Origin of the sequence: Proteiniclasticum sediminis (assembly GCF_018128025.1) — a bacterium.
Classification (GTDB): Bacteria; Bacillota; Clostridia; order Clostridiales; family Clostridiaceae; genus Proteiniclasticum; species Proteiniclasticum sediminis.
Genome location: NZ_JAGSCS010000012.1, coordinates 1 through 55,073, shown reverse-complemented (window position 1 = coordinate 55,073; position 55,073 = coordinate 1). Strand labels below are relative to the sequence as shown.

The following is a 55,073-nucleotide window of genomic DNA, read 5'->3' as shown; positions in this document are numbered from 1 at the left end:
TGAGCTTGTCTGCTGTGGCCTCATCCACGCCCAGGATCTTGATGTCCTTGGAGGTGACCAGATCCATGATGGCCGTGGTGGGTGCGCCGGCGGTGCAGAAGAACGCATCGATCTTGGCATCCTTGAAGGCATCGGCAGAAGCGGCAAAGCTGAGATTCTGCTTGTTGATGTCATTAAAGGTGATCCCATAAGCTTCCAGAATCTGCTTGGCGTTGAACTCCACGCCGCTGCCGGCATCGCCGACGGATACATTCTTTCCTTTGAGATCGGCGATGGTTTCAATGCCGGATGCCGGATCAGCCACAATCTGAACCACCTCGGCATAGACCGCCGCCATGGCAGAGAATCCCTTCACCGCACCATCGGCGGCAAACAGGTCCGTGCCATTGTAGGCATAATCCATGACATCGTTCTGGACGATGGCCATGTCCACTTCCTTGGCATCTATAAGCTGAATATTCGCTTTGGACGCCCCGGTGGACTGAATGTTGAAGGACACGCCCGCCTTGCTTCCCAAAATCTGTCCTACGGCGGTGCCGAAGGAATAATAAGTGCCGGTGTTTCCTCCCGTCGCCAGCTTTACGCTGTTTCCCTTGCTGCCGCAGGCGGACAGCAAAGCGGTGGACAGCAGGGCGATTCCCATCATGGTGATCCATTTCTTCTTCATGTTCCCATCTCCTCACATCTCGTTTTCTTTTGACTTACAAGAATTGTATAAGAAGGCCCGATGTGCTGTCAAGGGAAATTCCGGGAAAAATGCATTTTTTAAAAACATTTCTTGCATTTTTTCTTTCATTCAACCAATGCCATCCTTCAAAATATGTTTCTGAATTTATGTAAATCTTTTAATATCAGTACATTCATGCTCATTCACGAATCCTTCATTTTTAAAAATCATTGAGTGGACTCTTCGATCCTTGCGATTTTCATTTTCAATTCTTGCAACTCACCTCGGACACCCCTTCAATTTGCGGATAGAAAAACATCCGGACGGTTTCCCTGTCCGGATGTTTTCGCTTAGCTATTCAGGAGCGTCTGGAGCTCATCCAAGCTCCTTATTTCAAAGTTCGGGTGAATGGAGGTGGCATTGGGGAGCCCTGAAGGGTTATACCAGCAGGTGGCGATGCCGAAATCCCGGCCACCCCGGATATCCGAGGAAAGATTGTCCCCCACCATGAGCACTTGGGCCTTGTCCGTATGGCCAAACCGTTCCAGGGTGTACTGAAAAATCCGGGAATCGGGCTTGGCCACGCCAATCTCTTCCGAAATGACGATTTCTTCAAAGTACTTCCCGATGATGGACTGGCGGATCCGCCGAGTCTGGACCTCCGTGAGGCCATTGGTGATGATGCCCAACCGGTATTGTCCGTAAAGACTTTCCACCAGCTCCTGGCTTCCCTCCAGGAGAAAGGAGGCTTCCCCCAGATGACCCATGTAGCTTCGGGCAAACTCCTCTTCGTTAAAATCCGCATGAAGGGCCTTGGCCAGCCGCCGAAACCGCTCCACTTTCAGGGTTTTCTGGGTGATCTTCCCCTCTTCAAATTCCTTCCAGATTCCGTCATTGATTTCCTGATAGATCTTCAGATGATGTTCCAGGTTCTGGTCCAGGTGATACTGGATGAGGGTCTGTTCAAAGGCATACCGCTCCGAGCGCTTGAAATCAAAGAGCGTCTCATCGGCATCAAAAAGTACGATGGAATAGTTCAACATCCTCTCTCCTCTCCGGGGTCTTTTCCTTCTACGTTACCACAGGCCAAGAGAGATGAAAACCCCAAAGCGCGGATCAGGAAGGGGGTAAGCCCTCCGGTACGGGGATCTCCGGGAAGCCGTTCAGGGAACCCAAGGTCAGGGAAATCCGACTCTCCACCACCACATTCTGGATGCTATGGGTAATCTTCAGGGAAAGGTCCTGCAAAAGATCATCGCTCTGGCGAAACGTCATGCGAAAGTCATAGGAAGAAATGGTCCAGGCCTCCGAATCCCAGCCCAGGAGTGTAGCGAGGAGAGCCTTCAGCTCCTCTTCTGTCCATAGGGTGGATGTGCTGAACACCTGCAGATTCTCCTCTTGGCTTCTCTCCATCTGGGTGAGGAGGCGGAGAAATCCGGCAAGATTTTTATTGGACCAGAGGGCGGAAAGCCTGGCGGGATCGGCCCCTTCTGCCACGGGCACACTGCCTTTTGACCAGGAGGCGAAGGGCAGACTGAATTTATGGTAAGCTCTTTCTCCCTCCTGATAGATCCTCAGGAGCTCCCGCTCTCCCAGGGGGCCTAAGGCCAGCGCCACTGTGGTGAGGCTCCGGTCTGTGCTGCGATCCAGGGAAATGTTGCCGAAAACTTTTAGGGGTGGATTTCCGCTTCCCATTTCCAAGCGGTACTCCACCGCCAGGGTCTTGGCCCGGCTGAGGAGGAGGTAATTTTTCAGCGCTAACCGGTACCGGTTGGGGGTTAGAAAGAACAGCCCTCCCCCAAGAAGCACAAGAAGAAGGATTCCCATGGCGATTTTCTTTCCCATAACTTCATCTCCTTCCCTGGATTTTCTTCACCTTACCACAGGCAAAGACATAAGATGCAAAAAATCCATGAACACCGGCAAAATATTCGGAAAATCTTCTCTTTGGCCTTCTGTATTCCCCCTTTCGCCTATGCTACCATGGGAATAAGGATAAACCTTTCTTTGGGTTTGTCCTTCGGAAGGAGTGAACGAACCGATGAATGAAATCCTCATGTCCCTAAAAAACCGAAAATCTGTGCGCCTCTTTGAGGACCGCCCCGTGGAACCGGAGGTGAAGGAAGCGATCCTCCAGGGCGCCATGGAAGCGCCCACGGCGGGGGCCATGATGCTCTACACCATTCTGGACATCACGGATCAGACCCTGAAAGACCGGCTAGCCATCACCTGTGATCACCAGCCCTTCATTGCCAAGGCTCCCCTGGTGCTGATCTTCCTGGCGGATTATCAGCGGTGGGTGGATGCCTTTACCGTGGCGAACTGCCAGCCCAGAAAGCCCGGGGAAGGGGATCTTCTTCTGGCTTACGCCGATGCCCTCATCGCGGCGCAAAACAGCGTCGTGGCAGCGGAATCCCTGGGGGTGGGCTCCTGCTACATCGGGGACATCCTGGAGAATGCCGAAGAGGTTTCCTCTTTTCTCGATCTTCCTCCCTATGTCCTTCCCGCCGCCATGGTGGTCTACGGATATCCCCAGGAATCCCAGAAGCTGCGAAAGAAACCTGCCCGATTTTCCGCCCAGTATATCGTCCAGGAAAACCGGTACCGGAAACTGACGCCGGAGGAACATCTGGCCATGCATGGCCAGCGCCATGCCGCCGGGGGCTATCCCCCCAAAGATGTACAGGCGGACCTTCAGGCCTTCTGTCTTCGCAAGTACCATTCAGCCTTTGCCCGGGAAATGAACCGATCAGCCAAGGTTTACCTGACCCCTTTTCTTACGGAGGACCAGCCATGAGCATTGAAGCTGTCACCCCAAAAAATCTGGAACTGTTTTTAACTTACTGCCGGGAGCATCGCCAGGAGATCGACGATTCCAACCTCTACGACGAGGACCTGGAGGTTTTCCTCCCCAACGGAGAAAACCCTGCCTATCTCCTTCGAAATCCCCAGGGCGACGTCCTGGGGGCCGCGGCGCTTCTCCTGGATGACTATCACCGGCGGGGCAAGGAATCCCGATTTCGGATCCTCCATGCGAAAACCCAGGATCTAGGCCACTACCGGCAGCTCCTGGATGCGCTGATCCCCCATGGTGCGGGCCTCTCAAATTTCTTTATTTTCGCCTATAAAAAGGATCCTGCATATTTGGAAATCCTGAAAGCCTTGGGATTTCTCCCGGGAAGCACGCACTACTTCCTGGTCTATCATCCCCTCTGCGCGAAGCCGCCCGTCCTTCCGCCGGGCTTTGCCTTTCGTCCTTTTCAGCCCCAAGAGGACAATGCCCTTTGGGCGGAAATCCGAAATCTGGCCTTCACGACTTATCCTTCCCTCACCCCGGAATCCATAGCGTCCCTCTATGAAGGATCCACCTACCTGCCAGGAGGCATGCAGTTTCTGCTGGAGGGGGAAACCCCCGTGGCGGTGATCCGGGCAGGCCTGGACAGCTTCGAGGAGGAGCCGGCGGTGAACATCGGACCGGTGGCCGTGCTTCCTTCCCATCAGGGAAGGGGCCTGGGCAAGGTTCTCCTTCGCCACATCCTCGCCTTCGCCCGGGAAGAGGGATTCACCACCGCCGTTCTCAGCGTCAACGGCGCCAATGATTCGGCGGTGAAGCTCTATACCCACGAAGGATTCCGAGAGGAGGCAGCCCTGATTCGCTGCACATTGCCTCTTCAGCCCTGAAGCCCTTTCGTCCGTCCCCTTTCCATGCCAAGAAAAAGAACATCCCCGGGAAAGAGCAGCGCTCTATCCCGGGGATGACTGTTGTATCATGAGGAAACGAAGTTGCGGTTATTTGACCTTCAGGTTGATGGTCACTTTGCTCTCGAAGGATGCCTTGATGGCTTTCACGATATCGCCATGGCCGTCATTGAGGCTCATGGTGGCGCTGGCGGTGACATCGGCCAGCATGGCTTTTTCTTCTGCCGTCAGGGCATCATACTTGGCCTTGTCTGCAGCATCTTCTGCGCCGTCCTTCAGCGGTCTGCCGTTGCGGTCGGAGGTGTATTTCTTGAACCAGTCTTCCACTTCCGTCACGGTTTTGCCGATGAAGAGTTTTTCGAAGGCATCCATCTGGCTGGTCCAGGTGCCGATGCCCACCTTGTAGCCTTCGCCGCGGTCGCGCTTGGTAACCCAGCTTTCCACTTCGGCAAAGAAGTTCTCTTCGGTATCTGCGGTTTTGCCTTCAATCTTCTCATCGTGGTTTTCATCATAGTTATAGCCGCCCTGTCCGGGGAATCCGCTGAAATGCGGCATACCTTCGCCGTCATAGTTGGGGGTGGCTACTTCCAGCTGATCCACATGGATGGCGACAATCTTGCCGTCCTTGTCGAAGAGGGTGGTGGCATAAACCTGATTGAAGCTGTATACCTGAGTCTCTGTGGAGTCTTTTCCGGGGCCGATTCTGGGGGTAAAGGAAACGCCCAGTCCCATGGATTCGGCTTCCGTGACCTTCAGGGCCATTTTCTTCTCATAGGCTTCCTTGATGGCGCCGATGATGTCGCCATGGCCGTCTTTTAAGCTCATGGTGGCGCTGGTGGTAACATCGGCCAGCATGGCCTTGTCATCCGCAGTAAGCGCATCATACTTTGCCTTGTCCGCAGCATCTTCTGCTCCGTCCTTCAGCGGTCTGCCATTGCGGTCAGAGGTATATTTCTTGAACCAGTCTTCCACTTCTTTTACGGTTTTGCCCACAAAGAGTTTCTCAAAGGCATTCATCTGGCTGGACCAGGTGCCGATGCCGACTTTGTAGTTGTCGCCGCGCTGACGCTTGGTCTGCCAGAGATTGATCTCCGCCTTGTAGTTGTCTTCCGTATCTTCCGTCATGCTGTCGATTTTCTCATCATGGTCGGAGTCGAAATTGTAGCCGCCCTGTCCGGGGAATCCGGAAAGATGGGGCATACCATCGCCGTCATAGTTTGGCGTGGCCACTTCCACCTGGTCCACCTTCAGATAAAGAATCTTGCCGTCGCCGTCAAAGAGAGCGCTGGCGAGAACCTGGTTAAAGCTCCAGACCTGGACTTCCTTGTCGTCGGATCCGGGTCCCTTACGGCCAGTGCTGGTCATGCCGAAGCCCAAAAAGACATCAGAGGCGCCCACTTCTCCAGGAGTTTCATTGCTTTCCATGGGCCAGGGATTGGCCTTGGGATCCAGTGCGTTTTTCACCGCATAAATGATGCCGCGGCTGGTGACCGTGGCCCCAGCGATGACATCCACGTCGGCAGAGTTCGCAGCAACAATCTTTGCAGGAAGATCCGTGATGGCTTTTCCGCCCACGGCTGGGGTTTCCTTATCACCCTTGGCTTCCACCTTGGTGATCTTGTCCCCTTCTTTCGTCACGGTGACGGTGATGTCTCCGCCATACCCTTTACCCGTGCCGGTCAAGGTTTTGACATCTCCGCCGCTTTTGGAGCAGGCAGCAAGACTCAGAACCAGACATGTTGACAGAAGAACTGAGATGGTCTTTTTCATGTTTCTACCCTCCGTTAAATATTTTCCCCGTAGACCAATGGTAAATATTGTTCATTGTTAATAATATTTCAACAATATTTACACTATTGGTTAATTCATTAACAATTATAGCGGAAGTAAACGATATCTTCAAGATATTTTTCTTAACTCTGCCGAAGTTCCTCCATCTTTTTCGCCAGCAGCAGGTAGGCTTCCTGGGAGGTCTTGGCCCCCTGGATGGTTTCATCAAAAATACAGGGTCCTCTGCCTGAACGGTTGAGCATCTTCGGAACCAGTTCCACGTAATGGCAGCGGATGTCTTCCTGGTGGAGCAAACTCAGGGCATCGGCGCTCATCCTCGGCGTGGCCACCTGCCGAATGCCCGCCCGCAGGATCAGCCAGGCTGCGGCTTTTCCCACAGCTTTATCCGCCAGGCTGAGCTCCCCTGAAGAGGTATGGGCACTTTTGATGAACTCCAGGAGCGGCCGGATTCCGGAATAGTCCGATGAGAAAATCACCCGGCCATCTTCCCGGATGACGCAGCTGGCCTTTAGCTTTTCCAAATCCTCAATTCGTGCGTACCCTTCCATGGGCAATCTCCTCCTTTTCCAACAGTTTCATCAGGACCGGGATGACCAGAAGCTGCAGCAGTGCCCCCACCAGGCCCTTGGTCAGGGCGCCCGCCACATAGACCCCTGGGGACAGGTGAAGCTGCAGGGCAAACTGCAGGCCATATACCGCAAGGGCCATGGCGCCTCGGCCTGCCAACATGGCCAGAAGCAGGGATCCGGGTAAAGGAACATGCAGCCGCTGATAAAGGGTTCCCGCAACTAATGCGTAAATGGGCAGCTCCGCTGCCATGAAATAGAGAATGGGCACCGGCGGCATTCCCGTGAGGAAAAAGCTAATGGTCAGCATCAAAAGCGATATCAGCGCTGCCGTCCCGGGGCCCAGAAGAAAGGCCGCCACAAACACGGGAAAATGCATGGGGAGAATGAAGCTCCCCCCGGTGGGTCCCAGGATCAGGTGCACCAGTTGAGGAAGCACCACGCCCAAGGCCACCATGAGACCGGAAAAGGTGAGTTTTCGTGTCATCACATTCCCTCCCAGACAGGGCTAACGCCATCTCCCAAGAGACAGCCTTTTTTGCCTTCTACAGGTTCATCGTACCATTTCGCAGCGCCGATGGGAAAGCCCATTCATGATAAGTTTAAATTTTGTCACAAGGAAACCATATTCATGATTTTTTCTTCACAATATTCATCATTGCCCTGGCGTGGGGGGCCGCTCCGTTTGAACTGCCGGAGAGGGAGGGCTATAGTGATTTTGTAGATAGCCTGTTAAGGAAACTGGAATGCTGCCTAAGAAGAAAAGGAGGTCATGACATGTTCAACGCCAAGGTGTCTGTGGTCAAATCCGGCCATCTGCCGGGAAATGCCTCGTTTCTTGCCGGAAAGTTCGTCCGCAATCCAGAGGATATCCGACAGATCAAGGAGGTGGTGAAAAAGGCCGTGGAGATGGCCGTGGGTTCCCCCGATGCCATCATCCATGAAGGCCAGACGGTGCTCATCAAGCCCAATATCGCCTTCCTTGCCCCGCCGGAAAGCTTTGCCGTGGTGGATCCGCGCGTCATTGAAGCCGTTGTGTCTTATTTCAAGGAGAACTCCAAAGCCAAAGAGATCTGGATTGGCGACAATCCCTCCCTGGGCATGCATGTGGGTAAAGCCCGGCCCGCTCTGGAAACTGCCGGATTAACCGCCGCCGCCATCGCCGGCGGAGCGGACCGCATCATCTACTTTGATGAAGAGGAACTGGTGGACGTGGAGGTTCCCGGAGCCACCTTCTTCAAGAAAGCCCAAGTCTTTAAGCCCTTCCTGGATGCGGATGTGGTCATCAATCTGCCGAAGCTGAAAGTCCATCTGGCCGGCACCGTCACCTTAGGCCTGAAGAACTGGAACGGCATCGTCCCCAATGTCCACCCCTCGGGACAGCAGCAGGGCGTTCACCGCATCGATCTGGGACAGAAGATGGCAGATATGTATCGCATCCGCAAGGCTGACCTGACCTTAGTCGATGCCATCATCGGCATGGAAGGGCAAGGCCCCCACGCCGGAACCCCCGTGGAGATGAACCTCATCATCGCCGGAACGGACACCGTGGCTGTGGATGCCGTGAGCTCCTCCATCATGGGCTTTGAACCCATGGAAATCCCCGCTGTGCGCTGCGCGGCCACCGACGGTCTCGGCGAGATCGACCTGGAGAAAATCGAAATTGTCGGAGAACCCCTGGCCAGTGTCCGCCGCTTCTTCAAACGGCCCAATGGCGACCCCATCGGCATGTACAAGGAAATCACCGTCTTTGCCCAGCAGACCTGTCCCGGCTGCTTCGTCAACGTCCGGGGCGCCCTGGATTCCTTTGTGAATACGGGCATCGACATGGGAAAAATGGTGAAGGAGCATGGCGAAATCGTCGTTCTAGGCGGTGGGGTTCCAGACTTCGATCCGGAATTTGCCCGGGGAAAGAATCTTTTCATCACCGGCGACTGCTGGAAATACTTCCCCACCAGGGATAAGGTGGAGAAGGCCGCGGCTTTAGCCAAGAGCGTCACCTACTATCCCGGCTGCGCTCCGGTGTACGTCTTCTCCCAGCTCAATGCGGATCTGCAAAAACTCTCCAAGCAGGAAGAACCGGCCCTCACCCGATAATCCTTTGGAACCAAAAGGACAGCCTCAGTGGCTGTCCTTTCATCTTTTATCCCATTCCCCATGGGATTTACAGAAATGTCATGGAAGTTTTACCATTCTTTGGGTTAGAACTCTTCCTTCAGGCTGCGGACAAAGAGTCCGTTGAGGGTTTCTTTGGGATCCTTACCCTCATAGAGTACGGCATACACCGCTTCCGTGATGGGAAGGTCCACCCCGTAGGTTTCCGAGAGAGCCATGAGGGCCTTCACCGTATAGTAGCCCTCGGCCAGGTCCGTATAGGCCTCTCCCCGAATGAAGCTTTCGCCGAAGGTTCGGTTGTGGCTGAAGGGCGAAAACACCGTGGCCTCGTAGTCGCCCAGATGGCATAATCCGTAGGCCGACAGTTCATTGCCGCCCATGGCCTTGATGAGCCGGGACACTTCCCGGGTTCCCCGGGACATGAGGGCCCCCTTCAGGGAGGACAGATGCAGTCCGTCCAGCATGCCCGCGGCAATACCGATGACATTCTTGGCCGCCCCGCCAATCTCGTTGCCGATGAGGTCATTGCCATAGTAGAAGCGGATAAGGTCATTGGAAAAGTTCTGGATGAGCAGCTCTTTGACCTCTTCCTCCTGAGAATCGATGACCATGCAGTTGGGAATGCCCTTGTAGAACTCCTGGACATGGCCGGGTCCCAGCCAGACAGCGGTTTTGCAGGTGGCATCGGTGAACTCCGCCATGACCTCTGTGAGGCGTTTTCCGGTGCTGATCTCCATCCCCTTCATGCAAAGGACAAAGATCTTGTCCCGAAGGACCAAGGGAGCCAGCTCCGTCATCAGGGCCCGCAGCCCCTGGGAGTTCACGGAAATGACGATGACCTCCGCTTTGGTCGCCTCTTCCAGGTTCGCCGTGAGGCCGATGGACTCGGGCAGGGTAATGAGCCCGTTGGTTCGGGTCTCCTGAAATTCCTTCATATGTTTGGAGGATGCGCGACCATAAAGGCTCACGTCATGCCCTTTCCGGTCCAGGTACCAGGCGATGAACGAGCCCCATCTTCCGCATCCGATTACACTAATCTTCATCTTTTCTCTCCATTCTCTTCAATGAGTTGATGTAACATGCTTCTATTCTGTTGTGCATATCCCCTATTCTAATCCATTCCACCCTCTTGTGCAATTTCTTCTCGCTTTCTTAAGAAAATCCACAGGAGAGCCTCCCCTTCAGGCCCAAAGAAAAATCCGCCTCACGAAAGGCGGATTTTTTCCTGGTTTTTTCGTTCGTTTAGCGGTTCACCACTTTGGCATAGTAGTTTTTTTCCAGAATCTTGGTGGAGAAGTAGAACTGCCGGTCAATCTCCGCAGAGATGGCCTTGCGGTAGTCGTCGGCCGTGGCATACCCTGCCGGCAGTGTGGCGCCGGGATTGAGGGTAAACTGCTTGGTGACGGAGTTGTACTTTCCAAGATCGGTGATGAAGCTTCGGTTGTTGAAGATAATGAGGGGGGCTTTGGTGGAGAACATATCCACGCCCATGAGGAGGCGGGAGTCATACTCCAGGCCCAGCAGGTTGGAAATGGTGGGGATAATGTCCAGACTGGAGACCGGGCGGTCAATGGTCATGGGCTCCATGCCCTTGGCATAGAGGATGAAACTGGATTTGTAGAGTTCGAAGTTGCTTTCCACTTCATGTCCGGCCAGATTGTCGATATCGGCCTTATCCAGTCCATAAGGATAGTGGTCAGCACTCATGGCGATGAGGGTGTTTTCCGCCACGCCGGCTTCATCCAGCTTCTGGAGAAGATACTCCAGCGCCCGATCCAGCTCGATCTGGGTGGCCAGGTAGGCTTTAGCGCCTTCGCTGTAGGGCAGATTCTGAACCAGGGCCTTGTTCTTGCTGGCGATGAAGTTGCCGCCCCAGGTGTAGCGCATATGGCCGCTGACGGTCATGAAGTAGGCATGGAAGGGTTCATCGTGGACGAACTCCTCCGTGGTGACCTCCATCATCTCCAGATCGGATTCCGGCCAGGTCTTGCGCACCTGGAGTCCGTTGCCCAGGCCTTTGTAGTCATAGCCCAGGTTGGGATGGGAGACGTCGCGGTTATAGTAGTTGTAGGTGTGGTTATGGTAGGCCAGGGTCTTGTAGCCGATGTGTCGGAGCTGATTGCCCATGGCGAAGGGCATGGCATTGGAGCCGGACTTGTACATGCTCCAGACCCCGCTCTTGGGAATGAGCCCCGTGGTGGCCACGTATTCACCGTCGGAGGTGGATACGCCCCAGATGGGGTTGTAGAAATTCGTGAAGTTGACGCCTTCGTGGGTCATCTTGTAGAGGGTGGGGGTTACATCCTTGTTCACGGCGTAGTGGGAATACCCCTCGGCGGTGATGAGGATCAGGTTGTAGCCCTTGTATTTTCCGGTGAAGTCATTCTGCAGCGTAGCTTCCCGGTTTTTGAAATAGGTGTGCATCTTGGCGAGCTCCGCATCGGTTCCCGCCTGGGAAAGTAGCTGGTCAAAGTCGATGGTCATGACATTGGGCGCATAGACCTTGGGCGGCTCTTCCGTGGGGGATTCCACCGGAGTCTCCGAAGGGGTTTCTCCGGGGGTTTGGGGCACTTCCACCACAGGAGGCGGGGCTATCACGGGATCAAAGCCCGTGAGGGTACGCTGAAGATCCAGCCGCATGCTGGTCAAAAGCCCCAGCTGGTTGACGGAAGCCACGGGATAGTTGTTCTTGTAGTACATGTCAAAGGCTGAATTCTGCTCCTTGTCGCCCAGGTTGATCCCCATGAGGGCTGCGCCGAAGAAGAGGACAAAGAGCGCCAGGCTGATGCCCCGTTCGGTCCAGGTGAACCGGTAAGTGCTTTTGCGGCTTCGGGCCTTCAGCACCAGGAACAGGACCAGAGGAAGGAAAAGGAGAAGAAGCCAGAGGAAGTTCTTGCGGATCATGAAAAGAATGTCATTCATGAACTCCAGCACCTGTCCTCCATTCTGGGCGGAGAAGACCGTATAGAACGTCTTGAAGATCTTGTAGTAGATGAACTGGGAGGCGAAGAGAATGGTGGTCACCCCCAGGGTGAGCCCCAGAATCAGCGTTCTTCCCCATCCCCGGAAAAAGCTGGTGAGAAGATAGATGCAAAGGGCTGTGGAAGCGGCAAAAAGTGCCGAAAAAATAAGTCCGATGTTGAAAAATGAGGTTTCCGTGTTTACTCTCAGGATGATCTCCATGAAGAAGATGGACCCCATGAGAAAGATCAGCAGATTGAACCCTTCCAGGGCCGATCTTTTTTTGCGTCTGTCCAGATTTCTGGACCTTCTTGTCGTTGTATACATTGGCTCGTCTCCTCTATCCTAACAATGCGTTCAGTGCGTGATGGATCTCTTCCAGGAGCATCCACCGGAATAACTGATGAGGGTAGGTCATCTCCCCAAAGGAGATGCGGTGATTGGCCCGGGCTAAAACGCCTTCGGAGAGGCCCAGACTCCCGCCGATGATAAGCTGTACCCGGCGTCCGGTATCCTGGGCATCTTGAAGGAGGCCTTTGAAGGCGGGACTGTCAGTCTTCTTGCCCGCCAGATCCAGCACCAGCACCTGGGCCTGGGGATGGATGTGCCGCAGGATACCCTCGCCCTCCTGATTCTTGACCTTCTGCATTTCTTTCTCACTGGCCCCCTCGCGGGTTTTTTCATCCTTCACTTCAAGAATGCTGAACCGGCAGATTTTGGACAGTTTTCGCAGCCAGTCCTCCTGGGCATCCCGAAGATAGGGTTCTTTGAGTTTGCCCACCACAATGAGCTCCACCGTCATCATGGCTGGTTCACCGTGATGGAATACAGGATTTTTTCATAGTACTCCCGGTGGTTCTCCAGATTCTTGCTGGCGCTCCAGATGATGCCCTGATAGAAATTGGTCCCATCCTCAAAGACCACAAATCCATAGGTGATGGAAACTCCATCCACCAGGCCCTTGACGTAGAAGCTTCGGGCCGGCTGTCCATCCAGCACCAGGGACTTCATGGGCGTGATCTCCCCTTCCTCCAGATCCTGGAGTGTGGCTTCCCCCGTCAGTTCCCCGTAGTAATCCAGGTCCACCGTGGGGGGCAGCGTGGCCTTTTCATCGGCCAGAAGGATCAGGTAGGAATTGTACTCCTCATTGGCCAGGGAGAGGACCGAGTCCTCATGGAGGGTGGGATCCTCTACCCAGAGGTCCGTGGCTGTGAGGGACAGGTGTTCATCGAGACTTTCATAGACTTTGGGGATTTCCAGATTTTCCCCCGGGGTCTCTTCCGGTCCTCCTGGGGAGAACAGGGCGCACCCGCTGAGAAAAAGCATCAGAATCAGCCCCAAGGGGACAGCTATCCGTTTTTGCATGGCATTTCGTCCGATGGCGGACGTCTCCCCCCTTCCTCGTCTTTCCTTCATGGTAACGTTCTGTCCGGTGAAATTGGTATCAAAAAAGAAAATTTCCCGGATCTTCAGCAAACTTTAAAATCCCGCAGCGGCGGGTACAAAAAAACTCCTTAATCATCATGATCAAGGAGTTTCCTCAGCCTTAACTATGATGCCTTGCCGTGGCATTTTTTATATTTCTTGCCGCTTCCGCAGGGACAAAGATCATTTCTTCCCACTTTGCTCTCATTTCTCACGGTCTTGGAATCCTTCAGGGCCTTCTTCAGCTCTTCGCGCTTCTCCAGGGTGAGGATGTTCTCCCAGGCAGGAATGGTGTAGAGGTACTCTGCTTTGGCATCCAGCATGTTGTAGTAGAGTTTCTCCAGGTTGATGTCCAGCACCAGCTCATCGGTGGCGGAGACATTTTCCAGATCCAGCATGGTGTTCAGGGAATCGTTGATTCCATCGGTAAAGCCCATGACGAACTCATTGGTGGTGTTCATCTCCTTGGCCAGGGCTTCGATGGTGTAGGTGAACTTTTCTTCCGGATGGGCCAGAATCTTGGTGTAGATTCCCCCCTCCACGGCAGAATATTCTTCCCAGAAGGCTTTTTCCCCCTTGGTTTTTACATAATCAACAACCATATCGTTCCAATCTTTGTACAGGCTCATCCGTCAATCTCCTTTTCATCTTGCATTTCTTGGGGTGGAGGGACAATCCCTCCGGGCATGGCCGTCAGCCGATAGGCCGAGGGCTTTTGGCAGTAGGGGCAGGTTCCCGTGGGATCCTCTTGGATCACAGGAAAGGTCTGGCTTTCGAGAATAAAATCATCGATGGCCAGATCATAGTCTTCGAGGCAGCTGTATATTTCCCTCATTCTATACCTCCGTATAGCTGGACGGCCGGATCCGGCTGGCCAGGGACAATTCGGCATCCATCCCTTTTCCCAGGGACAGGCCTTTCTCCACCAGGATGTTTTCCACCGTTTTATAGGCCAGTTCCGGAAGATTGTTGGTTCCGGACAAATGGCCCAGGATTATTTTCTTCTTGCCTTCCTTCAGAATCTCCAGCGCCGCCAGGCCGCAGTCCGTGTTGGACAGGTGACCGATCTCACTGAGAATCCGGCGTTTGAGTTCATAGGGATAGGGACCGAACTTCACCATTTCCACATCATGGTTGCTTTCCAGAAGGACCAGGTCACTGTCTTTGATGTTCCGACGGATCTCCTCGGTGAATACGCCGATGTCCGTGGCCACACTGACCTTTTTTCCTTCCGCCGAAATGGTGTACCCCTGGCAGGCCGCGGCATCATGGGGCACCCGGAATGCCCGGATGTCCAGGTCATCCACGGTGAACTCACTGCCCACGATGCGGATGTTTTCCGTGGCAATCTTGCCGAGGCAAGATTCCATGGCCACCCAGGTTTTCTCATTGGCGTAGATGGGAAGGCCATACTTTCGGGACAGGATTCCTGCTCCCTTGATATGGTCAATATGCTCGTGGGTGATGAGAATTCCGCTGAGCTCCCGGGGATCTTCCCCGATATTCTCCAGAGCGCTGATGATGCTTTTGCCCGTGAGGCCTGCATCCACCAGAATCTTCGTGCGGCTGGAAGCCACAAAGAGGCTGTTTCCGCTGGAGCCGCTGTAGAGTGAACAGAAAATCATGATCTCACTTCCTAATACTGCTCGATGCGGATGTCGGCACCCAGGTTCTTGAACTTGTCTTCAATATCCGGGTATCCCCGGTAAATGTGCTCAATGTCGTAGATTTCCGTCTTTCCTTCGGCAATGAGGCCGGCAATGACCATGGCCGCACCTGCCCGAAGATCCGTGGCCCGCACCGTGGCGCCGGAAAGCTTTGGCACGCCCTCAAGGATAGCCGTTCGGCCTTCCACCAGGACACTGGCCCCCATTTTCTTCAGCTCATCCATATGCTTGAATCGGGATTCCCAGATGCTCTCATTGATGATGCTTCGTCCCTTGGCGATGCTCATGAGCACGCTCATGGGCTGCTGAACATCCGTGGGGAAGCCGGGATAAGGCAGGGTCTTGATGTTCACAGCCTTCAGCTGGGAGGGTTCCGAGGTGATGATGAGACTGTCATCCAGCTCCTCCACCTGAACGCCCATTTCCTCCAGCTTGGCGGAGATGGACTCCATATGCTTGGGGATAATATTTTTGATGGTCACCCGTCCGCCGCAGGCGGCGGTGGCGATCATGTAGGTTCCTGCTTCGATCTGGTCCGGAATTACGCTGTAGTTGCAGCCGTGGAGCTCCTTGACGCCGTTGATGCGGATGACGTCGGTACCGGCGCCCTTGATGTCTGCCCCCATGGTGTTCAGGAAGTTGGCCACATCGACCACATGGGGTTCACGGGCCACGTTTTCCAGGACGGTCTGTCCCTCCGCCAGAGTGGCGGCGAGCATGACATTAATCGTGGACCCTACAGAGACCACGTCGAAGAAAATATTCGCACCGATGAGCTTGTCCGCCTTGGCGGTGATGGAGCCGTGCTCCATGGTCACTTTAGCACCCAGGGCTTCAAAGCCCTTGATATGCTGATCCATGGGACGGACGCCGATGGCGCATCCCCCGGGAAGCTCCACCTTGGCGCTCTTGTAGCGGCCCAGGAGGGCACCCACCAGATAGTAGGAGGCCCGCATCTTGCGGACGTCTTCCGTATCGGCCACCACCTTTAGCTCATCCGTGGCATCGATGGAATAGGTCGATCCGTTCTTTTCAATCTTCCCGCCGATGGACTCGATGATCCGCTCCAGACAGTGTACATCGTCGATGGCCGGGATATTTTCAATGACTGACTTTCCTTTGGACACCATCAGGGCTGCCGGCAGGATTGCCACTGCGGCATTCTTTGCTCCGCTGATTTCCACCTCTCCGTAAAGTTTTGCTCCTCCATGTATAACAAGCTTTTCCATCTATATCCACCTTTTAATTCATTCTCATTCATTTTTTTCAGCTTTTTTCAAGGCATGGGCACCTTTCTTTTGTGCTGTCCATAATCCATGGACTTCAAGCCAAATCTACAATAATCCCATGATAAAATAATACAATACATTATAACATAAAACCCCTGGAGTTAAAGCTACATTTTATGAACATTGACAAGGGTCCTGGAAAGGGAATCCCCTAGCGGGCTAACCCCGGCCTTTCCCCGAAAAATCCCGCGCAATTTAGCCCCAGCTCCTGCCCTTTCCCCTGGGGACAAAACCCTCTTCTCTTTCGGTTAATGTGGTATAATGAAAAAAAACATGCACGGAGGCTCGTTGATGAAATACTATCTAGTGGCCCTTCTGGACAAGGATTCCGGCAAAGCCATCGAGAATTCCACCAGAAACCTGATCAAGAAAATCAAACCCAAGAAAAAGACTTCCTTCTTTGGCGTGGTTCTGGAGGTTATTGAAGATCCCGACATGACAAAGCTGGAGACCCTCATCAAAGACATCTCCAAGCCCGTGAGACGCTTCAAAATCGATGTGGAGGGAACCTTGTCCTACGATGAGGAGTTCAAGACCATCGGACTGGATGTGGTGAACTTCGGGTACATCAAGCGTCTTTCCCGGAACTTCAACTCCCTGCTCACCCTCCATGGCTTTAAAGTACGGGAGGAGTCCGTGGTGGAAAACCAGGAAAAGGTGCAGCTGATCCTCTTCAACGGCGGGGTCACCAAGGATCTGGAGACCTACCCCAATGTCCTGCGAAACAAGGACACCATCTTCCGCATCGACCGGTTCCAGCTGTGGAAAAACTTCAACTTCAAAAAGGATTCCGTGGTGGTGAACTTCCCCCTGGTGGATCCCAATATCATATCCTAAGGCGCAAATTGCAAAGGACCGGAAAGGTCCTTTGTTTTTCGCTGAAAATCAGGGGATTTCCAGGCCATCGAAGAAATCCCCCAGGATTTTTGCTATAATCTTCTTAATGAGAATCGGGGGAAAACATCCATGAGCACAATAATGCTGCGTCCTTACAAATCCAATATCGTCACCTTGTCCTCCCACTTTGTGGATTACTTCATGCCGAAAGCCCGGGGAGAGTACGTCAAGGTCTATATCATGCTCCTCCGGTATACCCAAATGGGCGAGGATGGCGTCACCACGGCATTTCTTGCGGATATCCTGGGTCTGTTGGAGACGGATGTCCTCAAAGCTCTAGACTACTGGCATGAAGTGGGCCTTCTTTCCGTGTCCACCCTGGACACCTATGGCAATCTGTCCCTGGAAATCCGAGAGAGCCAGGTGATTCAGAATCCCCGGATGGATCCGGCGAAAATCCTGGCGGAGAAAAAAGCGGAGCCGGAGATGGGAAAAAGTCCCGCAGCCACACCGGAAGATCCCATGCTGAAGGAAATTTCGCTTCTTATGGGCCGGCCCTTAAGCTCCTCTGATGCGGAAAAGTTCCTCTATTTTAAGGAAAAATACCGCTTCCCGGAGGAAGTGATCATCCTTCTGGTTCAGCACTGCGTTTCCAAGGGGAAAACCAGCATGCGCTATATCGAGACGGTGGCCATCAGCTGGGACAGCCAGGGCATCAAGACCGCAGAACTCGCCCAGCAGAATATCCGCCGGCACGAGGACAAATGGACCAACTACCGCAAGGTCCTCAGCTACTTGGGCATCAACGACAAGGATGTGCCCAAGCCCCAGGAGGATCTCCTGGAGAAGTGGTTCTACACCTTTGAGTTCACCACGGAAATGATTCTCAAGGCCTGCGATATCAGCTTCAGCACCCTGGGAAAAGTGGAGCTGGGCTATATCAACGGAATTTTGCGCAGCTGGCATAAAGACGGCATCAAAACTCCCCAGGACATCGAGAATCAGGAAAAGAAGCCCCGGAAGGGCAAAAGCCGCAAGGCTCCCGAGAAGGACTTCACCGAGCGGGAATACGACTACGACGATCTGGAACGAAAACTATTGGGGTGGGATAAATGATCAAAGGATATCACGGCATGGTCATGCAGCGTTATGAGGACCTTCGAAACAAAGAGCAGCAGGCTCTGGCCCAGCGAAAATCCGCTTTGGAAGCCAAGGCTCCGGAACTGAGCTCCATTGAGACCAAGGTCGCCAAGCTCAGTATGGAGCTAGCCATGCTGAATTTTCGGCGGGCTAAAAATCACGATGAAGAGTTTCAGCGCCTGAAGGGGGAAATCACCGATCTTCGGGGAAGACGGCTGGAGATCCTCACCACCTTGGGGTATCCCCTGGATTACCTGGACCACCACTATGCCTGCGCCAAATGCCAGGACACCGGCTACATCCGGCAGGAAAAATGCGTCTGCTACAAGCAGCGGCTCATCGAAGTTTACCATGAGACATCGGACTTCAATGACCTGGCCCGGGAATGCCGATTCAAAAACTTCAAGCTGGACCTTTTTGACCGGGAGTCGGCGGAGTATCCCCTCTCTCCCCGGGAAAACATGGCCAATATTTTGGAATCAACCTTGAGCTATATCGCAAACTTTGACCGGGAGACCCGGAATCTTCTCTTCTTCGGCAGCCCCGGCACGGGCAAGACTTTCCTCTCCGGATGCATTGCCCGGGAACTTCTGGATAAGGGGGTCCTGGTGGTCTACCGCACCGCCGATGCCCTCATCCAAAATCTCAAGGATGTGAAGTTCAACGACAATACGGAGCTCCTGGAACTCCTCACCCAGTGCGATCTTCTCATCATCGATGATCTGGGGACGGAACTGACCACGGAGTTTTCCAAGGTGGAGCTCTTCAATTTCCTCAACATGAAGCTCCTCAAGAAGAAGAAAATGCTCATCAGCACCAATCTCACCATCGAAAACCTGAAAAACAAATACGACGAACGCATCTATTCCCGGCTTGTGGGGGATTTCGCCCTCTTCAAGTTCCTGGGCGAAGATCTGCGGATCAAGAAAAACCATGAACGGACAAAAAAGGCTTTGGGATAACCCAAAGCCTTTTTTTGATCCTGGAAGACCCGGAGAATCCTTTTCCGTGGTCTATTTTTCTGAGCTGAAATTTGAAAGTTATCCACAATCCCTTGGAGAAATCCCCGATTATTTCCCCAGTTTTGTGGATAACCCTGTTCATTACCCCCAAGTTATCCCCATTCTGGTCACATGGACCCGGGATAATTTAGCCCCGGGGGAATTTTGGGCAATAAAAAAACTCACTTCAAAAAGTGAGTTGACACTGGAGCTGGTGAACGGAATCGAACCATCAACCTGCTGATTACAAATCAGCTGCTCTACCATTGAGCCACACCAGCAAAAGTGGCGACCCAGAAGGGACTCGAACCCTCGACCTCCGCCGTGACAGGGCGGCACTCTAACCAACTGAGCCACTGGGCCATGTAATGGTGGGAACAACAGGGATCGAACCTGTGACCCTCTGCTTGTAAGGCAGATGCTCTCCCAGCTGAGCTATGCTCCCATACTGGTGGAATAATGGTGACCCCTAGGGGAATCGAACCCCTGTTACCACCGTGAAAGGGTGGTGTCTTAACCGCTTGACCAAGGGGCCATATCGCCATTAACATCCTATTCAACTGCCTAAAATCAACGTACCCGTTAACCTGACAAAGACTATAATACCGAAGAATGAACAAGCTGTCAACAATTTTTTGTAAAAACTTTAACCGGCTAGAGCAGGCTGAGCTCCACCAGCGTACAACCTTCCACATACTCCATGCCCTGATTTTTGCAGTACTCGCGGATGGCTTCGCTCCGTGCACCGGGTTGTGCCAGGACCATGCGGATCCCATAGTCATGGGCTTCCTTCACGATCTGCAGGCCGCGTTCGGGATTCACGACGAGATTCAGCACCTCAAACTTGGTCTCTCCGTTGGTGACCTCCGCAAAAGTGTTCAGGACTTCCTCATTCTCGTCCAGGGGATGAAAGCCCACGACGTTGTAGTCTCTTCGTTTCAGCTTTTTATAGATCCGGCCGGCATATTTCATCTCATTGGTGACATCCCCAGCCACTACCCAGTTTTTGAAGTTCATCATTTCGCTGGCATCCATCATGTGTGATCCCCCCTGCTTTCGATAGTTTCATTATAATATACCCATCTCCCGAATTCCATCACTCTTTGCACTTAGCCCAGAAGGGGATCCGGGGTAGCCCTCAGTTTTTTGTCCTTGCCTCCCCTGTCAGGGGATTTCTATATTATAATAGGAAGAACAAGAATCCTCGTAAAGGAAGGTTATCCATGATCAAGCATGATATTCTCATTCTGGGGGGCGGCGCATCAGGCGTCTTCCTGGCCCTCCTTCTGGCCGACTGCGGGAAAGACGTGGCCATCCTGGAAGGCAAGGACCGAATCCTGAAAAAGCTCCTGACCACGGGCAACGGCCGGTGTAATATCACCAATGCCCAGGTCATGGAAAACATTCCGGACCGCTACACCTCGGCCAATAAAGACTACCGTTTTTCTCCCCTGGAGATTTTCCCCCTGGAGGATACCCTGGGCTATTTTCAAAGCCTGGGGCTAAGCTTCACCACCCTGGAGGAAGGAAAGATGTATCCTCTATCCCTCCAATCCTCTTCTGTGGTTGACCTTCTTCGCCTTGCCCTGGAAGAGCGGCAGGTTCCGGTTTACCTCCAGGAGAAGGTCCAAAGCATCGTTAAAAAAGACCAGTTCCTGGTCACCACGTCCACCGAGCGCTACAGCGCAAACACGGTGGTGGTGGCCACGGGCGGGATGGCCGCCCCGGGCACCGGTTCCGACGGTTCCATGCTAAAGCTCCTAAAAGGCCTTGGGCACCGGATTATCAAGCCCGAGCCTGCGCTGGTGCAGCTGAAGCTGGAAAGTCCGCTGCTTCGGGGACTCAGCGGGGTGAAAATCCAGGGAGAAGCGACCCTTTCCTTGGAAGGACAGCCCCTGCGCAAGGAAGCCGGAGAGCTTCTCTTTACCGACTACGGCATCTCCGGTCCTCCAATCCTGCAACTCTCCCGATTCCTCCATCCCCATCTGGAGGAACACAAAAAACTGACGGTGACACTGGATCTCTTCCCGGACTTCTCTGCGGAGGAAATGAAGGCCATGGTGCTGGACCAGGTGGCCACCTTCAGTTACCGCACCGCCATGGATACCTTCCGAAGCATCCTTCCGAACAAACTGATCCCCCTGATTCTAAAAGAAGCGGGTATCGAGCGCCCCTCCACCGTGACGGGCGAAGTGCCTCCCGCCCGATTCCTGGCCCTGGCCTCCCTGCTGAAAGCCTGGACATTCCCCGTGACCGGAACCCAGGGCTTCAACATGGCCCAGGGAACCTACGGCGGCGTGGATACCCTGGACGTCAAAGAGACCCTGGAATCCCGAAAAATCCCCGGGCTCTACTTCACCGGCGAAGTGCTGGATGTACTGGGCGCCTGCGGCGGCTTCAACCTCCAGTGGGCCTGGTCCACCGCCGGAACGGTGATGAAAGCCCTCACCCGCAGCTGAACCTCCCCTCCATGAACGTAAAAATCTCCCCGAAAATCCGCTGATGCAGAATTTTCGGGGAGATTTCCTTATTTCAACGATTATAGGCTGTCTTTCTTAAAGGTCTGGCTGCGCTTGGGTCCCACCGAGATGATGGATACCTTGATGCCCACCAGCTCCTCGATCCGCTCGATGTAGGTCCGGGCATTGGGGTGCATCTCCTCATAGGAGGTGGCTTCCTGCACGCTGTCATCCCATCCGTCGAACTCCTCATAGAGGGGTTCGCACAGGGCAAGATCTTCCAGACTTGCCGGCACATAGTCGATGACTTCTCCGTTCAGCTTGTAGCCCACACAGACCTTGATCTTCTCCAAGCCTGCCAAGGTATCGATCTTGGTCAGAACCAGGGAGGTCAGTCCGGAAACCCGCATGGCGGTTTTCACAATGACCAGATCCAGCCAGCCGCAGCGACGGCTTCTTCCGGTGGTCGTGCCGTACTCAAAGCCCTTTTCCCGGATCCAGTCGCCCACTTCATTCTCCAGTTCCGTGGGGAAGGGTCCCTTGCCCACACGGGTGGTGTAGGCCTTGGTGACGCCAATGGCTTTCTCAATCATATTCGGGCCGATGCCTGAGCCGGAGGCTACGCCGCCAGCGGTGGTGTTGGAGGACGTCACGAAGGGATAGGTCCCGTAGTCGATGTCCAGAAGCATGCCCTGAGCCCCTTCAAACAGCACTTTCTTCTTGTTTTTGATCTGCTCGTAGATGACGACGGAAGTATCCTTCACATAGGGTCTCAGCCGTTCACCGTAGGCCAGATACTCCGCGTAGATGGCTTCCCCATCCAGCGGTTCTCCGCCAAGTACCTGGACGATGTATCGGTTCTTCTCTTCCATGTTCTGCATGAGCTTTGCCCGGAAGGATTCCGGATGCAGAAGGTCGCAGACACGGATGCCGCAGCGCTCCACCTTGTCGGTGTATGCGGGCCCGATGCCTTTTCCCGTGGTGCCGATGTCATTCTTGCCCCGGGCTTTTTCCTTCAGAAGATCCAGTGTTTTATGGTACGGCATGATCACATTGGCCCGGTCGCTGACCAACAGATTCTTTTCATTCACATCCAGTCCGAAGTTGCGAAGATATTCCACCTCGTCGAAGAATGCCTTCGGATCCAGGACCACGCCATTGCCGATAATGTTTAGTTTATTGCTGTTGATGACTCCGGATGGAATCAGATGAAGCTTGTACTGCTTGTCTCCGACTTCAACGGTATGGCCGGCATTGTTTCCACCCTGGAAACGGACAACCACTTCCGCGGTTTCTGCCAGATAATCGGTGATCTTGCCCTTGCCTTCGTCGCCCCATTGCGCCCCTAAAATGACTAATGTTGACATTTAAAATACCTCCCAATCGAATTGACACACCTATAATATCAGAAACGGACAATTACTTCAAATAATAAATGATCGTCAGGACATAGGTGAATGCTTCTCTAGACCCGAACAATATCATCTGTATTTCTTCGCAACGTCCACTTTTCTCCCCAAGGCTCTGCCCACGCCCTTCCTGGGAGGCTCCAAGGCTTGAAATTCCAATGACAAGACCCCTTCCATGGGGTATAATGGAAGTAACAGAATAGTAAGTCATTTCTTCCCTCTCAGGAAATGGCAATCTTTTCACAAAGGAGGGATGAAGCGCCTCCGGGCGGCTTCGCGCAATATGAATCTCCCCAATATGATCACACTGTTTCGCCTGGTGCTGATCCCGGTTTTTCTCTTCGTTTACTTTAAGAATCCGGAGCAGAATTTAATCCCTTCGGTGCTGATTTTCTTTGTGGCCGGTTTTTCAGACTTTCTGGACGGCTACCTGGCCCGAAAAAAGAATTTGGTCACCGTTTTTGGTACGGTGATGGACCCTTTAGCCGATAAGCTCATGCTGCTCACCGTTATCATCTCCTATGCCATCACCGGAGTTATCCCCTACTCGATTCTCATTCTGGTGGCGGTGAAGGAAATTCTGATGATCATCGGCGGTGTGGTGGTCTATAAAATGGGCATCATCAATCCGGCGAACAAACTGGGCAAGTTTGTCACCTTCTCTTTCTATTTCGGGATCCTGATTCTTCTTTTCAGCCACACCTGGGGTGTCTACTTTCTCTTTATCTCCGCCCTCCTGGGCTTCGTGGCCGGTTCCACCTATGTGCGCACCACCTGGAAAAAGCATCAGGAGCAGAAACAGGAACCTGGTCCTTCGTCAGAAAAGCAGTGAATCCACAATCCGGTGGACATCACTGCTTTTTTATGGCGTTTAATCGTCATTGGCCTGGAGGTAGGTCTCGATGAATCCCTGGGCTTCCTTCAAGATCTCCCGGCTTTCAGAAAAGGTGATTCGCTCCAACGCCCTCTCGTAGGGCAGGTAAGCATATTCCAAGATTTCCTCCGGCTGAATCCTCACCTCTCCCGTGGAAAACCCCAGATAATAGGTCACGGTTTTTTCCACTCCAGGTTGGGGGCTATACCGGGATTTTTCTCGGAATCCCTCAATGAGGCGAACTTCCAGTCCCGTCTCCTCATAGACCTCCCGCAATGCCGCCTCCCGGTCGTTCTCCCCGTTTTCCTTATGTCCCTTGGGGAAATCCCAGTGATCCCCGTAACGGTGCCGTATGAGGAGAAAATCCCGGTTCTCGTTGATGATCACCGCGCCATAGGATTTCTCCCGGGCTCCTTTGTGGCGGGGGTGGTGTTTTCTCTCCGACATGGCCTCAGCTCCTCGTTGCCGTATTCTAAGGGATGGTTCTCTCTTCATTATACCGTGTTTCGGAAAAAGAACAAAAGGGCTCTGACGCGTCAGAGCCCTTTTCCATTGTCTTAGTAACCCTGATGAACCATGTCCAGCCGGGCAAACTTGGAGTATTGTCCCAGCCAGGCCATTTTCACGGTTCCCACTGGGCCGTTTCGCTGTTTGGCGATGATGCATTCGGCGATGTTCTTGTCTTCCGTATCCTGATTGTAGTACTCGTCACGGTAGAGGAACATAACTAGGTCCGCATCCTGCTCAATGGAACCGGATTCTCGGAGGTCGGACAGCATGGGGCGGTGATCCGCACGCTGTTCCGGGGCTCGGGAGAGCTGGGACAGGGCGATGACCGGACACTGCATTTCCTTGGCCAGCGCTTTGATGCTTCGGCTGATCTCGGAAACTTCCTGCTGACGGTTTTCCCCTTTTCCGCTCATGAGCTGCAGGTAGTCGATCATGATCATGTCGATGCCATGCTCCAGTTTGAGCCTTCGGCATTTGGACCGCATTTCCGTCACGGAGATGCCGGCGGTGTCATCGATGAAGATCTTCGCCTGGGATAAAGGTCCCGAAGCTCGGGCGATGTTTTCCCAATCCTTGTCATCCAAATCACCGTTTCGCAGCTTGGTCAGTTCCACATTAGCTTCGGAGCAGAGGAGCTTGTACGCCAGCTGATCCATGGACATTTCCAGGGAGAAGATGGCCACGGATTTTCCCTCCCGCAGGGCGGCGTGTTCCGCCAGATTCAGGGCGAAGGTCGTTTTTCCCATGGAGGGACGGGCCGCGATGAGGATCATATCCCCCTTCTGGAAGCCGGAAGTTTTTCCGTCCAGCTCCGGGAATGGGGTGGCAATACCCGTGGTGGTTCCTTTATTGTTGAAAATCCGTTCGATTTCCACAAAGCCCCGTTCCAGAATCAGGCTAATGGGTTCAAAGCCTCCGGAATTTCGCTTTTCTGCAATGTTGAAGATTCGCTTCTCCGCATCTTCCACCACCGCATCCACTTCATCCTGTTTGGAGTAGCTGTCATCCATAATTTCCGTGGATGCCCGGATGAGCCTTCGCAGCATGGCTTTATCGGAAACGATCTTGATGTAGGAGAGAAGGTTCAGGGTGGTGGGCACGGAGGATGCCAGTTCCGTAAGATAGGAGATCCCGCCCACGTTATCCAGCTTATCGATGGATTTCAGGTGGTCTGCCAAGGTCACCAGGTCAATGGGCACATCTCGGGTAAAAAGGTCCAGGATCGCCTGGAAAATGGCCCTGTGGCCATCTCGATAGAAGTCATCCGCCTGGAGCTTTTCCAGAACGGTGGCAATGGCATTCTTGTCCAGAATCATGGAGCCCAGAACCGACTGTTCAGCTTCCTGATTGTTGGGCATGATTCGTAGTGGTCTATTCTCCATGAAATTCTCTCCTTATCCTAAAATAATGTCCAGCAGCTCGTCGATGGTCTTCACCGAGCGGACTTTGATATCCGTGAGTCCTGAAGGAATATCATGCCGGTTGTCCTCCGGAACGATGACATTCTTCATGCCTTTTCGACGGGCGCCGTAGATTTTCTCGAAAATACCGCCCACAGGCTTGATCTTGCCCCGCAGGGAAATTTCGCCCGTCACCGCCATATCCTGACGGATGGGCTTGTTGAGAAGTGCCGAGATGATGCACACCGTGATGGCCGCTCCGGCTGAAGGACCATCGATCTTCCCTCCGCCGATGACATTGACATGGATGTCGTAGTCCCCCATGTCAAGACCGGTGATCCTGCGGATCACAGAGGCGGCATTGAACACCGAATCCTTGGCCATGCTACCGGCGGTATCATTGAACCGGACGATGCCCTTGCCCTTTTCATGGGCTTCGAACACCGTGGTCTCGATTTCCAGTGTGGAACCCATAAAGCCGGAAACCGCCAGGCCATAAATATGGCCGACTTCCATTTCATGGTCATGGGTCGTGATTTCATAGGGGGAAATTCGGGCAATCTTGATGACTTCATTGATGTCCGCTTTTTTGATCAGCACCCGTTCTTCCGGATGGCCCTTCTGGCGGTAAAGGATAGCGCCGTAGGCGTCTGCCAGGAGGTTAATGGCGCGTCTTCCCTCTATGGTGTAGTGGGAGATGATTTCCGCCACGCCGTCCTCCAGGTCCACCTGGAGCTTTTCTGCGGCATTCTGCACAATCCTGGCAATGTCTGCCGAGGACAGGGGATTAAAGAACACCTCGGTGCAGCGGGAACGCAGCGCCGGACTGATCTCCTGGGGCTCCCGGGTGGTGGCGCCAATGAGAACGAAGTCCGCCGGAGCACCGTGATCAAAGAGGTACTTCACATACTGGGGAGTGTTCTCGTCATCGGGATCATAATAGGCGGAAGAGAATTCCACCCGCTTGTCCTCTAGAACCTTGAGGAGCTTGTTCTGCAGGATCTCATCCAGCTCCCCGATTTCATCAATGAAGAGAACTCCGCCATGGGCTTCGGTGACGAGGCCCAGCTTGGGTTCCGGAATTCCGCCGTCGGCCAAATCCCGTTTGCTTCCCTGGTAGATGGGATCATGGACGGAACCCAGTAGGGGGTTCGTAATCTCCCGGGGATCCCAGCGAAGGGTCGTTCCATCCACTTCCACAAACTTGGCATTCTCATCATAGGGCGTCATGCTGAGCTTCTTGGCTTCATCCAGGGCAATGCGCGCCGCGGTGGTTTTGCCTACCCCTGGCGGACCATAGAGGATGATGTGCTGGGGATAGGGCGAAGAGATTTTGGAGAGAAGCGACTTGATGGCACTCTCCTGCCCAATGATCTCCTCAAAGGATTCCGGTCGAAGAAGACTCTGAAGATTCTTGGACAGGTGCTTCATGTCGAGCTGCTGCAGCTCCTCGTACTTCTTCTTGGTCTTGGCATTTTCGGGTCCCCGTTTTTTTCGGAGAACGGAAAGGCGGACTTCGTCGATGTACTTATCCTGCTTGTCCATGAGCTCTTTTTCAACTTCTTCTTCCACCTTGCGCTGGATATAGTTCCGGGCAATGTTTTCCGAGATCCATCGGTTGGTGTCTTCCACCATCTCCGTCAGGGACTCCTCATCCGGAAGAGTTCCGGTGCTGAGCCCGTCGGAGGCGATCATGTTCACCGCATAGGCTTTCTCATAGAGATTGCCTTCTAAATATTTGGCCAGCTTAAACTTGGAAGTCCGCGCTTCCACGGCTCCCTTGTCCAGGATATTTTCCAAGATATCCAGCTGCACATTGACTTCAGCCAGGATATCGCTGTCTTCGTAAATGGGTCTTTTTTCTGATTTCTTCAAGTCAATGCTCCTTTAGTCTTCCTGTACGGTGACCTTAAGCTTCGCGCTGATTTCCGGATAGATTTTGACTTCCACGTCATAGCTTCCCACCAGCTTAATGGTGGAGACCAAAACCTTCTTCTTGTCGATGTTCGTCCCGAAGGTGCGGTTGATGAGATCCGCCACATCCTTGTTGGTGACGGCGCCGAACAGTCTTCCGCCTTCTCCGGCCTTGGTTTTAATGATGACTTCCTGATTTCGCATTTTATCGGCGATCTTCTGTGCGGCTTCCGTTTCTTCCAGTTTCTGCCGACGCTCATTTTCCTTCTTCAGGTTGATGATGTGGAGATTCTCAGAAGTCGCTTCCTGAGCCAATTTGCGGGGAAATAGGAAGTTTCGGGCATATCCGTCGGAAGCTTCCAGAATGTCTCCGGTTTTTCCCAGGTTCTTGACGTCTTTCAGTAAGATAATCTTCATAATGTATTCTCCTCTTTTCGATGTTTTTGCATGGCCGTCATGAGTTTTTCATAAGCTTCGTCCATGGTGGTGTCATTGAGTCGGGCCCCCGCCATGGTCATGTGACCGCCGCCGCCCAGTTCTTCCAGAATCAGCTGAACATTCAGCTCTTTCAGGGAACGTCCGTTGATGATGATGTCCTCGTCAACGGCTGTCAGCACAAAGGCGGCCGTGACGTCTTTGAAGTTGGCCAGGTCATCGGCGGCCTGGGCGGAAAGAAGGGGATCGTCCAGGTGATCCACCCGGGCTATGGCAATCTTGTCGATGATTTGCGCGCTACGGATGATTTCAGCTTTCTTGTTGAAGCTCTCGATATCCGTGGCGAACATCTCCCGAACTTCCACCGTTCGGGACCCCTGCCGTTTCAGGAAGGATGCCGCTTCAAAGGTTCGGACACCGGTTTTGAAGTTGAAGCTCTTGGTATCCACCCGGATACCGGCAAACAGGGCCTCGGCCTCGAGGATGCTGAGCTGGGGCTTTTCAAAGATGTATTGGATGAGCTCCGTCACCAGCTCCGAGGTGGAGGAGGCGTAGGTCTCAATGTAGGATAAGGTCGTTCCCGTGATCTGATCCGGCGTTCGCCGGTGATGGTCAATGACGACGATCTTCTTGAACCGGGAAAGGAACTGCTCATCCAGCACGTAGTTCCGGGCATGGACGTCCACGATGATCAGGGTATCGTCGGGTTTGACCTTGCCTGATGCTTTTTGCAGGCTGAGGATGTCCGAGCGGTATTCATCCACTTCCATAAATTTACTGTAAATCGGCAGGATGTTCAAGTAGGGTTCCTCGTTGAGAATGAAGGCTTTCTTCCCCAATCCCCGGGCAATGACCTTGATGCCCACCGCAGCGCCAAAGCAGTCCATATCGGGATTGAGATGTCCCATGATGAAGATATGATTGCTTTCCAGAATAAGATCCTTCAGGGCATGGGCGATGACACGGGAGCGAACCCGGGACTTCTTCTCGATTTCCTTGGAGGTTCCGCCGAAGAACTCCAGATTCTTGGGGGTCTTGATGACCACCTGGTCTCCACCGCGGCCCAGGGCCAGCTCTTTGGCGGCCTTGGCCAGGGCCTGGTTTTCCTCGGGCGTGGCGCCTTGGCTGCCGATGCCGATGCTTAAGGTGGGCTCCAGGGTATTGCCCTGGTCAATGTTCTTAATGTTGTCCACCACGGGGAATTTCTTGCGTTTCTCGTCATTGATGTAGGAATCGGAGACCACAAGAAGGAACTTGCTCGTTTCGTAGCGGCGAACCATGGCTTTGATCTCATGGGCGTAGGCATAGATAAAGTTCTCAATTTCGGCCAGCAGGAAGGGCTTTCGCTCATTATCCACACTGGCGATGAGATCACTGTAATTGTCAATTTCAATGGCCATGACGGAGGTCATGCGGGATTCCGATTCCTTAATGAGGGAAACGTCGCTGAAGATGAGGACCTTCAGATTCTCCGCAAACTCCCCTTCCGCATGATCCACGGGGATCACTGTCACATGGTAGTGGTGCTTGTTGATTTTCGCTTCCAGGAATGCCGTGCTGTCTTGCTTTAAAAATGAAGGCTTCCCTTCCGTGAAAATATCCTCTACGCGAAAATGATGCTCTTTCTCGGAAAAGAGCTCCAGGGCTTTCTTGTTGTACCAAATGATCTCCCCGGAGTCCCGAAGAAGCACCACGGGAATATCGCCGTCTTCCAGCGCCTTCACCACGGACTTGGTCATCTTCCCCAGAAGATTCTGGATGAATTTTTCCCATTTCTTCTTTTTATAAGTATAGAGGGAATTCAGATAGATGATGATGCCGAGGAAGGCCACCAGAAGGATCCCCGCGGCCACCCATTCCCCTTGAACAAAGAGAACGGCAATGGCGAGGGCAACCAAGAGGCTATACAGGGTATCACTTTTCCTGAACTCGTAATATTTTTCCATTCTTGCCCCTCTTTTCTCTGGCAGTTACTTCGTATTGTCGATGCGGCTGCGAATCAGCTTGTACAGTCCATTTCCGCTCAAGGTTCGGAAATCGAAGGCGCTGTCTAGAATTCCCACGATGCTAATAAGGGAAATCATATTGGAGGTGCCCACCAGAACCAGGAGGACGATGCGAATCACCGCCGGGTACTTCAGCCGATACTCCAAAAAGTAACTTAGGAGGGACACGCCCCCCACAGCACCCACCAGGGTGAAGAGATTATTGCCCAGGAGCATGTACCCTTCCGCCCAGCCAAAGCCCAGCTTCACGCCCAGAATCCCCAGCATGGACAGGAGCAGCGTGGCGATGATCAGATGCATGTTGGCCTTGATGGCGCTGAGCTTCGGGAATGCCTCCACATGAATGCCCAGCTTCTTGAAGACCAGGGAGGACACTTTATAGATAAAGGCTGAGGAAATCATGGCATAAAGGGCCAGCAGCGTAGGAATCAGGGTGATGATCGTTCCCGGGGTGAGATTCTCAATCATGGTCACGGCGGGATTGTTCTTCATGTCCACCCCCATGGTTTCATAGGTGGTTTTCATTTCCGCCACGGCGATCTTCATCTCCTCAATGATGAGGCTTAAAAATTCCGTGAGGGAAGAGCTGCCCATGATGCTGAGGTTAACAGAAAACATGACCACATAGCCCACGCCCACCGCCAGTGCCAGCACCAGGAAGTTCACCAGAGGCCCGGTTTTGCGCTCAATCATAAAGATGAGACCCATGCCTGTGATGTAGTTCAAAAGCGCCAGGGTGACGCCATAGATGGGGCTGATGAGGATGGAGACCAGAATCATGGTCACCACGAAGGAAATGATCGTATTGCCTTTTCCGCCCTTGTGGTAAATGAGCGCCACAATGAGAGGCGCCACGGCAATGGACACCATATCGAACAGCGGCAGCGTTCCCAAAAGGGAGAACACCACCATGAGGGAGGTCAATAACGAGCTTTGGACCAGTTGCCTGGTCTTGGGATTTGTATTATTCATGATCGTCTCCAATAATGCGGATTTTCTTTGATGGGGAAACTCTTTCCAGCCAAATCAAACCCGGTGTTTTACTTAATATTCTATCATAACTGTGTCCATAATTACCCCGAAATATGTAAAAAACCGTGATCCTGCGGACCACGGTTTTGAGAATTAGTCTTGTGTGAAGGGAAGCAGTGCGATATTTCTGGATCGCTTGATTGCTTCGGTCAGTGTTCTCTGATGCTTAGCGCAGGTTCCTGAAATTCTTCTTGGCAGAATCTTGCCTCTTTCAGTAACATACTTTCTCAGCTTGGACACATCTTTGTAGTCGATGTGATCAACCTTATCTACACAGAAATTACATACTTTTCTCTTCGCTCTTCTTCCTCTGGGATTTGTCTTCTTAAAATCCCTCGATGAGTTTTCTCTGCTCATGATTTACCTCCTTACCAAAAGTTTAGAATGGAATGTCTCCATCATCGATCGGAGTCATATCATCAAATGATGCTCCGTATCCCGGTTCATCGTTGCCCGCAAATCCGCCGTTCTGGCCCTGGGTCTTATTTCCCCACTCCAGGAACTTGACTTCTTCGGCAACAACTTCAGTCACATATCTTCTACCGCCATCTTTAGCTTCGTAAGATCTGGTTTGAATTCTTCCCGCAACACTCATCAGCTTTCCCTTGCTCATGTACTGAGCGGTGGACTCTGCGGACTTGCCCCAGATAACCACGGGAATAAAGTCAGCTTCACGCTGATTGTCTTTGGAAAATCTTCTGTCAACAGCCAACGTTATCGTAGTAACTGCAGTACCTGATCCTGGAGTGTATTTCAATTCCGGATCTTTAGTTAACCTACCAATTAGAACTACTTTATTCATTGCTGCACCACCTTACTTGTCGAGCTTAACGATGATATGTCTGATTACACCGTCAGTGATTCTGAAGATTCTGTCCAACTCTTTCGGTAATTCAGGCTCAGCCTGGAAGTTTACCAGAACATAGATACCTTCGTTAACTTTGTCTATTTCGTAAGCGAGTCTACGCTTGCCCCACAGATCAACGTTATCTACGATACCACCTTCTGTTTCAATTACACCCTTAAACTTGTCGACTGCGGCCTTAACGGCTTCCTCGTCAAATGATGGATGCAATATGAAAATAGTTTCATAGTTTCTCATCATGTCACCTCCTCCCCCCGGACTAAGGCCATGCATTTCGCATAGCGGGGATTACATCATTAAATTTTAGCACTTGCCTTCACATTATGCAAACATTATTTTTGCTCAATCACTTTTTTGGCATCTTTTTCAAATTTACTTCGGGGCAGCATGACGATGCGTTCGCACCCCAGGCACTTGATTTTAATGTCCGCGCCCAAGCGGGTCACTTCCCACTGGTAGCTTCCGCAGGGATGCTGTTTCTTCATTTGGACTACGGTCCCCAGTTCATATTCTTTGATCATTCCGCATCCCCCTCTCTGATTTTTTTCATCCCCAGATCTGTGATATGATAGAGCGCTTTATAGCTGAGCCCGGAGTCGATGAGCCGGCTTACTCCCTCCAACGCCTCTTCCTGAAACCGCATGCTGATTCCGCAGCTGCCGATGATCTGGGGAGGGGTGGGATACACCACATGACTGACGGAGGCTGTTTTAAAGGCCTCATCCCCTTTAAGGGCGTCCAGGGTGTTCTTGAATACTAGAAGGTAAAAATCCATGGTTTCTCCTCATTTTCTATCTTTGGTCAATGCTACAAGTATTATACATGATACCCCAATGATTTTGCCAGTCAAGAGGAAATGGGGAAGAAGAACGATTCGTTAATTTTTTGTGGATAAAATCCCCATTCTATCGGGGATGCCTTATAATGAGGTATATGAACGACTTGGAGAATATCAACATGATTTATATGGACAACGCCTCTACCACTTGGAAAAAACCTCCCGCCGTCAGTGACACAGTGTATCGGAGCCTTCAGGAAGGCGCCGGAAATCCCGGTCGCGGTGCCAATGCCGTTTCCTTGGGCTCTTCGGGTATTCTACTGCGCACCCGTGGACTTCTCATGGAACTTTTTCAGGCACCTCAGCCGGAAAACGTGATCTTCAAGGCATCAGTGACCGATGCCCTGAACACCTTGCTTTTGGGCCTCCTTAAACCCGGCGATCACGTGATTTCCTCCGTCATGGAACACAACTCCGTGCTGCGTCCCCTGGAGCATTTAAAGCAGAAGGGAATCATCACCTATGATCTCCTGGGAGCTGACGAGGAGGGCAGAATTCTCCTCCAGGAGCTTCCCCAGCTGGAACGACCGGAAACCCGGGCTGTAATTCTCAGCCATGTCTCCAATCTCACGGGGACGCTGCAGCCTATAGAAAAGGTTCGGGAAAAACTGAAGAACAAGGATATTTTTATCCTTGCCGATGCTGCGCAAAGTGCAGGGTATCTCCCGGTGGGGCTAATCTCCCACGATCTGGATGCCATTGCCTTCACGGGGCACAAGGGACTTTTGGGTCCCCAGGGCACAGGAGGATTTGCGCTGAGTGATCGCCTCAATGCGGCCATGGAACCTGTCTTCACTGGCGGAACCGGCTCCGATTCCCTCAGTCTCCATCAACCGATGTTTCTTCCGGACAAGTTTGAATCCGGAACGCAGAACGTGGCGGGAATCGCTGGACTGGCCGAAGGAATAAAATATATAAAAGAACTATCTTTAGATATTATAAGAACTAATCACCAGCGCTTGACCGAAGTTTTCCTTCAAGAGCTTTCCACCCTGCCGGAAATCACCCTCCATGGCCCCGCTACCTCTGCCGGCAGAGTCCCGAATTTTTCCATGACCTTTGCCACCCTGAATCCTTCTGAAGCAGCTTTTCGCTTGGAGCAGGATTTTGGGATTATCGTTCGTTCCGGTTATCACTGCGCTCCTTTGGCCCACAAGGCCATGGGAACCTTCGAAACAGGCAGTGTCCGGATTAGCTTCGGTCACTTCACGACAGAAACGGAACTGATTCAACTTATCCAGGCTTTAAGAACATTATGCGAGGTGCAGCATGGAAGATTACCGTAATTCCTACATTAAAAAATATGACAAGATTCTATTGTATTTTGTTTTCTACACCCTGGCCTTTCTCTTCTTCATCAAGACTCTCCCCTACACCATTCCCTTCGTCATGGCCTTTGTGGTGGCCGCCATCGTGGCTCCTCTGGTCAAACTGATCATGCGGATCACCAAACAGAAGAAGGGCGTAACGGGACTGATCCTGGCAAATCTTCTGGTGTTCTATGGCCTCATCGGCACTCTGATCACCTTCCTGACGGTGAAGCTTTTTAACCAGACCGCGCTGTTAGCCACCAATACCGTCACCTATATCAATGATAATTATGAAAGCATTGCCAAATGGTTTCAGACCCAGTATGAGTGGATCGTCTCCAATCTCCAGAACCTGGATCCGGCCATCGTGGAATCAGGACGGCAGATGCTCTCCTCCACGCTGAACTCCCTGAAAAACGTTCTGGTCACCGTGGGAAGCGCCATTGGAACCTTCACCCTGAACCTGGTTGCCCAGGTGCCGAATCTCCTTCTCATCATCATCTTCACCATCGTCTGTTCGTACTTCTTCACCCGCATGCTGATCAAGAATCCCGACTTTGTCTATGACTACCTCCCCACCTCTTCCTCCGAGGAGAATCGCCTGAAGGTCATCATTAAAGAAGGAAAGAACATGATTCTGCGTTACAGCCTCTCTTATCTGCTGATCATCATGATCACCGGCGTCATTTCTACGGTGGGCTATATGATCCTGGGTGTCCCCTATCCCCTCCTCCTGGGCATCATCACCGCTTTCCTGGACCTTATGCCGGTCCTCGGCGTATCCGCGGCCTATGTCCCCGTGGGAATCTACTATCTGCTCTCCGGAAACTATTTTGTTCCTGTGGGACTGGGAATTCTCTGGGTCATTGTGGCCGTGGGCAGAAACATCTGGGAGCCTCGCATCGTGTCCAGCTCTTTGGATATCAACCCTGTGATCACCATCATGGCCATCTTCATCGGTTTGAAAATCGCCGGCGTGGTCGGGATGTTCTATCTGATGTTCATGGCTGTAGGCTTCAAAGTTCTACAAAAGGTAGGCGTCCTGGACACCTTCGGGGATCAGGAGCAGCTGTAAAATATAACTGAGCTACAGTTTAATGAAAAACACCGGAATGCCCCGCATTCCGGTGTTTTTCTCTTCTACTTCTTTTCCAGCCCCATGGCCTTGTTCATGGCATACATTTCTTCATCGGAGAGGTTGTATTTCGAAACCCCTTTCACGATGGGCTTTGCATAAGAGGTACTCATGTTTCGGCCGAAAATGCTCGTGAGGATTACTCCGTCATTCTTGTTGTCCAGAAGGGCGATGCTGTAGCTGAGGTCGCTGCCCACGTCCTCAAAGGCTTTGAAACGCACCACGCCCACTTTCTGAAGACAGTGGGTAATCTGATTGTTGAGAAGCTTGATATCTTCCAGGGCAAGTCCGGTATCCGTCTTGGTCTGGTCGATGCGCTCCTGATACTTCAGGATCATCTCTTCCAGAGATCCTTTATCCGATCCCTTCATCAGATTGTCATAACGCTTTCGAAGCTTCGCGGTTTTCACAAAGAGAATCAGGATCAGCACGAGAAGAAGAAGGAGGAGGGCTGCGCCAGCGATGATCACCGTCTGAAAATTGGTTTCCATAAATGCCTTTAGTGCTTCATAATCCATAATTTACCCCTATTCTTCCAACTGCAGGAAATCCAGAATACGCTCCAAATCCTCTGCACTGTAGTATTCAATTTCAATTTTTCCTTTGTTTTTGGCCTTGGGCTTAAGCTGGACTTTTGTGCCCAACGTCTTGGCCAGGCGCTTTTCGATATCCTTAATATAAGGATCTGCGCGGTGCTTTCGGGGAAGGGGTTTTTCCTTGAGGAATCCCGCCACCAGATGCTCGGTTTCCCGCACGCTCAAACCATTGTCCACGACCTTCTGCGCACAGAGATACTGATCATCCAGACTTTCCAGTCCCAGGATCGCTCTGCCGTGTCCTTCGCTTAAGAGATCTTCCATGAGAAACACCTGGACACGCTCATCCAGATTCACCAGTCTCACTGTGTTGGCAATGGCTGTCCGGGAACGCCCGATGCGCTGAGCCAGGGTCTCCTGGGTAATCCCAAAGTCGGCCATGAGGCGGCGATAAGCATTGGCTTCTTCAATGGGATTCAGGTCCTGACGCTGGATATTCTCGATGAGGGAGATCTCCAGTACCGCTGAATCCGTGAGATCCATGACCACCACGGGAACTTCCTTGAGATTCGCCAGTTTGGCTGCTCGCCAACGCCTTTCCCCGGCGATGATCCGATAATCCTCTTTCACTTTCTGCACAATGATGGGTTGTATCAGGCCGTGTTCCTTGATGGATTCTGCCAGCATGGCGATCTTCTCGTCATCAAAGTATTTTCGGGGCTGATCTTTATTGGGCTTAATCTGATTGATGCTAAGCAGATTAAGATTTTCAGTCTCCTCTTCCGGGATGAGCAGATCCAGCCCTTTTCCCAATCCAAATTTCTTCGCCATATTATACCTCCTTCACCTGTTTTCGTAGGAATTCGTCCGCCAGATCGGAATAGGCTTCCGCTCCCTTGGCTTTATCATCATAAAGCGCGATGGGCAGTCCGAAGCTTGGCGCTTCTGCCAGCCGCACATTTCGCGGAATAGAATTTTCGTAAACCAGTTCCCCGAAATAAGTCTTCAGTTCCTCCACCACCTGCAACTGCAGATTTCGACGAGGATCAAACATCGTCAGCACAACGCCTTCCACTTCCAGGTTACGATTTAGTCCTTTTTTCACCTTCTGGATGGTCTTCACCAGCTGACTGATTCCCTCCAAGGCGTAATATTCGCATTGCATGGGAATGAGCACAGAATCGGAAGCCGTCAGGGCATTGATGGTTAACAGCCCCAGAGACGGCGGACAGTCAATGATGATATAGTCATACTCATTCTTGACCTCTTCAATCTTCTTTTTTAGGATGGATTCGCGATTTTCCTCATAACTCAGCTCCAGATCCGCACTGGCCAGATTCATATTGGAAGGAACGATCTTCAGATTATCGATCTGGGGGACACTTTGAATGACATCACGTATGGAAATATCATTGAGCAGCAGCTCATAGGTGGTGAGCTCTAGCTTTTCTTTCTCCACACCTAACCCACTGGAGGTATTTCCCTGCGGATCAATGTCGATGACCAGGACGCGATGCCCCTTCAGGGCAATGTACGCTGCAAGATTGATATTGGTGGTTGTCTTGCCCACTCCGCCCTTTTGATTGAATATGCTTACAGTTTTCATTCCCTTCTCCTCTGTATCCATGACACATATGAACGCAACATCTCTTTCTGATTATAACCCCTTATGGGACATATGGAAAGTGAACATCAAATTGTTTCACGTGAAACAATTTGATCAAAAGAGAAAAGCAGAATGTTTCACGTGAAACATTCTGCCCTTTTACTTCTGAATGATCGCTGAAAACAGCGTCTTCCCATGCATTATTCTGCTTAACTTCTCATGTATTCGGATATCATACCTTCATCGATAATCCAGGAAGTAAACTAATCCGATTTTGAGCGGATAAACCGCATTCCTTCCAAGAGTAGCCCTTCAGATGAACTGACGTGGGTAAGAATGAGGGTATCTTGTCTCATCTGAAATCGAAAGGTCTCCTGATTGTGCATCCGAAGTATCAGCTCATGATCCTCCACAGTATATGTGCCTGCTGGCTCATAGGAAATGGCGATACCGAGATGAATCACAAAGGTGCCATCCTCCTGGAGCAAAATCCAGAGATCTTTCCCCCCCTTCGATTCCTGCAGCACATACTTTCTCACCGGAGGTTCCCCTTGCTTTGGTGAGGTGCAGGCTGCGCCACTGAGAATGAATAGAAGAAGAGTTAGAAAAATAGTCACCCTTTTCATGTCTTCATCCTCCTTGCTCGCAAGAGACCTCAATTGTTTCACGTGAAACAATTGCTCCTATAGCGGTTTTTTAATGGCAGCAGAGGTTCTCGGAAAACGCTTCGGTGTCTCCTGCAGCTTTTTGACAATCACCAGGTTATGCTTTAAATCCGTCCCTGCCACAGCAACTTCCATCACTTGCGCGACTTTTCCACCTAGCAGCGAAATTGTCTTTTCTGCCTGCAACAACTCTTCCTCCACCGCCGGACCTTTCAGCGCAATGAAATACCCGCCTTTTCGCACATAGGGGAGACAAAGTTCTGCCAAAAGGGTGAGATTGGCGACAGCTCGTGAAACGGCGATGTCAAACTTGTCCCGATATAGAGGATTACGGCTTCCATCCTCGGCCCGGGCATGGACATAGTCAATATGGGTCAGCTTCAGTTCACTGCCCACCTCTTTCAGGAAGTTCAGCCGTTTGTTCAGGGAGTCCAGAAGCGTCAGTTCCAGCTCCGGCTGGATGATTTTCAGGGGAAGACCGGGGAATCCCGCTCCAGTCCCCACATCGATCAGGGTCTTGGCTTCCCGGATCGGCGGAAACTGAAACACTGTGAGCGAATCCAGGAAATGCTTGGTCATGATTCCCTCATCATCCGTAATGGCGGTGAGGTTGATCTTTTCATTCCACTCTTTCAGCAGTTCCCCATAGCGGAGAAATTGCCCATACTGGACCTCTGTCAGTGTTTGGCCGCTTTCTGCCAAGCTCTTGGCCATAAGATCAAAGTACATGCTACACATCCTTCCGCTTTTTGTTGCGCTCGAGATAAATCTGAATGACGGTGATGTCTGCAGGATTGACACCGGAAATTCTTGACGCCTGACCCAGGTTCAGCGGTTTCATCTTGTTCAGCTTCTGCACGGCCTCGATCCGCAGGCCCTTGATGTCATTGTAGTCCGCAATTTCATCCAATTTCCGGCTTTCATACTTCATGAACTGGCTCACCGCTTCGAACTGTTTCTTGATGTATCCCTCATACTTGCTCATGATGTTGACTTCCTCCTGGATATCCAGCCGCAGCTTCGGACGATCAGGGTCCAGGAAGGCCACCTGGAAGTAATCCAGTTCCGGCCGTTTGATCAGTTCATAGAGGGAGATGGGCTTCTTCAGTTCTGTGGAGCCCAGGGCCATGAGGGCATCGTTGACTTCCTTCTTTCCCGTAATCTGCAGATTCTGCAGGCGCTCCAGTTCCGCTTCGATCTTCTCTTTTCGGTCTAGGAAGATGGCATAGCGCTCATCGGAAACAAGACCCACCTGCCGGCCGATTTCCGTCAGCCGCAGATCCGCATTGTCCTGCCGAAGAAGCAGACGATATTCCGCCCGGCTGGTCATCATCCGGTAAGGCTCATTGGTTCCTTTGGTCACCAGGTCGTCGATGAGTACACCAATATAGCCCTGGGAACGGTCGATGATCAGGGGATCCTTCCCCTGGATTTTCATGGCGGCGTTGATGCCTGCCACAATCCCCTGGGCAGCGGCTTCCTCATAACCGGAAGTGCCGTTGATCTGACCGGCGCCATAGAGTCCTTTGATGGCCCGGAACTCCAGGGTAGGTTTCAGCTGCAGGGGATCCACCATCTCATATTCGATGGCATAGCCCGTACGGGTGATTTCGATATTGCGGAAGGCCGGGATGGTCTTCAGCATTTCAATCTGCACCTCTTCGGGTAAGGAAGAGGACATGCCCTGGACATACATCTCCTGGGTGTCTTTTCCCTCCGGCTCAATGAAAATCTGATGCCTGTCCTTGTCCGGGAAGCGGTAGATCTTATCTTCGATGGAGGGGCAGTATCTTGCGCCAACGCCTTCGATGCTTCCGTTGAACATGGGAGACCGGTCCCGATTTTTCGCAATGACCTCATGGGTGTCTGCATTGGTATACGTCAGATAGCAGCTGATCTGCTCCCGATCCACGGGAGCCTCCAGATAGTCTGCGTGGAGAAAGGAGAAGGGGATGATCCGATCATCACCTTTCTGCTCCTCCATGAGGGAAAAGTCCACACTGCGCCGGTGAACCCGCACTGGGGTTCCGGTCTTGAAGCGGTGCATCTGGAAGCCCAGCTTCGCCAGGTTCTGGGGCAGGACCTTGGCCGTGGCCAAGCCATTGGGGCCGCTCTCGTAGTTGGCTTCGCCGATGATCACCTTGCTTGCCAGGTATGTGCCGGTGCAGAGAATGACCGCTGGCGCATGGAAGTTGCCGCCGTTTCTGGTGGTCACTCCCTGGACCTTTCCGTCCTCCACCAGGATATCCGTAACTTCGATTTGCCGCAGATAGAGGTTTTCGGTGTTTTCCACCACCCGTCGCATCTCTTTCTGATACTGAACTTTATCCGCCTGGGCCCGAAGGGAATGGACAGCAGGACCTTTGGAGGTGTTCAGCATTCGGGACTGAATGAGGGTCTTGTCGATGTTGACCCCCATCTCGCCGCCCAAAGCATCCAGCTCCCGGACCAAATGACCTTTGGATGTCCCTCCAATATTGGGGTTACAGGGCATAAAGGCCACGCTTTCTATATTCATCGTGCACATGAGGGTTTTTAGCCCCAGCCGAGCAGAAGCCAATGCCGCTTCGCAACCGGCATGGCCCGCGCCCACCACGATCACATCGTAATTACCTGCATGATATGTTATCAAATTCTTCACTCCTATTTTCCGATGCAGAAATCTGAGAAGATTTTATCCACCAGATCCTCTGAAAGGGTATCGCCCGTGATCTCTCCAAAATAGTTCCACGCCGCACTGATGTCAATGGCGGCGAGATCCAGAGAAATCCCGGCATCCACGGCATTTTTCGCGTCCTGCATCTTTTCCAGCGCCCGCATGAGGGCTTCTTTATGTCGGCGGTTGGTGACCAGCACGTCCCGGATTTCCAGGCTTCCATGGAAGAAGAGATCCTTGATCCGCTTCTTCAGCTCGCCGATGCCGTACCCGTTAAGGGCAGAAACGGCAATGACTTCGCCCAGGGGAAGCTTCTCCAGTTCCAGCTTGTCTTCCAGATCCGTTTTATTCAAAAGTGTTATGCTTTTTCTATTTCCAATATATTCTATTATATCGTAATCTTCTTTTTCCAGCGGACGGGATCGATCCAGCACAAAGACGATGAGATCCGCCTCCTGGATTTTTCCCTTGGAGCGGTCCACGCCGATCTTTTCCACCACGTCCTGGGTTTCCCGGATGCCCGCCGTATCGGTGATCTTCACGGGGATTCCTTCAATATTGAGGTATTCCTCGATAATGTCCCGGGTAGTCCCGGGTATATCCGTCACGATGGCCCGATTTTCCATGAGGAGGGCATTGAGCAGGGAACTCTTTCCCACGTTGGGTTTTCCAATGATGGCGAGATTGAGGCCTTCCCGAATGATTTTCCCTTCCTCCGCCGAGCTTAAGAGGCTTTTCACGTGGTCCATGAGAGCTCCTAGCTTTTCACTGACCTCCTGGCCCGTGGTGAATTCCAGATCTTCCTCCGGGAAATCCACTGTGACTTCAATATAGGCCAGCACATGGAGGAGACGGCTTCGGATATCGGCGATCTCCCGGGAGAGCCGCCCTTCGCTCTGCTCCATGGCCGACTTCATGGCCAGCTCCGTCTTGGACTGGATAATATCAATGACAGCCTCCGCCTGGGAAAGATCAATACGGCCGTTGAGGAACGCCCTTTTCGTGAATTCTCCCGGCTCTGCAGGGCGCGCCCCGGCTAGGAATACCTGATTCAGGACGCTTTCGGTGGCCACTCTGCCGCCATGGCAGTTGATCTCCACCACATCCTCCGCCGTGAAGCTTTTGGGTCCCTGAAAATAGCTGACCAGCACTTCATCCACATGCTCTCCCGTGGCGGGATTGATGATATGCCCGTAATTCATATACCAGGGTTTAGCCTCTAGAAAGCTGCGGCCGTTTTTTTGGACGAAGATCCGCGCCACAATGGCTTTGGCCTCTTCTCCGGAAATTTTGATGATGGAAACCCCGCTTTCGCCCAGGGATGTGGATATGGCGGCTATGGTTTCGAATTCACGCATGGGGCACCTCCTTCAGGTGGTTTGGCTCTATTCTACACGATATGGGGCAGGTTGGTAACAGGATCAGCGGGATTCTCCGGAGAAAATCTTCCGCGGGCGATCTTCCCTCGATGCCGATCGTTGATCTTCATCACGAACTTCACCAAAGAGGGGAGGGATTGTGTTTTTGACAACAAAAAAGCCTGAGACGAGCTCAGGCCAGATCCTACTTATGCAGTTCTACGACCACTCGTCTGAATGGTTCTTCTCCGATGCTGTGGGTGGCGATTTTCTCGTCCGCCTGCAGCTTGGAGTGAATAATTCGTCTTTCATAGGGGTTCATCGGTTCGAGTTTCATGGGACGACCGTACTTCTTGACCTTGTAGGCGGTCTTCTCAGCCAGGCGTTCCAGGGTTTCCTCTCGCTTCAGGCGATAGCCTTCCGTATCCAGGACCACGCGCACATACTCCCCTTCGCGGTGCTTGTTGACCACGAGGCTGGTGAGATACTGCAGCGAATCCAGGGTTTCTCCGCGATAACCGATGATCAGGCCCATTTTGGGACCTGCCAGTTCGATTTTCAGGGTGCCATCTTCCAGCTTGCTCCGGATTTCCGCCATGATGTCCATGTTGTTCAAAATCCCCCGGAGGAAAGTCTTGGCTTCCTCCTGCAGATTTCGCTCCACAGGCTTCATGGTTACCCGGATGATGGCCGGCTTTGATCCAATGAGGCCCAGAAGGCCCTTGGATCCTTCATCCACAACTTCATATGTAATTTTATCTTCTGTTACCTTAAGTGATTTCAGCGCTGCATCCAGTGCTTCGTCCACATTCTTGCCTGAAAATTCCATACTGTTCATTATGACACCACCTTACTGGCAAATAATCGCAAAACCTACTTGATGATCTGAGCTTCTTTCTTCTTTTCCAGTTCGTTGATCACGAGATACTGGAAAATACGGAAAATGTTGCCTGTGATCCAATAAAGGCCCAGTGCAGAGTTGGATGTGTATGTGATCCATCCGAAAAGTGCGGCCATGGCATACTGCATCCGGTTGGCGGAAGCCGCTGCCGGGTTGTCAGCCACCTTGGTTCTCATGGTGGAGATGTAGGTGGAGAGCAGCATGGTGAGCACGGACAGGACGGACAGAATGATGTTGTGGTTGGCGGCAAGATCCGGAATCAGGAACGTGAATCCCATTCCCGTGAGTTTGCCTTCGGCGACCAGCTGACGGAAAACACCGAACATGGCGATGAAGATCGGATAGGTGATCAGCAGGGGGAGACATCCTCCGAACATGCTGACATTGTTGTCCTTATAGAGCTTCATCTGCATTTCCTGCATTTTCTGCGGATCATTCTTGTATTTTGCCTGAAGTTTTGCCAGCTCAGGCTGAATGGCCTGCTGTTTCTTCATGGACTTGATCTGAGTTAAGTTCACGGGCAGCATCAGGATATTGAAAAGTATGGTGAACAGCACGATGGCTAATCCCCACTGGCTGCCGGGATCAGTGACGAACAATTCAACGACAGATTTTAACTGTTCAAAAATCCAGATAAACAGTTGGTTTAATTGAGACAATGCTTTTCCCTCCAGGTACTATTACTCAACCGGGTCATAGAGGCTTCCTTTATAAAAAGGATGGCATCGCAGAACTCTTCTCACAGAAAGGTATCCTCCCTTGAGTGCACCATACTTCTCCACCGCCTCCAGCGCATAGGTTGAGCAGGTAGGCGTGAATCGGCAGCTGGGTGGCTTGTTGGGCGAAATATATTTTCTATAAAACCGGATTGCTTTTAATAGTATTTTTTTCATCATTAAATAGACCCGCCTTTTTGAAGACGTGCTTGAGTGATTTGTCCATCTCGGCATAGCTCTTGTCATGACTTGCTACTCTGGCGATGATCACAAAGTCATACCCTACAGGGAATTGATCCTTGTTCAAGCGATACGATTCGCTGATCAGTCTTTTCACCCGACTCCTGACGACGCTCTTCCCGACTTTCTTGCTCACGGAGATTCCGATCCTGCTGAACGGCACACCGTCGAGGACGTTTTTCCGATTCTTGAAAACATAGAGGACTAAGAGATGGTTCGCAAAGGACTTACCTCTCCGGTAGACAGTCTGAAATTCAGCGTTCTTCCTTACTTTTTCATGTTTCATGGAGATAATCCTTCCGCAGATTACAGAAAAAGGTCACATGATGCGACCTTAAGCTGACAATCTCTTTCTTCCCTTAGCTCTTCTTCTCTTCAGAACGTTTCTACCATTCTTTGTAGCCATTCTCTTTCTGAAGCCGTGCTCTTTCTTGCCCTGCTTCTTCTTAGGCTGAAATGTCATCCACATGTTGACACCCCCTTTTGCTGATTATTACCTCATATTATTCGCATGCCCGAAAATCCGGACTCCGCCTAATATTACGATTTTACTACACTATTATACTCATGAGACCCAAGGGTGTCAAGAATTCTGGGAAACTGTTAACATCCCGGATTTAGCCCCAGCGGATTGTGGATAACTTATTGAACTGGTTCATGGACTTGTGTTATTATAAATAGGACCTGTGGATGAAACGCCTCAAATTATGGGTTTATCCACAACTGTGGACAAATTTGTGCATAACTTGTTCATTTTTATGTACACAACTTTATTGGACTCTTTTAACCCTTGGGAATCAATGGATTCCGCCATCGAGGAATGTGCAGGGAATCTTCGTCTTTTCTGTGAATGAGTCTTTTTTTATGGCTTTCTTCCCAGAATCCACACCTGTTCCCTCAATATTATACACAAGATTGCCTGGCATTTTTCCTTCGGGGATATCCTGTCGATAAACTGTTGATTACCTGTTCACACAGGTATTTTATTTTCTAATCCGCATTTTTTTATTTTCCAAGGAGGACATTACATGGAAACCCAATTGCAAGAAACATGGGAAAAAGTACTGAAGATATTAAAGGTAGAGATCATGTCCGAGGTTAGCTACAACACCTGGATTCTCGGACTGAAGCCCATCGGGATCAGAAATGGGGTTTTCATGATTGATGTGCCCAATGAACTAACCCTGGATATCATCAATCAGCGCTACAAGCTGCTGTTCAAGGAGTCCATCAAACATGTCCTGAACCAGGAGATCGATGTGGACTGCGTCGTGGGCGGCCTCAAGGAAGAAGCTGTCCAAGAGGAACAGGAAGAGAAAAAGGAGAAGGAGAAGGTTCAGGCTCCCGAGGTTTTCGGCACGCTGAACTCCAAGTACACCTTTGACTCCTTCGTCATCGGCAACAGCAACCGTTTCGCCCATGCAGCTTCCGTGGCCGTGGCGGAGTCTCCGGCCAACGCCTATAATCCGCTGTTCCTTTATGGAGGAGTAGGACTGGGCAAGACCCATCTCATGCATGCCATCGGCCATCATATCCAGGCCAACAATCCCAGCGCCAAGGTGGTCTATGTCTCCTCGGAGAAATTCACCAACGAGCTGATCAACTCCATCCGCTATGACAAAAATCTGGATTTCCGCAATAAATACCGGAATGTCGATGTGCTCCTGGTGGATGATATTCAGTTCATCGCCGGCAAGGAAAGCACCCAGGAGGAGTTTTTCCATACCTTCAATGAGCTCTATGAGGCCCGCAAACAGATTATTATCTCCAGCGACCGACCGCCCAATGAAATCCCCACCCTGGAAGATCGGCTTAGAACCCGGTTTGCCTGGGGACTTCAGGCGGATATTCAGGCGCCGGATTTTGAAACCCGAATTGCGATTTTAAAGAAGAAAGCGGAGATCGAAAAGTATGTCGTTTCCTCCGATGTCATGGTGTATATCGCCACGAAAATCAAGTCCAATATCCGGGAACTGGAAGGGGCGCTGATTCGCGTCATGGCCTACTCCTCCCTGACCAATAATAAAAACATCACCGTGGATTTGGCTGCCGAGGCCCTGAAGGACATCATCTCTTCCAGTCAGACCCGTAGCATCACCATCGACCTGATCCAGGATGTGGTGGCGAATTACTTCAATCTTTCCGTGCAGGAACTGAAGTCCCAGCGCCGAACCCGGAATGTGGCCTATCCCCGCCAGATCGCCATGTATCTTTCACGAAAGCTCACGGACATGAGCCTGCCCAAGATCGGCGACGAGTTCGGGGGAAGGGATCACACCACCGTGATCCATGCCTATGAAAAAATCTCCGATGCACTGAAAACCGATGATTCCCTCATCAGTGCCATCAAAATCATGACGAAAAAGATCAACAACCCGTAATACACAATCCGTGAAGAAATCTGTTTATCCCCATGTGGATAACTTTTGACCCCGGTTTTGCCTGTGGAGAGTTGTGGATAACTCACCATTCTTCGGAAAAACCTTCCACAGGGTTAGAAATCCCATCGTCGGATGAGCCTCAGCGCTTCCGGGAGTTTTCCACAGAATACCGGCCCCTACTACTACTATTACTAAATAATCTATTATTATTATCTTCTTATGCGGGATTTTCTGCCTGCTCATGTTGAGGAAATTATACACACGAAACAATGTTTCATTAAATGAATTCAGGAGGATTTTATCATGCATTTCCGATGTGAAAAGAGAGACCTGGTTGAAGGCGTCTCCACCGTACAGAAAGCTATTCTGGGAAAGTCGCCCATGGCGGTGCTGGAAGGAATCTATATTGAAACGGGAAGAAATGAGATTATCATGAGGGGATCCGATATTGATCTCAGCATTGAGACCCTCATTCCCACCACAGTCCTGGAGGAGGGAAGAATCGTCATAGATTCCAAGCTCTTCGGTGAAATCATCCGTAAGCTTCCGGATTCCACCATCGAACTGGCCACCATGGATAACAATACGGTGCTCATTTCCTGTGAAAACTCAGAGTTCAACCTCCTGTACCTTAATGCTGAGGAGTTTCCCATGCTGCCGGATATCGGAAGACAGGAACGCATTGCCATCAAGGAACATGTCTTCAAGAATCTGATCCGTGCCACCTCCTTTGCCGTGGCCCAGGATGAAACCCGACCCATTCTAATGGGCGTGCTCTTCGAAGTGAAGAACAAGGTGCTCAACATGGTGGCCCTGGATGGTTTCCGTTTAGCCCTGAAGAGCGAGTATCTGGAAACCAATGACGATGTCTCCGTGGTTATCCCGGGCAAGACCCTCAATGAAGTGGCTAAGATCATCAGCGACAGCGATGAGGATCTCTTCATCAGCTTTAATGACAACCATATTCTTTTTGAAGTGAAGAATACGAAAGTGGTTTCCCGGCTTCTGTCTGGAAACTTCATCAAATATGAGTCCATCATCCCTGCGGACCACAAACTTTCCTTCAAGGTGAAGCGCACCGTCTTTGCCCAGAGCATTGAACGTGCATCCCTCATGGCCAAGGACGGTTCCTCGAGACTCATCAAACTGAACATTGAGAATGACAAAGTGGTCATCACCTCCAACTCCCAGTTCGGTAAGGTGAGAGAAGAAGTGGATGTCACCATGGATGGGGATGCGCTGGAAATCGCCTTCAATGCCAATTATCTTCTAGACACCCTAAAGATCATGGATGAAGAAGAAGTCATTGTGGAGATGACCTCCAGCGTCAGTCCCACGATCTTGCGCAACAGCGTCACGGACAACTGTAAATATATGGTGCTGCCGGTGCGGCTAGCCCGATAGGAGTTTTCATGGAAATCAAGATCAATACCGAGTTCATCAAACTCGATTCCTTTTTGAAATGGGCCGGTGCGGCATCTCTGGGTTCAGAGGCCAAAGCCTATATTCAGGAAGGGCTGGTCAAGGTCAATGGTGAAGTCGAAATGAGAAGAGGAAAAAAGATTTATCCGGGGGACCGGGTGGAATTTAACGGAGAAGTTTTCACAGCGGTGGCTGCCGAATAATCACTCCTCATTTTCTAAAAGCATTGGGATTTATACCACATGGAAGGGAAATCTTTCATGTGGTATAATATATTGTAGGAGTTTTTTGGATGAAAATACGAAACATCAGCCTGATGAACTATCGCAATTATGAAGAATTGAATATTGAACTGGGAAAGGATGTCAATGTCTTCCAGGGGGAAAATGCCCAGGGAAAGACCAACGTATTGGAGTCCATTTATTACTGTGCCTTCGGCCGGTCCCACCGGACCGCCAAGTCCAAGGATCTTATCCAATGGGAAAAGGAAAATGCCCGAATTCGGGTCTACATCGAAAAAGACCGGCTGGACAAGACCATTGAAATCAATCTTCTCACCGACGGGAAAAAGTCCATTTCGGTGAACAAGGTGAGGCTCCATAAGATCGGCGATCTTCTGGGGATCCTCAATGTGGTGATGTTTTCACCGGAGGATCTGAAAATCGTCAAGGAATCCCCGGGACTTCGCCGGAAATTCCTGGATATGGAGATCAGCCAGCTGGACCGTCGGTACTACAATGCCCTGGTGGTGTACAACCAAATCCTGGCGGAGCGGGGCGCGCTCCTCAAGTCCCGAAGGGTGGACCGCAATATCCTGGACATTTACGATCAGAAACTGGCCCAGGAAGCCAGCTATATCGCCAAGCAGCGGGTGAACTACATCCATCTGCTCAATGTCCACGGTCAGCCCATTCATCAGGAGATTACCACCAACAAGGAAGAAATCCGTTTTGAGTACAAGTGCTCCTTCAGTCTGGAGGGGAACCTCCAGGACAACCTCAAAAAGGAGCTTTCCCGAAAGCGGGAGATGGATATGGACCGGGGAACCACCTCAGCGGGGATTCACCGGGATGACTTCACCATCCGCATCAATGGGGCCGATGCCAAGGATTTTGGATCCCAGGGTCAGCAGCGGACGGCGGTCCTCACCATGAAGTTCGCCTCGCTGGAGATCATCCGCAAGATCAATGGGGAGTACCCCATCCTGCTTTTGGATGATGTGCTGTCGGAGCTGGATCTTTCCCGCAAGAAATTTATTTTAAAATCCATTGAAAACATTCAGACGGTAATCACCTGTACAGGCGTGGAGAATATTGAAGAATACCTCACCGGCAATTACAGGCTTTTTAATGTGGTCAATGGCACGATCATGACAGGAGGCGAGTAAATGTTTCTACATCTGGGCGAAAATACCGTAATTCCCATGAAAGATATTATCGGGATCTTTGACATGGAGTCCTGCATGTATGGCGCGGACACCAGTCAGTTCTTACGGCTGGCCGAAGAGGACGGATTCGTGGTCCGCATCAATGAGGAACAGCCCAAATCCATGATCGTTACTGAAGTGAACAAGAAATCGAAGATTTATCTTTCTCCGATTTCATCAAAGACACTATCCAAACGTACCAAATTCCGGTACGAGGACTAGAGGAGGCAGCGGAATGACAGAATTCAACCAAGAGAACATAGAGAAAGATCAGACAGTTTCCGAAGCGGAAATGGCGAAAAAAGCCCTGGGACAGGCCATCGAGTCCTCCACCAAGGTGGAGCAGAGCTATGGGGATGACCAGATCCAGGTGCTGGAAGGGCTGGAAGCCGTTCGGAAACGTCCGGGCATGTACATTGGCTCCACATCCTCCCGGGGGCTTCACCATCTGGTCTACGAAATTGTGGACAACAGCATCGATGAGGCACTAGCCGGATACTGCACCCATATCGAGGTGACCATCCATCCGGACAACTCCATCACCGTGGTGGATGATGGCCGGGGAATGCCCATCGGAACCAATGAGAAACTGGGAAAATCCACGGTTGAAGTCATCATGACCGTGCTGCATGCCGGCGGAAAGTTCGGCAGCGGCGGCTATAAAGTGTCCGGCGGTCTTCACGGCGTCGGGGCTTCCGTCGTCAATGCCCTGTCGGAGAGCTGTATCGTGGAAATCCGACGAAACAATAAGCTCTACCGTCAGGAGTTTGCCTATGGCAAAACCGTCACCGACCTTCATGAAGTGGGTGTTTCCGAGCATACCGGGACAACCACCCATTTCCTGCCGGATAAAACCATCTTCGATGAAGTGGTCTTTGATTACGAGACCCTGTCCCAGCGTCTGCGGGAACTGGCTTTCCTGAACAAGGGCTTAAGAATCTCCCTCACCGATGAGCGGATCACGGAAGAAGAGGGAACCAACTTTGAAACCTATCACTATGAGGGCGGCATCAAGTCCTTCGTGGAATACCTCAACCGAAACAAGGAAGTTCTCAACAAGGACGTCATCTACATCGAGGAGATGAAGGAAGACTACATCGTGGAAGTGGGTCTCCAGTTCAACGACAGTTATAACGAGAACATCTTCTCCTATGCCAATAACATTGACACCATCGAGGGCGGAACCCATCTGGACGGGTTCAAGCGCGCTCTGACTCGCGTCGTCAATGATTATGGCCGCAAGTTCGGTCATCTGAAGGATAACGACAAAAACCTCACGGGAGAAGACATCCGTGAAGGGCTCACCGCGGTGGTTTCGGTGAAGCTGACGGATCCTCAGTTTGAAGGACAGACCAAAACCAAGCTGGGCAATGCGGAAGTCCGGGGAATCGTGGAAAATATCGTCAGTGCCGCCCTCATGGTCATTCTCGAAGAGAATCCCACCGTGGGCAAGACGATCATCGATAAGGGACTCATGGCTGCCCGAGCCCGGGAAGCTGCTCGTAAGGCCAGAGAACTGACCCGAAAGAGTGTCCTGGAGCGAAGCTCCCTTCCTGGAAAGCTCGCAGACTGTGCCTCCAAGGATCCCCTGGAGTGCGAAATCTACATCGTCGAGGGAGATTCCGCCGGCGGCTCGGCCAAGCAGGGCCGAAACCGTCAGTTCCAGGCGATCCTTCCCCTCCGCGGAAAAATCATGAACGTGGAAAAGGCCCGGCTGGATAAAATGCTGGGATCCGACACCATCCGTTCCATGATCACCGCTTTTGGCGCTGGCATCGGCAAGGACTTCGACACCTCGAAGCTTCGCTATTCCCGAATCATCATCATGACGGACGCCGACGTGGACGGTGCCCATATCCGGACCCTTCTTTTGACGTTCTTCTACCGCTATATGCGGGAACTGGTGGATGAGGGCCATGTCTACATTGCTCAGCCGCCGCTCTACAAGATTTCCAAGGGCAAAAATCATGAGTATGCCTATTCCGATAAGGAAATGGAAGAAGTGCTCGAACGCCTGGGCGGAAAAGACAACACCATCAGCATCCAGCGATACAAAGGTCTGGGTGAAATGAATCCGGAGCAGCTCTGGGAAACCACCATGGACCCGGAAAATCGGATTCTGCTTCGCGCCGAAGTGGAAGACGCCAAGACAGCAGACGAGATCTTTACGATTCTCATGGGGGACAAAGTGGAGCCCCGAAGAGAGTTCATCGAGAAGAACTCGAAATATGTTGTCAATCTGGATATATAGGAGGCCGGCATAATTGAACAATAATGAGGGTAAGATTTTACCCATAGACGTAAGAAAAGAAATGAAGACCAGTTATATCAATTACGCCATGAGCGTAATTGTCGGAAGAGCCTTGCCGGATATCCGTGACGGCCTGAAGCCGGTTCACCGAAGAATCCTGTATTCCATGCATCAGCTGGGAATTTACAACGACAAGGGCTACCGAAAATGCGCCAGAATCGTCGGTGACGTTTTGGGTAAGTACCATCCCCATGGCGACTCCTCCGTGTATGACGCTCTGGTTCGTCTCGCCCAGGATTTCTCCACCCGCTATCTCCTGGTTGAAGGCCACGGAAACTTTGGTTCTGTGGACGGCGACGGCGCGGCTGCCATGCGATACACCGAAGCCAAGCTGGCGAAGATTTCTTCGGAAATGCTGCGGGACATCACCAAGGATACTGTAGATTTCATGGACAACTTTGACGGCGAGGAAAAAGAACCGGTGGTTCTTCCTTCCCGTTACCCCAACCTTTTGGTCAATGGTTCCTCCGGTATTGCCGTCGGTATGGCCACCAATATTCCTCCCCATAATCTCCGGGAGGTCATTGACGGTACAGTGTATCTCATCGAGCATCCTGAGGCGTCTGTCCTGGAGCTTATGCAGTTCATCAAGGGACCGGATTTCCCCACGGGCGGGATCATCATGGGCGTTTCCGGTATCCGGGAAGCCTACGAGACTGGCCGAGGAAAGGTGATTATCCGCTCCAAGAGCGAAATCGAAGAACACAACGGCAGACAGCGCATCATCATCACCGAGCTGCCCTATATGACCAATAAAGCAAAGCTCATCGAAAACATCGCAGAACATATTCGGGACAAGAAGTTAACGGGCATCTCGGATCTTCGGGATGAGTCCGACCGCGATGGTATGCGCATCGTCATCGAGCTGAAGCGCGATGCCAATGCCCACGTCATTCTCAATTACCTCTACAAAAAGACGAGAGTACAGGATTCCTTTGGGATCATCAATCTGGCCTTGGTGGATAATCAGCCGAAGGTTCTCAACCTGAAGGAAATGCTGGTACAGTACGTGAAATTCCAGAGAGAAGTGCTGGTTCGCCGCAGTTTATTTGAACTGAACAAGGCGAAAGAAAGAGCCCATATCCTCGATGGTCTGCGCATCGCCCTGGACCACATCGATGAAGTGATCAAGGTCCTTCGAGGATCCAAGACCACGGATATTGCCAAGGAAGAGCTCATGACCCGCTTTGGACTATCCGAAAAGCAGGCTGTGGCCATCCTGGATATGAGACTGCGTCGTCTCACCGGACTGGAAAGAGACAAGATTGAAGAGGAGTTTGCCGCATTAATGCAGCAGATTGCCTACCTGGAGGGAATCATCAGCAATGATGACATGCTCATGGGTGTGATCAAGGACGAGCTTCTGGAAATCCGTGACCGTTACAGCGATGACCGCCGAACGGCCATTGAAAAGTATGCCAATGAAATCGACTATGAAGACCTCATCAGCGAAGAAGATGTGGTCATCACCCTCACCGAGGATGGCTACATTAAGCGCATCAGCGCTGCAACCTACTCAGCCCAGAAACGGGGCGGACGAGGTATTCAGGCCATGACCACCAAGGAAGACGATGTGGTGTCGAGGGTCTTCGTGACGTCGACCCATATGAATCTGCTTTTCTTTACCTCTAGAGGAAAGGTCTACAAGCTTCGTGCCTATGAGATTCCGGAATCGGGAAGAAATTCCAAGGGCATGAATCTGGTGAATCTCATTCCGCTGGATCAGGATGAGAAGGTATCATCCGTGATCTCCATCAGCGAAATGGAAACCGAGGGCTACCTGGTCTTCGGCACGACCTCGGGCATCATTAAGAAGACCACGCTGGAGGAGTTCTCCAATATCCGAAAGAGCGGACTCATCGCCCTGAACCTGAACGAAGGGGATTCCCTGCTCAATGTGAAGTTCACCCAGGGTGATGCGGATCTCATTCTCGTTACCCGGGACGGCTATGCCGTGAAGTTCAACGAGCAGGATGTTCGACCCATGGGCCGAACCGCCACCGGCGTCAAGGGCATCAGCCTGAGAACCGGGGATATCTGCGTGTCCTTTGACATTGCGGTACCTGGGGAAGATATTCTGGTGGTTTCCGAAAACGGATTGGGCAAGCGCACCCCCGTGGAGGACTACAAGCTGCAGAACCGCGGCGGAAAGGGCCTCATTGCCTATAAGGTGACGGAAAAGACCGGCCATGTGGTGGGAGCCCGCTCCTGCCAGAATGAGGATGAACTGCTCCTGGTGAATTCCGCGGGCGTGGCCATCCGAATCAAGGTCAGCGATATCAAGGTCACCTCCAGAAATGCCATGGGTGTTAAGCTCATGAAGACTTCCGATGACTGCAAGGTCGTCTCTTTGGCGAAAATCATCGCTTCACGCGACGAGGATGGCCCAGAGGTGGAGGAAATCGACAGCGATGAAGTCCTTGATCTGGAGCTCGAGGACGAGCTTCTGGAAACGGATGAGCTGGACATGGAAGAAAATGAAGATATTGAAGAAACGGAGGATGAGGAGTAATCCCTCATTCCCGAAAGGTTGAAGGATCCGGATTTCCCCCAAGGGAATCCGGGTCCTTTTTTTAGCAGAAGAGAATCCCTTCTTTATATAAGCAGAAAAATGCGGTCGAATATTCCCCAGGACGCAAAGAACTCATTCGAAGGGAAGGAGGGGGGAAAGGGAATCAAGGAGAGGAAATCCCTAAAGAGAGGGGAGCACGCCATGAATCAAGCCACCAGAAACCGATGAGTTTCCTTCTCCTGCTCTTCAAGGGAGAGGGATTCATCCCAGGGGGAGGCTCTCGCTAGAGGGGCGGAACTGGCCAGCGAGGGGGATAAGGATGCCCATATTCGACGGAAGACCCCTGATCGCCAGGGGAAATGGAGAATGGGGGAGAAAGAGATCCTTCGGGATCCCCTTTTCGATCCTGCGAAAGGAGCATATCAGGCGGATTGTCAAAAAATCACAGAAAATACGAACTATTCGTGTGATCATCGTGATATCATTCGGAAACAGACCCTATTTGACCCAATCAATTATCTGAAATCAATATTTAACTAAGTCAACAAAACCGTGTGTATCATCACATGGATAACACCGAAATAGCGAGGAAAATTGAGTATTCGTGATTTAATCTCTCCAAATCAAATTGTGTAGAAACACCGACAATTCAGGAGGTGCTAAGATAAACAAGTCGCTAGAACAGCGGCAAACAAAACAAAGCTCTTTGAAAATTAAACAGAATATAGGTAAAAAACCAAAGTAATTCTTTTGAGAAATCAAAAACAATCGTTTCTGTCGCAAGACGGAAACAAAAGCTAGTGTAATCAACAGCTAGTTCAAACTTTTAATTTGAGAGTTTGATCCTGGCTCAGGACGAACGCTGGCGGCGTGCCTAACACATGCAAGTCGAGCGGAGGATTCAAGATGTTTACATTGAGAATCCTTAGCGGCGGACGGGTGAGTAACACGTGGGTAACCTGCCTCAAAGTGGGGGATAGCCTTTCGAAAGGAAGATT

Annotated in this window: 58 protein-coding genes, 4 tRNA genes and 1 rRNA gene (1 of these 63 running past the window's edge); 18 read left to right on the top strand and 45 right to left on the bottom strand. The window is 51.7% G+C overall.

Annotation, left to right across the window (positions count from 1 at the left end; translation table 11 throughout):
- The 3 genes from KCG48_RS09635 to KCG48_RS09625 all read right to left on the bottom strand — a co-directional run.
- Positions 1-667 carry the 5' portion of a TAXI family TRAP transporter solute-binding subunit gene (locus tag KCG48_RS09635; RefSeq protein WP_211801697.1) on the bottom strand. Its footprint begins 290 nt before the window's first position, so the window shows 667 of its 957 coding nt (coding positions 1-667); the start codon lies at positions 665-667; the stop codon falls past the left edge of the window.
- A 350-nt stretch (positions 668-1,017) separates the two neighbouring features.
- Entirely contained in the window at positions 1,018-1,707 is a 690-nt protein-coding gene (locus KCG48_RS09630; RefSeq protein WP_211801810.1) for a YjjG family noncanonical pyrimidine nucleotidase, read from the bottom strand.
- Between the two features lie 76 nt (positions 1,708-1,783).
- Entirely contained in the window at positions 1,784-2,512 is a 729-nt protein-coding gene (locus tag KCG48_RS09625) for a hypothetical protein (RefSeq protein ID WP_211801693.1), read from the bottom strand.
- A 196-nt stretch (positions 2,513-2,708) separates the two neighbouring features.
- Here KCG48_RS09625 and KCG48_RS09620 point away from each other — a divergent pair, with 196 nt between their 5' ends.
- Together KCG48_RS09620 and KCG48_RS09615 are read left to right on the top strand one after the other, a co-directional pair.
- The gene (locus tag KCG48_RS09620; protein WP_211801691.1) at positions 2,709-3,464 is read left to right on the top strand and encodes a nitroreductase family protein; all 756 of its coding nucleotides are present in this window, start codon (positions 2,709-2,711) and stop codon (positions 3,462-3,464) included.
- Entirely contained in the window at positions 3,461-4,348 is an 888-nt protein-coding gene (locus tag KCG48_RS09615) for a GNAT family N-acetyltransferase (protein WP_211801686.1), read from the top strand. Before KCG48_RS09620 ends, KCG48_RS09615 begins: the two co-directional genes overlap by 4 nt.
- Before the next feature lie 108 nt (positions 4,349-4,456).
- Here the strand turns inward: KCG48_RS09615 and KCG48_RS09610 are convergent, their stop codons facing one another.
- The 3 genes from KCG48_RS09610 to KCG48_RS09600 all read right to left on the bottom strand — a co-directional run bounded on the left by KCG48_RS09610 (position 4,457) and on the right by KCG48_RS09600 (position 7,210).
- Positions 4,457-6,136: an FMN-binding protein gene (locus KCG48_RS09610; RefSeq protein ID WP_211801684.1), complete on the bottom strand. Its 1,680-nt coding sequence runs from the start codon at positions 6,134-6,136 to the stop codon at positions 4,457-4,459.
- 143 nt (positions 6,137-6,279) lie between these two features.
- A complete protein-coding gene (locus tag KCG48_RS09605) occupies positions 6,280-6,705 on the bottom strand; it encodes a DUF1893 domain-containing protein (protein ID WP_211801679.1) in 426 nt (141 codons plus the stop codon).
- A complete protein-coding gene (locus KCG48_RS09600) occupies positions 6,683-7,210 on the bottom strand; it encodes an ECF transporter S component (protein WP_211801678.1) in 528 nt (175 codons plus the stop codon). Before KCG48_RS09600 ends, KCG48_RS09605 begins: the two co-directional genes overlap by 23 nt.
- Positions 7,211-7,500: 290 nt before the next feature.
- On the opposite strand from KCG48_RS09600, the gene KCG48_RS09595 reads away from it, so the two are divergent.
- A complete protein-coding gene (locus KCG48_RS09595) occupies positions 7,501-8,820 on the top strand; it encodes a DUF362 domain-containing protein (RefSeq protein WP_211801667.1) in 1,320 nt (439 codons plus the stop codon).
- A gap of 104 nt (positions 8,821-8,924) precedes the next feature.
- On the opposite strand, the gene KCG48_RS09590 is transcribed toward KCG48_RS09595, so the two are convergent.
- The 8 genes from KCG48_RS09590 to KCG48_RS09555 form a co-directional block, all read right to left on the bottom strand.
- A complete protein-coding gene (locus KCG48_RS09590) occupies positions 8,925-9,881 on the bottom strand; it encodes an NAD(P)H-dependent glycerol-3-phosphate dehydrogenase (RefSeq protein ID WP_211801665.1) in 957 nt (318 codons plus the stop codon).
- Between the two features lie 199 nt (positions 9,882-10,080).
- Positions 10,081-12,126: an LTA synthase family protein gene (locus KCG48_RS09585; protein ID WP_211801663.1), complete on the bottom strand. Its 2,046-nt coding sequence runs from the start codon at positions 12,124-12,126 to the stop codon at positions 10,081-10,083.
- A 13-nt stretch (positions 12,127-12,139) separates the two neighbouring features.
- The gene (locus KCG48_RS09580; RefSeq protein WP_211801662.1) at positions 12,140-12,604 is read right to left on the bottom strand and encodes a 23S rRNA (pseudouridine(1915)-N(3))-methyltransferase RlmH; all 465 of its coding nucleotides are present in this window, start codon (positions 12,602-12,604) and stop codon (positions 12,140-12,142) included.
- On the bottom strand, positions 12,601-13,215 hold the full coding sequence (locus tag KCG48_RS09575) for a hypothetical protein (protein WP_211801661.1): 615 nt from the start codon (positions 13,213-13,215) through the stop codon (positions 12,601-12,603). Before KCG48_RS09575 ends, KCG48_RS09580 begins: the two co-directional genes overlap by 4 nt.
- 134 nt (positions 13,216-13,349) lie before the next feature.
- Complete coding sequence (locus tag KCG48_RS09570; protein WP_211801659.1) at positions 13,350-13,853, bottom strand: SEC-C metal-binding domain-containing protein; 504 nt, start codon at positions 13,851-13,853, stop codon at positions 13,350-13,352.
- Positions 13,850-14,059: a hypothetical protein gene (locus KCG48_RS09565; protein WP_211801658.1), complete on the bottom strand. Its 210-nt coding sequence runs from the start codon at positions 14,057-14,059 to the stop codon at positions 13,850-13,852. Before KCG48_RS09565 ends, KCG48_RS09570 begins: the two co-directional genes overlap by 4 nt.
- A 1-nt stretch (position 14,060) precedes the next feature.
- On the bottom strand, positions 14,061-14,849 hold the full coding sequence (locus KCG48_RS09560) for an MBL fold metallo-hydrolase (protein WP_211801656.1): 789 nt from the start codon (positions 14,847-14,849) through the stop codon (positions 14,061-14,063).
- A gap of 11 nt (positions 14,850-14,860) precedes the next feature.
- Positions 14,861-16,120, bottom strand: coding sequence for a UDP-N-acetylglucosamine 1-carboxyvinyltransferase (locus KCG48_RS09555; RefSeq protein ID WP_211801652.1), 1,260 nt, complete (start codon positions 16,118-16,120; stop codon positions 14,861-14,863).
- Between the two features lie 351 nt (positions 16,121-16,471).
- Between KCG48_RS09555 and KCG48_RS09550 the strand changes: the two genes are divergently transcribed.
- The 3 genes from KCG48_RS09550 (at position 16,472) to KCG48_RS09540 (ending at position 19,119) form a co-directional block, all read left to right on the top strand.
- On the top strand, positions 16,472-17,017 hold the full coding sequence (locus KCG48_RS09550) for a hypothetical protein (protein WP_211801651.1): 546 nt from the start codon (positions 16,472-16,474) through the stop codon (positions 17,015-17,017).
- Between the two features lie 129 nt (positions 17,018-17,146).
- Positions 17,147-18,133 carry a DnaD domain protein gene (locus KCG48_RS09545; protein WP_211801649.1) on the top strand — a complete coding sequence of 329 codons (987 nt, stop codon included), beginning with the start codon at positions 17,147-17,149 and terminating at the stop codon, positions 18,131-18,133.
- A complete protein-coding gene (locus KCG48_RS09540; RefSeq protein WP_211801641.1) occupies positions 18,130-19,119 on the top strand; it encodes an ATP-binding protein in 990 nt (329 codons plus the stop codon). The genes KCG48_RS09545 and KCG48_RS09540 overlap by 4 nt, the downstream gene beginning before the upstream one ends.
- Positions 19,120-19,364: 245 nt before the next feature.
- On the opposite strand, the gene KCG48_RS09535 is transcribed toward KCG48_RS09540, so the two are convergent.
- From KCG48_RS09535 to KCG48_RS09515, 5 genes are all read right to left on the bottom strand, one after another.
- Positions 19,365-19,439 (bottom strand) — tRNA-Thr (locus tag KCG48_RS09535).
- 5 nt (positions 19,440-19,444) lie between these two features.
- Positions 19,445-19,521: transfer RNA gene (locus KCG48_RS09530), tRNA-Asp, on the bottom strand.
- A 6-nt stretch (positions 19,522-19,527) separates the two neighbouring features.
- A tRNA-Val gene (locus tag KCG48_RS09525) sits at positions 19,528-19,603 on the bottom strand.
- Between the two features lie 15 nt (positions 19,604-19,618).
- Positions 19,619-19,693 (bottom strand) — tRNA-Glu (locus KCG48_RS09520).
- 119 nt (positions 19,694-19,812) lie between these two features.
- On the bottom strand, positions 19,813-20,196 hold the full coding sequence (locus tag KCG48_RS09515; protein WP_211801639.1) for a CoA-binding protein: 384 nt from the start codon (positions 20,194-20,196) through the stop codon (positions 19,813-19,815).
- Positions 20,197-20,381: 185 nt separating this feature from the next.
- Between KCG48_RS09515 and KCG48_RS09510 the strand changes: the two genes are divergently transcribed.
- Positions 20,382-21,617 (top strand): BaiN/RdsA family NAD(P)/FAD-dependent oxidoreductase, encoded by a 1,236-nt coding sequence (locus KCG48_RS09510; RefSeq protein ID WP_230977085.1) that lies wholly within the window; start codon positions 20,382-20,384, stop codon positions 21,615-21,617.
- An 80-nt stretch (positions 21,618-21,697) separates the two neighbouring features.
- On the opposite strand, the gene KCG48_RS09505 is transcribed toward KCG48_RS09510, so the two are convergent.
- A complete protein-coding gene (locus KCG48_RS09505; RefSeq protein ID WP_211801637.1) occupies positions 21,698-22,984 on the bottom strand; it encodes an adenylosuccinate synthase in 1,287 nt (428 codons plus the stop codon).
- 295 nt (positions 22,985-23,279) lie between these two features.
- Between KCG48_RS09505 and pgsA the strand changes: the two genes are divergently transcribed.
- Positions 23,280-23,858: a CDP-diacylglycerol--glycerol-3-phosphate 3-phosphatidyltransferase gene (pgsA, locus tag KCG48_RS09500; protein WP_211801635.1), complete on the top strand. Its 579-nt coding sequence runs from the start codon at positions 23,280-23,282 to the stop codon at positions 23,856-23,858.
- A gap of 39 nt (positions 23,859-23,897) precedes the next feature.
- Here the strand turns inward: pgsA and KCG48_RS09495 are convergent, their stop codons facing one another.
- The 11 genes from KCG48_RS09495 to KCG48_RS09445 all read right to left on the bottom strand — a co-directional run bounded on the left by KCG48_RS09495 (position 23,898) and on the right by KCG48_RS09445 (position 32,837).
- Positions 23,898-24,347 carry a bis(5'-nucleosyl)-tetraphosphatase gene (locus KCG48_RS09495; protein WP_211801631.1) on the bottom strand — a complete coding sequence of 150 codons (450 nt, stop codon included), beginning with the start codon at positions 24,345-24,347 and terminating at the stop codon, positions 23,898-23,900.
- Positions 24,348-24,457: 110 nt separating this feature from the next.
- On the bottom strand, positions 24,458-25,792 hold the full coding sequence (locus KCG48_RS09490) for a replicative DNA helicase (RefSeq protein ID WP_211801630.1): 1,335 nt from the start codon (positions 25,790-25,792) through the stop codon (positions 24,458-24,460).
- A gap of 12 nt (positions 25,793-25,804) precedes the next feature.
- Positions 25,805-27,685 (bottom strand): Lon family ATP-dependent protease, encoded by a 1,881-nt coding sequence (lonC, locus tag KCG48_RS09485; protein WP_408004718.1) that lies wholly within the window; start codon positions 27,683-27,685, stop codon positions 25,805-25,807.
- Between the two features lie 12 nt (positions 27,686-27,697).
- Positions 27,698-28,141, bottom strand: coding sequence for a 50S ribosomal protein L9 (gene rplI, locus KCG48_RS09480; protein WP_211801629.1), 444 nt, complete (start codon positions 28,139-28,141; stop codon positions 27,698-27,700).
- On the bottom strand, positions 28,138-30,105 hold the full coding sequence (locus tag KCG48_RS09475) for a DHH family phosphoesterase (protein WP_211801621.1): 1,968 nt from the start codon (positions 30,103-30,105) through the stop codon (positions 28,138-28,140). The genes rplI and KCG48_RS09475 overlap by 4 nt, the downstream gene beginning before the upstream one ends.
- 24 nt (positions 30,106-30,129) lie before the next feature.
- Positions 30,130-31,137: a DUF2232 domain-containing protein gene (locus KCG48_RS09470; RefSeq protein ID WP_211801619.1), complete on the bottom strand. Its 1,008-nt coding sequence runs from the start codon at positions 31,135-31,137 to the stop codon at positions 30,130-30,132.
- Between the two features lie 153 nt (positions 31,138-31,290).
- Entirely contained in the window at positions 31,291-31,554 is a 264-nt protein-coding gene (gene rpsR, locus KCG48_RS09465; protein ID WP_211801618.1) for a 30S ribosomal protein S18, read from the bottom strand.
- 22 nt (positions 31,555-31,576) lie between these two features.
- Positions 31,577-31,999 (bottom strand): single-stranded DNA-binding protein, encoded by a 423-nt coding sequence (locus KCG48_RS09460; protein WP_211801616.1) that lies wholly within the window; start codon positions 31,997-31,999, stop codon positions 31,577-31,579.
- Between the two features lie 12 nt (positions 32,000-32,011).
- Entirely contained in the window at positions 32,012-32,299 is a 288-nt protein-coding gene (gene rpsF, locus KCG48_RS09455; protein ID WP_211801803.1) for a 30S ribosomal protein S6, read from the bottom strand.
- A 95-nt stretch (positions 32,300-32,394) separates the two neighbouring features.
- Positions 32,395-32,583: a DUF951 domain-containing protein gene (locus KCG48_RS09450; RefSeq protein ID WP_211801613.1), complete on the bottom strand. Its 189-nt coding sequence runs from the start codon at positions 32,581-32,583 to the stop codon at positions 32,395-32,397.
- Entirely contained in the window at positions 32,580-32,837 is a 258-nt protein-coding gene (locus KCG48_RS09445; protein ID WP_211801611.1) for a DUF3343 domain-containing protein, read from the bottom strand. Before KCG48_RS09445 ends, KCG48_RS09450 begins: the two co-directional genes overlap by 4 nt.
- A 182-nt stretch (positions 32,838-33,019) precedes the next feature.
- Between KCG48_RS09445 and KCG48_RS09440 the strand changes: the two genes are divergently transcribed.
- Together KCG48_RS09440 and ytvI are read left to right on the top strand one after the other, a co-directional pair.
- Positions 33,020-34,186 carry an aminotransferase class V-fold PLP-dependent enzyme gene (locus KCG48_RS09440; protein WP_211801609.1) on the top strand — a complete coding sequence of 389 codons (1,167 nt, stop codon included), beginning with the start codon at positions 33,020-33,022 and terminating at the stop codon, positions 34,184-34,186.
- Entirely contained in the window at positions 34,170-35,285 is a 1,116-nt protein-coding gene (gene ytvI / locus KCG48_RS09435) for a sporulation integral membrane protein YtvI (protein WP_211801607.1), read from the top strand. The genes KCG48_RS09440 and ytvI overlap by 17 nt, the downstream gene beginning before the upstream one ends.
- A 65-nt stretch (positions 35,286-35,350) precedes the next feature.
- On the opposite strand, the gene KCG48_RS09430 is transcribed toward ytvI, so the two are convergent.
- From KCG48_RS09430 to rpmH, 13 genes are all read right to left on the bottom strand, one after another.
- Positions 35,351-35,863: a DUF4446 family protein gene (locus KCG48_RS09430; RefSeq protein ID WP_230977084.1), complete on the bottom strand. Its 513-nt coding sequence runs from the start codon at positions 35,861-35,863 to the stop codon at positions 35,351-35,353.
- 9 nt (positions 35,864-35,872) lie between these two features.
- A complete protein-coding gene (locus KCG48_RS09425) occupies positions 35,873-36,712 on the bottom strand; it encodes a ParB/RepB/Spo0J family partition protein (RefSeq protein ID WP_211801605.1) in 840 nt (279 codons plus the stop codon).
- 1 nt (position 36,713) lies between these two features.
- Positions 36,714-37,487 carry a ParA family protein gene (locus KCG48_RS09420; RefSeq protein ID WP_211801603.1) on the bottom strand — a complete coding sequence of 258 codons (774 nt, stop codon included), beginning with the start codon at positions 37,485-37,487 and terminating at the stop codon, positions 36,714-36,716.
- A gap of 263 nt (positions 37,488-37,750) precedes the next feature.
- Entirely contained in the window at positions 37,751-38,113 is a 363-nt protein-coding gene (locus KCG48_RS09415; RefSeq protein ID WP_211801600.1) for a hypothetical protein, read from the bottom strand.
- Positions 38,114-38,170: 57 nt separating this feature from the next.
- Positions 38,171-38,881: a 16S rRNA (guanine(527)-N(7))-methyltransferase RsmG gene (gene rsmG / locus KCG48_RS09410; RefSeq protein WP_230977083.1), complete on the bottom strand. Its 711-nt coding sequence runs from the start codon at positions 38,879-38,881 to the stop codon at positions 38,171-38,173.
- Between the two features lies 1 nt (position 38,882).
- Positions 38,883-40,784, bottom strand: a complete 1,902-nt coding sequence (gene mnmG, locus KCG48_RS09405) for a tRNA uridine-5-carboxymethylaminomethyl(34) synthesis enzyme MnmG (RefSeq protein ID WP_230977082.1) — start codon at positions 40,782-40,784, stop codon at positions 38,883-38,885.
- Between the two features lie 11 nt (positions 40,785-40,795).
- A complete protein-coding gene (gene mnmE / locus KCG48_RS09400) occupies positions 40,796-42,166 on the bottom strand; it encodes a tRNA uridine-5-carboxymethylaminomethyl(34) synthesis GTPase MnmE (RefSeq protein ID WP_211801596.1) in 1,371 nt (456 codons plus the stop codon).
- Positions 42,167-42,198: 32 nt separating this feature from the next.
- Positions 42,199-42,339, bottom strand: a complete 141-nt coding sequence (locus KCG48_RS09395; RefSeq protein WP_211801594.1) for a hypothetical protein — start codon at positions 42,337-42,339, stop codon at positions 42,199-42,201.
- 32 nt (positions 42,340-42,371) lie between these two features.
- Entirely contained in the window at positions 42,372-43,004 is a 633-nt protein-coding gene (gene jag / locus KCG48_RS09390) for an RNA-binding cell elongation regulator Jag/EloR (protein WP_211801593.1), read from the bottom strand.
- A 35-nt stretch (positions 43,005-43,039) separates the two neighbouring features.
- Complete coding sequence (locus tag KCG48_RS09385) at positions 43,040-43,666, bottom strand: YidC/Oxa1 family membrane protein insertase (protein WP_211801592.1); 627 nt, start codon at positions 43,664-43,666, stop codon at positions 43,040-43,042.
- An 81-nt stretch (positions 43,667-43,747) separates the two neighbouring features.
- A complete protein-coding gene (gene yidD, locus KCG48_RS09380) occupies positions 43,748-43,960 on the bottom strand; it encodes a membrane protein insertion efficiency factor YidD (RefSeq protein ID WP_211801797.1) in 213 nt (70 codons plus the stop codon).
- The gene (gene rnpA, locus KCG48_RS09375; protein WP_211801591.1) at positions 43,923-44,309 is read right to left on the bottom strand and encodes a ribonuclease P protein component; all 387 of its coding nucleotides are present in this window, start codon (positions 44,307-44,309) and stop codon (positions 43,923-43,925) included. The genes yidD and rnpA overlap by 38 nt, the downstream gene beginning before the upstream one ends.
- Before the next feature lie 48 nt (positions 44,310-44,357).
- Complete coding sequence (rpmH, locus tag KCG48_RS09370; RefSeq protein ID WP_031575587.1) at positions 44,358-44,492, bottom strand: 50S ribosomal protein L34; 135 nt, start codon at positions 44,490-44,492, stop codon at positions 44,358-44,360.
- A 559-nt stretch (positions 44,493-45,051) separates the two neighbouring features.
- Between rpmH and dnaA the strand changes: the two genes are divergently transcribed.
- A complete protein-coding gene (dnaA, locus tag KCG48_RS09365) occupies positions 45,052-46,404 on the top strand; it encodes a chromosomal replication initiator protein DnaA (protein WP_211801589.1) in 1,353 nt (450 codons plus the stop codon).
- 24 nt (positions 46,405-46,428) lie between these two features.
- Here the strand turns inward: dnaA and KCG48_RS09360 are convergent, their stop codons facing one another.
- On the bottom strand, positions 46,429-46,713 hold the full coding sequence (locus KCG48_RS09360; protein WP_211801587.1) for a hypothetical protein: 285 nt from the start codon (positions 46,711-46,713) through the stop codon (positions 46,429-46,431).
- Here KCG48_RS09360 and dnaN point away from each other — a divergent pair.
- The 7 genes from dnaN to KCG48_RS09325 form a co-directional block, all read left to right on the top strand.
- Positions 46,708-47,808: a DNA polymerase III subunit beta gene (gene dnaN / locus KCG48_RS09355; RefSeq protein WP_211801585.1), complete on the top strand. Its 1,101-nt coding sequence runs from the start codon at positions 46,708-46,710 to the stop codon at positions 47,806-47,808. The two genes, KCG48_RS09360 and dnaN, sit on opposite strands and share 6 nt — an antisense overlap.
- A gap of 8 nt (positions 47,809-47,816) precedes the next feature.
- Positions 47,817-48,029: a S4 domain-containing protein YaaA gene (gene yaaA, locus KCG48_RS09350; RefSeq protein WP_211801582.1), complete on the top strand. Its 213-nt coding sequence runs from the start codon at positions 47,817-47,819 to the stop codon at positions 48,027-48,029.
- A gap of 89 nt (positions 48,030-48,118) precedes the next feature.
- Entirely contained in the window at positions 48,119-49,213 is a 1,095-nt protein-coding gene (gene recF / locus KCG48_RS09345; RefSeq protein WP_211801580.1) for a DNA replication/repair protein RecF, read from the top strand.
- On the top strand, positions 49,214-49,474 hold the full coding sequence (gene remB, locus KCG48_RS09340; protein ID WP_211801578.1) for an extracellular matrix regulator RemB: 261 nt from the start codon (positions 49,214-49,216) through the stop codon (positions 49,472-49,474).
- A gap of 70 nt (positions 49,475-49,544) precedes the next feature.
- Positions 49,545-51,503, top strand: a complete 1,959-nt coding sequence (gene gyrB, locus KCG48_RS09335; RefSeq protein ID WP_211801794.1) for a DNA topoisomerase (ATP-hydrolyzing) subunit B — start codon at positions 49,545-49,547, stop codon at positions 51,501-51,503.
- 13 nt (positions 51,504-51,516) lie between these two features.
- The gene (gyrA, locus tag KCG48_RS09330; protein ID WP_211801576.1) at positions 51,517-54,075 is read left to right on the top strand and encodes a DNA gyrase subunit A; all 2,559 of its coding nucleotides are present in this window, start codon (positions 51,517-51,519) and stop codon (positions 54,073-54,075) included.
- 827 nt (positions 54,076-54,902) lie between these two features.
- A 16S ribosomal RNA gene (locus KCG48_RS09325) occupies positions 54,903-55,073 on the top strand; the annotation flags it as partial.

What these genes read in the sequence shown, in the direction of transcription:
- KCG48_RS09625 (WP_211801693.1), bottom strand. Translation starts at nt 2,512, where the DNA reads ATGGGAAAGAAAATCGCCATGGGAATCCTTCTTCTTGTGCTTCTTGGG.
- KCG48_RS09620 (WP_211801691.1), top strand. Translation starts at nt 2,709, where the DNA reads ATGAATGAAATCCTCATGTCCCTAAAAAACCGAAAATCTGTGCGCCTC.
- KCG48_RS09615 (WP_211801686.1), top strand. Translation starts at nt 3,461, where the DNA reads ATGAGCATTGAAGCTGTCACCCCAAAAAATCTGGAACTGTTTTTAACT.
- KCG48_RS09610 (WP_211801684.1), bottom strand. Translation starts at nt 6,136, where the DNA reads ATGAAAAAGACCATCTCAGTTCTTCTGTCAACATGTCTGGTTCTGAGT.
- KCG48_RS09605 (WP_211801679.1), bottom strand. Translation starts at nt 6,705, where the DNA reads ATGGAAGGGTACGCACGAATTGAGGATTTGGAAAAGCTAAAGGCCAGC.
- KCG48_RS09600 (WP_211801678.1), bottom strand. Translation starts at nt 7,210, where the DNA reads ATGACACGAAAACTCACCTTTTCCGGTCTCATGGTGGCCTTGGGCGTG.
- KCG48_RS09595 (WP_211801667.1), top strand. Translation starts at nt 7,501, where the DNA reads ATGTTCAACGCCAAGGTGTCTGTGGTCAAATCCGGCCATCTGCCGGGA.
- KCG48_RS09590 (WP_211801665.1), bottom strand. Translation starts at nt 9,881, where the DNA reads ATGAAGATTAGTGTAATCGGATGCGGAAGATGGGGCTCGTTCATCGCC.
- KCG48_RS09585 (WP_211801663.1), bottom strand. Translation starts at nt 12,126, where the DNA reads ATGTATACAACGACAAGAAGGTCCAGAAATCTGGACAGACGCAAAAAA.
- KCG48_RS09580 (WP_211801662.1), bottom strand. Translation starts at nt 12,604, where the DNA reads ATGATGACGGTGGAGCTCATTGTGGTGGGCAAACTCAAAGAACCCTAT.
- KCG48_RS09575 (WP_211801661.1), bottom strand. Translation starts at nt 13,215, where the DNA reads ATGAAGGAAAGACGAGGAAGGGGGGAGACGTCCGCCATCGGACGAAAT.
- KCG48_RS09570 (WP_211801659.1), bottom strand. Translation starts at nt 13,853, where the DNA reads ATGAGCCTGTACAAAGATTGGAACGATATGGTTGTTGATTATGTAAAA.
- KCG48_RS09565 (WP_211801658.1), bottom strand. Translation starts at nt 14,059, where the DNA reads ATGAGGGAAATATACAGCTGCCTCGAAGACTATGATCTGGCCATCGAT.
- KCG48_RS09560 (WP_211801656.1), bottom strand. Translation starts at nt 14,849, where the DNA reads ATGATTTTCTGTTCACTCTACAGCGGCTCCAGCGGAAACAGCCTCTTT.
- KCG48_RS09555 (WP_211801652.1), bottom strand. Translation starts at nt 16,120, where the DNA reads ATGGAAAAGCTTGTTATACATGGAGGAGCAAAACTTTACGGAGAGGTG.
- KCG48_RS09550 (WP_211801651.1), top strand. Translation starts at nt 16,472, where the DNA reads ATGAAATACTATCTAGTGGCCCTTCTGGACAAGGATTCCGGCAAAGCC.
- KCG48_RS09545 (WP_211801649.1), top strand. Translation starts at nt 17,147, where the DNA reads ATGAGCACAATAATGCTGCGTCCTTACAAATCCAATATCGTCACCTTG.
- KCG48_RS09540 (WP_211801641.1), top strand. Translation starts at nt 18,130, where the DNA reads ATGATCAAAGGATATCACGGCATGGTCATGCAGCGTTATGAGGACCTT.
- KCG48_RS09515 (WP_211801639.1), bottom strand. Translation starts at nt 20,196, where the DNA reads ATGATGGATGCCAGCGAAATGATGAACTTCAAAAACTGGGTAGTGGCT.
- KCG48_RS09510 (WP_230977085.1), top strand. Translation starts at nt 20,382, where the DNA reads ATGATCAAGCATGATATTCTCATTCTGGGGGGCGGCGCATCAGGCGTC.
- KCG48_RS09505 (WP_211801637.1), bottom strand. Translation starts at nt 22,984, where the DNA reads ATGTCAACATTAGTCATTTTAGGGGCGCAATGGGGCGACGAAGGCAAG.
- pgsA (WP_211801635.1), top strand. Translation starts at nt 23,280, where the DNA reads ATGAAGCGCCTCCGGGCGGCTTCGCGCAATATGAATCTCCCCAATATG.
- KCG48_RS09495 (WP_211801631.1), bottom strand. Translation starts at nt 24,347, where the DNA reads ATGTCGGAGAGAAAACACCACCCCCGCCACAAAGGAGCCCGGGAGAAA.
- KCG48_RS09490 (WP_211801630.1), bottom strand. Translation starts at nt 25,792, where the DNA reads ATGGAGAATAGACCACTACGAATCATGCCCAACAATCAGGAAGCTGAA.
- rplI (WP_211801629.1), bottom strand. Translation starts at nt 28,141, where the DNA reads ATGAAGATTATCTTACTGAAAGACGTCAAGAACCTGGGAAAAACCGGA.
- KCG48_RS09475 (WP_211801621.1), bottom strand. Translation starts at nt 30,105, where the DNA reads ATGGAAAAATATTACGAGTTCAGGAAAAGTGATACCCTGTATAGCCTC.
- KCG48_RS09470 (WP_211801619.1), bottom strand. Translation starts at nt 31,137, where the DNA reads ATGAATAATACAAATCCCAAGACCAGGCAACTGGTCCAAAGCTCGTTA.
- rpsR (WP_211801618.1), bottom strand. Translation starts at nt 31,554, where the DNA reads ATGAGCAGAGAAAACTCATCGAGGGATTTTAAGAAGACAAATCCCAGA.
- KCG48_RS09460 (WP_211801616.1), bottom strand. Translation starts at nt 31,999, where the DNA reads ATGAATAAAGTAGTTCTAATTGGTAGGTTAACTAAAGATCCGGAATTG.
- rpsF (WP_211801803.1), bottom strand. Translation starts at nt 32,299, where the DNA reads ATGAGAAACTATGAAACTATTTTCATATTGCATCCATCATTTGACGAG.
- KCG48_RS09450 (WP_211801613.1), bottom strand. Translation starts at nt 32,583, where the DNA reads ATGATCAAAGAATATGAACTGGGGACCGTAGTCCAAATGAAGAAACAG.
- KCG48_RS09445 (WP_211801611.1), bottom strand. Translation starts at nt 32,837, where the DNA reads ATGGATTTTTACCTTCTAGTATTCAAGAACACCCTGGACGCCCTTAAA.
- KCG48_RS09440 (WP_211801609.1), top strand. Translation starts at nt 33,020, where the DNA reads ATGATTTATATGGACAACGCCTCTACCACTTGGAAAAAACCTCCCGCC.
- ytvI (WP_211801607.1), top strand. Translation starts at nt 34,170, where the DNA reads ATGGAAGATTACCGTAATTCCTACATTAAAAAATATGACAAGATTCTA.
- KCG48_RS09430 (WP_230977084.1), bottom strand. Translation starts at nt 35,863, where the DNA reads ATGGATTATGAAGCACTAAAGGCATTTATGGAAACCAATTTTCAGACG.
- KCG48_RS09425 (WP_211801605.1), bottom strand. Translation starts at nt 36,712, where the DNA reads ATGGCGAAGAAATTTGGATTGGGAAAAGGGCTGGATCTGCTCATCCCG.
- KCG48_RS09420 (WP_211801603.1), bottom strand. Translation starts at nt 37,487, where the DNA reads ATGAAAACTGTAAGCATATTCAATCAAAAGGGCGGAGTGGGCAAGACA.
- KCG48_RS09415 (WP_211801600.1), bottom strand. Translation starts at nt 38,113, where the DNA reads ATGAAAAGGGTGACTATTTTTCTAACTCTTCTTCTATTCATTCTCAGT.
- rsmG (WP_230977083.1), bottom strand. Translation starts at nt 38,881, where the DNA reads ATGTACTTTGATCTTATGGCCAAGAGCTTGGCAGAAAGCGGCCAAACA.
- mnmE (WP_211801596.1), bottom strand. Translation starts at nt 42,166, where the DNA reads ATGCGTGAATTCGAAACCATAGCCGCCATATCCACATCCCTGGGCGAA.
- jag (WP_211801593.1), bottom strand. Translation starts at nt 43,004, where the DNA reads ATGAACAGTATGGAATTTTCAGGCAAGAATGTGGACGAAGCACTGGAT.
- yidD (WP_211801797.1), bottom strand. Translation starts at nt 43,960, where the DNA reads ATGAAAAAAATACTATTAAAAGCAATCCGGTTTTATAGAAAATATATT.
- rnpA (WP_211801591.1), bottom strand. Translation starts at nt 44,309, where the DNA reads ATGAAACATGAAAAAGTAAGGAAGAACGCTGAATTTCAGACTGTCTAC.
- rpmH (WP_031575587.1), bottom strand. Translation starts at nt 44,492, where the DNA reads ATGTGGATGACATTTCAGCCTAAGAAGAAGCAGGGCAAGAAAGAGCAC.
- dnaA (WP_211801589.1), top strand. Translation starts at nt 45,052, where the DNA reads ATGGAAACCCAATTGCAAGAAACATGGGAAAAAGTACTGAAGATATTA.
- dnaN (WP_211801585.1), top strand. Translation starts at nt 46,708, where the DNA reads ATGCATTTCCGATGTGAAAAGAGAGACCTGGTTGAAGGCGTCTCCACC.
- KCG48_RS09360 (WP_211801587.1), bottom strand. Translation starts at nt 46,713, where the DNA reads ATGCATGATAAAATCCTCCTGAATTCATTTAATGAAACATTGTTTCGT.
- yaaA (WP_211801582.1), top strand. Translation starts at nt 47,817, where the DNA reads ATGGAAATCAAGATCAATACCGAGTTCATCAAACTCGATTCCTTTTTG.
- recF (WP_211801580.1), top strand. Translation starts at nt 48,119, where the DNA reads ATGAAAATACGAAACATCAGCCTGATGAACTATCGCAATTATGAAGAA.
- remB (WP_211801578.1), top strand. Translation starts at nt 49,214, where the DNA reads ATGTTTCTACATCTGGGCGAAAATACCGTAATTCCCATGAAAGATATT.
- gyrB (WP_211801794.1), top strand. Translation starts at nt 49,545, where the DNA reads ATGGCGAAAAAAGCCCTGGGACAGGCCATCGAGTCCTCCACCAAGGTG.